The organism is Acinetobacter sp. 24-47-67, assembly GCF_056779735.1.
Map to the genome: position 1 here is coordinate 1 of NZ_JBWYIK010000004.1, position 57,671 is coordinate 57,671.

Below are 57,671 nucleotides of genomic sequence, written 5' to 3' on the forward strand. Positions count from 1 at the left end.
ACGTGGTTTCTTTGATCAAGAAATCGTGCCTGTGACTATTCCACAGCGTAAAGGTGATGCGGTTGTGGTGGCAAAAGATGAACATCCTCGTGCATCAACCACTTTAGAAGCCTTAACCAAGTTAAAACCTGTTGTAAAAGCAGACGGTACAGTAACCGCAGGTAATGCATCAGGCATTAACGATGGTGCTGCTGCGATTCTGATTGCGTCTGATGCAGCTGTAGAAAAATATGGTTTAAAACCTCGTGCCAAAGTGATTGGTGCAACCACCGTTGGGGTTGAACCTCGCATTATGGGCTTTGGTCCTGCACCTGCGATTAAAAAGTTACTGGCTCAAACAGGTTTAACACTAGAGCAAATGGATGTGATTGAGCTGAACGAAGCGTTTGCAGCACAAGCATTGGCGTGTACACGTGACCTAGGTTTGGCCGACGATGATGCACGTGTAAACCCAAATGGTGGTGCAATTGCACTGGGTCATCCATTGGGTGCATCAGGTGCGCGTTTGGTGACGACTGCTCTCAACCAACTAGAGGCAACTGGTGGCAAATATGCATTGTGCTCTATGTGTATCGGTGTGGGTCAAGGCATCGCTTTAATTATTGAAAAAGTTTAACAGCAATTTTTGGACAGACGCTTTATGGTGAAACACATGATGAAGCGTAATAGGGATAAGTTATGAGTCAGTTATATGCAAGTTTGTTTTATCAGAATGATGTAAATATCATATTTAGTGATGAAGCACTCGTAAAATATATGTTGCGTGCAGAGGTTGCACTGGCTCAAGCTCAAGCTGAAGTTGGTGTTATTCCCTTAATTGCTGCTGAAACGATTCAACGTGTTGCAGAACAAGAAATTCATTCCATTATTAATTTTGATCATTTGGCACAGTCCAGTGGTCTCGCTGGCAATATTGCAATTCCATTCGTAAAGCAATTCACTGCTGCTGTGAAAAAAATCAATGAAGATGCTTCTCGTTATGTGCATTGGGGTGCGACCAGCCAAGATATCATTGATACGGCCTTTATGCTGCAAGCTCAAGATGCGTTACAGCTGATCGAAAAGCAACTTATTCAAGCTATTCAGGCAACTAAAAAACTGACGATTCAATACCGTGATCAGGTGATGATTGGACGTACATGGTTGCAACAAGGTTTACCACTTACCTTTGGACATAAAACAGCACGGTGGCTCTCTAGTTTAGATCGAGATTTAAAGCGTGTTCAGCAGTTACAGCAACATGTCTTAACAGCACAGTTAGGGGGTGCGGTAGGTACTTTAGCTTCACTAACTGAATATGGTTCGGCTGTAGTGAGTACCTACGCACAAAAACTTGGTTTAAATACGCCCGTATGTACATGGCATGGGGAGCGAGATCGTGTAGCCGACATTGCACATGTACTTGCAACGATTACAGGAAACTTGGGCAAGATGGCCCGTGACTGGTCACTCATGATGCAAACAGAAATTGCAGAAGTGTTTGAACCGAGTGGTGCTGGGCGTGGAGGGTCATCGACGATGCCTCATAAGCGTAATCCTGTTGCAGCTGCTTCAATTCTAGCCGCTGCAAATCGCGTCCCTGCATTAATGTCAAGTATCTACCAAAGCTTAGTACAAGAACATGAAAGAAGTTTAGGTGCATGGCATGCTGAATGGCTAGCGTTACCAGAGTTATTTCAACTGACGGCGGGTAGTTTAAGTAGAGCAATCGATGTATTTACGGGATTAGAAGTAGATCCTGAAAATATGTTCAGAAATTTAGAGTGCACGCAAGGATTAATCATGGCTGAAGCACTGATGATGTCACTCGCACCTCAGATGGGTCGATTGAATGCACATCATCTTGTGGAAGCTGCTTGTAAGCAAGCAGTTGCCGAACAACGACACTTACTCGATGTTGTACAAAATAATCCAGAAATATTAGCTATTTTTGATCTAGATCAACTCCGTCAGATTTTTAATCCGCAACATTATCAAGGAAATACTCAAGCACAAATAGATGCGGTACTAGAGAGCGTTCAAGGAAGTACACCATAATGACATTAATCAATAATCGTAATGGTCAGCAGCTTGCGGTCTATCGTTTTGGTGACGATACAAAACCAAGCATCATTTTTTCAAACTCACTGGGCACTGATCATGGCATGTGGCAAGCCCAAATTGATTATTTTTCCAAAGATTATGATGTGATTTGCTACGACACACGTGGTCATGGAAGAAGTAGTGTCATTGAAAATACCACAATCATTGATTTAGCCAATGATGTCCTTGATGTACTCAATCATTTCTCTATAGAAAAAGCGCATTTTTGTGGTATCTCCATGGGGGGAGTTACTGGGATTCAATTAGGCATAATTGCACCAGAGCGTTTTAACTCTATTACCATTGCAAATTCAGCAGCAAAAATTGGAAATGCCGAGGCATGGTTGAGTCGTGCAGATGCGGTTGAACAAAATGGTTTGGCTGATATCGTCAGTACTACACATACGCGTTGGTTTAGTGAACAATTTGATTATTTACACGATGTGACAGCTCAAAAAACCATTCAGAGTTTGTCTGTCACTCAGCCTAAAGGCTATGCAGCCTCTTGTCGTGCTTTAGCTCAGACGGATTTACGCAATCAACTTGGAAAAATTATTGTGCCTTGTTTGGCATTATGTGGCGGCTTAGATCCTGTGACCACAGTGAATGATGGTGAGTTTTTAAAACAACATATACCTGACTGTCAACTTGCAGTCATAGATGCATCGCATTTATCCAATATTGAGCGACCAGTTGAATTTAACCAAGCATTGCTTGCTTTTATTCAGTCTTAAGCACATCTGAACATCAAATAATTTCAATTTTAAAGAGGAATAACCTCATGAATGATGAAGAACGTTATAAGCAGGGGCTAGAAGTCCGTACTGAAGTCTTGGGTGAAGCCCATGTCGGGCGTTCACTTGAAAATTTAAACGAATTTAATGCTGATTTTCAAAACTTTATTAGTCGTTTTGCATGGGGTGAGGTTTGGTCAAGACCAGGACTGCCAAGACACACACGTAGTTTGGTGACGATTGGAATCTTACTTGCATTGGGGCGTGAAGCAGAGCTCAGAATGCATATTCGTGCTTGTTTCAACAATGGCGTTACCAAAGATGATCTTAAAGAATTATTTTTGCATGCGTCTTTATATGCAGGACTTCCTGCAGCCAATGCTGCAATGCATATGGCAGAAGAAGTATTTGCAGAGTTAGGCATTTCGCCTGAGAAAATTAAATAAACGGACGATATTTTAAATTGAATAAGGAGAGATTCATGTCTCAAATTCTGATGGGTGCTTATGCACAGCGAAATACAGATGATCATCCGCCAGCATATGCGCCGGGATATAAAACCAGTGTATTACGTTCGCCGAAAAATGCACTGATTTCGATTGCGCAAACATTAACCGAGGTTACTGCACCTCACTTTAGCGCAGACTTATTGGGTCCTAAAGACAATGATTTAATTTTAAATTATGCAAAAGATGGTTTACCTGTTGGTGAACGGGTCATTATTCATGGTTATTTACGTGATCAATTTGGTCGTGCTGTCAAAAATGCTCTGATTGAAGTATGGCAAGCAAATGCCTCAGGACGTTATCGCCATCCAAATGATCAGTATGTGGGAGCTATGGACCCTAACTTTGGTGGTTGCGGTCGAATGCTCACAGATGAAAATGGATTCTTCATTTTTAGAACGATAAAGCCAGGACCTTATCCGTGGCGTAACCGTATCAATGAGTGGCGTCCAGCACATATCCATTTTTCTGTGATGGCAGATGGCTGGGCACAGCGTTTGATTTCCCAGTTTTATTTTGAAGGCGATACATTAATTGATAGCTGTCCAATTTTAAAAACTGTTCCTTCAGAACAACAGCGAAGAGCTTTAATTGCGCTCGAAGACAAGAGCAACTTTATTGAAGCAGATAGTCGTTGCTATCGTTTTGACATTACTTTACGTGGTCGTCGTGCGACATATTTTGAAAATGATTTGACTTGATAGGGAGCATCAGGATGAATGGCTGGAAATTTGATGAATTACATGAAACACCATCTCAAACAGGTGGTCCATATGTCCATATTGGATTAATGCCTAATCAAGCTGGTATAGAAGTATTTGAGCATAGCTTCAATAATCAAATGGTGAAAGATGGCACTCAAGGTGAACGTATTCGCCTCGAAGGGCAAGTTTTTGACGGTTTGGGTTTACCACTTCGCGATGTACTCGTAGAAATTTGGCAAGCTGATGCCAATGGTGTTTATCCAAGTCAGCAGGATACGCAAGGGAAGCAGCCAGATCCAAACTTTTTAGGTTGGGGTAGAGCGGGTGCGGATTTTGACACTGGTTTTTGGAGCTTTGATACCATCAAACCAGGTGCTGTTCCTGGACGTAAGGGTTCACAGCAAGCACCACATATCGCGCTGGTTATTTTTGCGCGTGGTATCAATTTAGGTTTACATACTCGAGTTTACTTCGAGGATGAAGCTGAAGCGAATGCGAAAGACCCAATTTTGAATGGTATTGAGTGGGCGCCACGTCGTCAAACACTCATTGCTAAGCGTGAAGAGCGTGATGGTCAGATCGTTTATCGTTTCGATATTCGAATTCAAGGTGAAAATGAAACTGTATTCTTTGATATTTAAACTTTGAACAAGAAATTAAAAAGGTCAGTGATTTCACTGACCTTTTGTTGTTTCTATCAATAGATTTTGATGAAACAACTTATCTTAACAATACAAAGTTATATATTCGTGAGCATAAATTATTGAGGCTCTTTTTGTAAAACGACATATGGTGTATTTACTACGGATTTTTGTTTTAACTTATAGATGATGAAAATGGCAATAGCTGCTAAAACAAATGCAAAACCAAAATTTCCGTACAATTCTAAAGGCGAGTTCCCTAGGTCTAAAAAGTATCCCGCAATGATTGGAGAGAAAATACCACCAAAACGACCAACACCAGTTGCAATCCCCACGCCTGTTGATCGTACATCTGCCTCATAGAGCTGTGTAGAAATGGCATAGATTCCAGCTAAACAGCCATTAATAAAGAATCCTAGCGTTGTGGCAACGATGATTAATATATTTAAATTATCTGTATTGTTCACAAACAATAAAATACATACGTACGTGAGGATTAAAAAGGCAATTTGATTGATGTATACGCTGACTTTAGAACTAAGAACACCAATGATAAAACTACCTAAAATACCACCCACGCTGATCATCATGGCAGTTTTAATAGATAATGAGTTATCTAGACCAGAACTATTGAGAATTTTAGGTGTCCAGCCCATCACGAAATAAAAACCAAAAAGAATAAAGAATATAGAAACCCATAATACAAGGGATTTAACTAAATACTTGTGGTTAAATATTTCTACGTAAGAAGACTTTTGATTTTCTACATATGCTTTGGGGAGTGTGAGAATTGGTTTTTTATGCATTTTAGAGAAAATTTGATTCAATTTTTCCAAAGCATGTTTTGGTTGTTTTAGTAATAAATAATCGATCGATTCTGGTAAAAATTTCAATGAGCAAAGAAAAGCAAATGTAGTAACGAATCCACCAATTAGAAATACTTGTCTCCAACCGATACTTTCTAAGCTATATACAGCAAGTAGTGCTCCGCTTATTGCTCCAATCCCATAACCGGCAGATAATATCCCAACACTAAAACTTTTATATTTAGTCGGAGAATATTCACTGGCCAAAATCATAGCACTGATTTGAACACCACCAATACCAACACCAGTGAAAAATCTGCACAGAACCAATTGCTTAAAATCGGTGGCAAATGCAGATGCAAACATGCTCAAACCACAGATTAATAGACAAAGGTTAATTAAATTACGTCTACCGATTTTATCTGCGAGAGGTGCAAGTAAAAATGAGCAGACAGTCATACCAATTAAACCAGCACTAATTAAAGTTCCTATATTAGTACCAGTTAATGAAAACTCATTGGCAACTGAACTTGCCAAATAAGCCATTATCATGAAATCGAATCCATCGATAATGTATAAAATAAAACAGAAAAAAACGACAAATTTTTGATATGAACTTATTCTGTCGTTGTCGACACAGTCCTTTAATTTTAAGATATCCATTCTTTTTTTAATCCTTATAGAACCATAAATGCAGCACTGGTTTTTGCCACTAACTTTCCATGCTGCCAAGCTTCACTTTGAATGCTTAAAATTTTACGTCCTTCTTTGATGAACCACGCTTTTGCCAATACTTCACCAACTTCACATGGTCTGAAGAAATCAATTGTTAAATTAATTGTGGCAGCTGGTTTTTCTGTTTGATTTAAGGCAGCTAAAATACCCATTGCATCATCAAGCATGGCGCAGATCATGCCTCCTTCAACACTTCCCCTAGGATTGGTAAAACTTTCAAGAGCAATATATTGAACTGAAATTACTCGCTTTTCCTTGTCCCACTGAAGTTGATGACCACCTAATAAATGATGAATAGGGGGTAAATTAGATAAAACTTGTTCGTCCATTGAAAAGTACTCCTTTTAATATTTATTTCACTGCAAATGCATCATAGATCACGGCTTTTCCGAGACGCATTGCGCTTCCAACTGCAATTGTCTGATTTAACCATGCATATTTTTCTGAGCTAGTTTCAAACTGCATGGTTAATTTGAAGTAATATTGAGAGGGATTAACATCTTCGCCACGACTTAATTGTTCTAGTACTTGTGGTGAAGCATGGCGATAACCTTTAGTTTGTAAATAAATCAGAGCACCATCATCAGTTTCTAATAAATAGCGCGTATCTATATATGCCAAACCTTTGCTATCGACCTTTTGCCAATCTGCACCATTGTTAAGAATACGCCCCTTCAAACTTGGTCCAGAAAAAGTTCCTCCAGTGATTGGGATAATGCGTCTTTGCCCTAAATCTGAAGTTTTACCGAGTTCCCAAACTGGGGCTGTGAGTTCAACATTGAATGTTGCAAGGGGTTCAAGTTTTATGGGTTGTGGTGAATATTGGGTATTTGCCAGACTTAATGCACTGGTGGTATAGACCAATAAGCCGATTAGATATTTCATACTTATTATCCTTAGAGAGGGTAGGGTTCCTCAGTAAAGAACCCTTTTGTTATTATTTAAATTTCCACGTGTAATCAATATTGATACGAGTTTCATTGGCTGGCTTAATATTGGCGGTAATTGGCATATCATTATCGTAGATCGCGTAACGCGCGCGTAAACCTAAATTTTTTAGTGGACCATTTTGAACTGTGTAAGCTAGATCAAAATCCAATTCATCTTCCGAAAAATCTGTACCACCCAACTGTGGTGCGTAAATATTGCTACCATGGGTATAGCGGGTCATAAAACGAAGACCTGGAATATAGTCTTTAAAATCGTATTCATAACGTAGGCTATAAACACGCTCTTTCGCATTCAAAAACTCACCAGTCCAAGTATCAATTGCTAGTCCAGTTTCTCCTCCTGTTAAGTACGGAAAAGCAGTATCTCCAAAGTGGTGAAATGTAGAAAAGATAAACTTATGGTTTTGGTGTTGAAGTTCTGAATGGCTATGAAGTAAATGATTGTCAACTAAACCCGCTTTAGCAGTCCCATCTTCATCGCTAATGTAGTAACGCAACTGTGTTGTAAAAGTGGATTGATTTGAGATTAGATATTTATAGGTTATGCCTAACAACGATTGGCGATATAAGTCGTTAACATCCATATGAAATGCAGTCAACCGCAATGGATTATTAGTCAAGTCATAATGTCCACCTAAGTAATACAAATAATCTGTTTCTTCAGAAATATAACGACCATTTACTCCAGAGATCTTTATAGCTTCATAATTTGTAGAATCACGCTGATTGACTTCATCAATATAGGATGCTTGGAGATCTAGACCTTGAATATCTTTAGATTGAACTGCAACACCTCGATACGTTTGAGGTAAAAGTCGTGCTGGAGAGCCGACTAAAACAGGAGTCATGGGTTGAAGAGTCCCTATACGTACCTCGGTTTCAGAAACTTTAGCTTTTAAAGTGACTCCAACTTCACCATATTGATCTGCAGGCTCATTGGTTTCCAAGGAACGAATTAAGTTTCCGGTACCTCCATATTTAGCATCAGCATCCAGTTTAAAACCTGCAGTCGCTAATAGATCTAAACCAAAACCAATCGTTCCATCGGTGAATCCAGATTGCGCTTTAAAGATAAATCCTTGTGTCCAGTCTCTTAATGCGGGGTATCTATTCTCAACTTTAAAGTCACGGTCAAAGTAGAAGTTACGTGCAGTTAATTCGACTTTACTTTGGTCGATAAAATTATTTGCAAATGCTGGAGCGGTACATAATAGAAGTGGTGTGATCCATAATTTTTTCATCTTTATTTCATCCTGAAATAGTATTAATACATAGAGGTAATCTTTGTGTTATTTTCCTAAAAGTTCTCTTGCAACGATTTCTTTCATAATTTCATTGGTTCCCCCATAAATTTTTTGAACACGTGCATCGACATAAAATCGAGATATTGGATATTCCCGCATGTATCCATATCCCCCGAACAATTGCAGAAGTTGATCAATGACCTCACATTGGGTATCAGTGATGAAGCATTTCAATGCCGCAACTTCGCTTACATCCAATACTCCCTGTTGATAAAGCGACTTACATTTTTCGACAAAGGCTTCGGCTGCTAGAGTTTTAATTTTGGCTTGAGCGATTACAAAACGAGTATTTTGAAATTGTGCAATTGATTGTCCAAAAGCTTTACGTTCGAGGACATATTCTTGAGTCATTTCTAAAGCACCTTGCAAAGCGCCTAATGCCATGAGAGAAATACTCAAACGCTCACGTGGAAGTTCTTGCATGAGATAGCTAAAGCCTTGACCTTCCTGACCTAATAATTGGTCTTTAGGAACTCTGACTTGGTCAAAAAATAATTCGGCAGTGTCTTGAGATTGAAGTCCAATTTTTTTTAGACCACGACCTTTTTTTACTCCATCTAAATGAGCATCCACCAATAAAATCGAAATACCTTTAGCTCTTGCTTGAGGATCAGTTTTAGCAACTAAAACTATGAGATCTGCATGTTGACCATTCGATATAAACGTTTTTGAGCCATTTACCACATAATGATCGCCATCTAATAAGGCTTGAGTGCGGATGGCTTGTAGGTCTGAACCTGCATTGGCTTCAGTCATTGCAATAGCTGTAACAACTTCACCGGATACCATTTTAGGTAACCAATATTGTTTTTGATCTTCACTTCCAATATTCTGGATATAGGGTGAAACAAGCTCACTCTGACCACCGATTGCAACGGCTAACGCAGAGAAGCCCGCTCGAGCAGTTTCTTGAACGATCATTTGTGAATAATATATCGGTGCGCCGTAACCTCCATATTGTTCAGGCACATCGACGCATAAAAATCCATTTTGTCCAAGTTGATCCCAAACTTGTCGAGGCATGAGTCCTTGCTCTTCCCATGACTCATAATATGGGGCGACAAACTCTGCTAGGAAGCGTCGATAATTGTCCCGAAACAGCTCAAAATCACTATCTTTCTGCATAGCGTTATCCTAATTTTGAATGCAACTGTCTAAGCAGCGTTTGACTAAACGCTGCTGAATAAAAAAGTTGAGTTAATTTCTAAGGGTTGGAATGCGAATAATGAGTGGATTATTGATGTTTTTTTCGTATAACTCTTCCACCATTGCTATGCGACGTTTCAAGATACCACTTTGATTGAGATTGCCTTTATCAGTGGTTTCTCCTGCATCAAGAAGTGGAGGTTCAATCATGAGATAAAGCATTGAAACAGTGTTTGAACTACCTGTCGCATCTTTGTTGAAATCAATTAAAAACTGCTTGAACCACTGTTGAACTTTAGGGTGTAGAAGCACCTCTTTAGCACCAACTAGACTTAAATCTAATCCTGCATACTCAGCGCAATCTGCAATTTTGGGAAATATTAAAAATCCAATCGCACTTAAATTAGAACCAGTAATACAAACATCTTGAATAAATCGATTACCTGTAATGAGAACTTTATTGCGTAAAGTTCCAACATTGACAAAGGTACCTGTATTTAACTTAAAATCTTCAGCTATACGGCCATCATACATGAGTCCCTGACTCGGGTCGGATGGATCCACTAATTTCACTGCATCCCCGGTGCGATAAAAGCCTTCATCATCAAAGATATTAGCTTGTTGTTCCATAGGTAGACGCCAGTAATGTTTCATGACATTTTTACCACGAACACAAAACTCAAGTTTGTCACCATAGGGAACTAATTTAACTTCGCAACCTGGAGCTGGATATCCAATGAACCCAGCCATTACTTTGGGACCAGTTGTAAACACACATGATGGTGCAGTCTCAGTCATCCCCAAACCGCTCATGATACGAATACGTTCTCCACAGTGTGACTGCGCGATTTGGTCAAGTCTGTTCCAACCAGCTTCTGATAGTGCAGCACCAGCAAAAAACAAAATTTTAACTCGACTAAAAAATTTTTCACGTAACTCAGCATCTTGTTCAAGTGCTACGGTTATTTCTTCCCATCCTTTAGGAACGTTTAAATACACAGTAGGTGCAATTTCCTTAAGATTCCTGATGGTTTCTTGCATCTTTCCTGGAACTGGCTTGCCGTCATCAATATAAATTGTGCCGCCGTTATATAGTGCGATTCCTACATTATGACTGCCACCAAAAGTATGATGCCATGCTAACCAATCAACTAATACTGGGGGGGTCTCTTCAAACTCAGGGAAGGTCTGAAGCAGCATCTGTTGATTGGTACATAGCATTAGATGCGTTGTAGGTACCGCTTTCGGCATTTTAGTTGAGCCAGATGTAAATAGAAATTTCGCTATTTGATGTTCATCAATGGTTTCATAATGATCTTTAATATCACTAATTTCAGAGCAGAGGAGTGAAGAGAAAGCAAGGCAATTTTTCTCACCAAATTTTCCAGAATTCGTAACGATCACAATATCATCTGTATCACAGCAATGTTCAATCGCTTTAGCAAAAGCTTGACCATCATTAGCAAAAACCAAACCTGGTGTTAGAACATCAAACACATGTTTGAGCTTGCCAAAATCCTTAGAAATAAGTGAATAGGCAGGAGAAATTGCAGAGAATGGAATTCCTGCAAGCATTGCTCCCATTGACAAAGTAAGATGCTCTAGATCATTTCCAGATAGAATGACAATAGGACGTTCAGTTGAAAGATGTGAATATTGTTTCAAACTTTGTGCAATACGCCATGCTCGATCTAATGTTTCTGCGTATGTAAGCTTAATCCATTCATCATCATGACCACGTTTTGCTGCGAATACACGATCGGGATGTGTTTGAGCATATTGAATTAAACGGTCAGTAATTTTTTGTGGGTATGGTTTAAGTTGTTCTTTTGGGGAAATATACAAAGTGCCATTTTTAGATTGAAACTCAATCTCGTGACTGCCTAATTTAACAAATCGCTCAGGATATTTATGCGTATGAACCGTCATATTCGACATTGTTTTCACTCCATGTATTTTTAGCTATTCTTTTCCAACGAAAAGAGCTGACTTCATGTCAACTCTTTGAAATATTCGTTAAATAGGGTAGTGACGAGTTTTGGTTTGCATGGTGATCCAACGCAGCTCAGTGAACTCTGCAACTGAGACTTTACTTCCAAATCGTCCATAACCACTTTGTTTCACGCCACCAAAAGGCATTTGCGCTTCATCATGAACGGTTGCACCATTAATATGACAAATACCTGATTCGATACGTTTAGCAACATCTAGAGCTAGGGATAAATCTTGACTAAAAACTGCTGCAGATAATCCAAATTCTGAGTCATTTGCTAAATCGATTGCTTCATCAACAGTTTTAAAACGTTGAACGGTGCACACAGGACCAAAAGACTCTTCGGCATAAATCTGCATATCTTTAGTGACGTCAACTACGATAGTAGGTTGCATCATAGCACCATCAATGCTTAAACCTAGTGGTAAATATGCACCTTTTTCACGTGCATCTTCAATTAAATTTTTGATTCTTGTTGCAGCTTTTAAACTTTCTAGAACGCCCAGGGGTTCTTGACTCTCAAGTGGATTTCCTGCTCTGATATTCTGAACTTTATTGATCAATTTTTCGATGAATTGGTCTGCAATTTTTTCATCCACAAGAACACGCTCTGTCGACATACAGATCTGTCCCTGATTGAAAAAAGCGCCGAAACTGATGGCATTAACGGCTTCGTCCAGGTCCGCTTGCTCCAATACAATGACCGGTGCTTTGCCACCAAGTTCCAGCAACACTGGTTTGAGGTATTTCGCTGCAGTTTGTGCAATTATTCGTCCTACATGCGTTGAACCTGTAAAATTAATTCTTTTAGTCAATGGATGACTGATTAAACGCTCTACAATCTGTGGAGCATCTTGCGGAGCATGAGTAATGACATTGACAACACCATCGCCAATACCTGCTTCATGAAGTACTTCCCCAATTAATCGATGTGTTGCAGGGCAAGCTTCAGATGCTTTAAGTACGACTGTATTCCCACAAGCCAGAGGCATCGCTAAGGCACGAGTGGCTAAGATAACAGGAGCATTCCACGGCGCCATACCAACGATGACACCACATGGAACGCGAACACCCATAGCGATATTGCCAGGAACATCTGATGGAATAATATTTCCATCAATTTGTGTAGTCATGGCTGCTGCTTCTCTCAGCATATTGGCAGCAAGATGGACATTAAAGCCATACCACGTCGCAGTTGAACCTATTTCATGTATTGCAGTTTGAATAAACTGTTCAGTTTTTTGATCCATCAAATCTGCAGCTTTAAGCAATTTTAAACGTCGGTCTGTTGGTGATAGAGCAGACCAAGTTTTAAATGCTTCATGCGCTGACTCAATTGCACGATCAACATCGCTTAAAGTCGCTGCTGCACTCGTTGATGCGATTGAGCCATTAATTGGACTGATTCTTTCAAAAGTTTGTCCTGAACTTGCTGCAACAGATTGGCCGTGAATAAGTAACTGTACGTTTTGCATGGTGAATGTTTCCTTACATGTCCATCATGACGAAAAAAGTAGATTCTGCTTAAGCAGGACGTTTATAAGTTTGAAGACCTGGTTTGATTGTTTTGTCATCCAAGAATTGCTTCATACCTTGTGCACGACCACCTTCATCATCACGGTAGTTGCATTGATCCAGTTTGGCGTATAAGTAATCTTCGTTTTGCTCCCAAGTCAGCTCACGACAGCGTTTAAAACCATTCTTCGCAGTACGCAGTACAACTGGATTCTTTTCAAGCAAATTATTTGCCAATTCAGTTACTTCTGCACGTAATTGTGCAAGTGGAACACTCTTGTTCACTAAGCCCATATTTGCAGCTTCAACACCAGAGAAGGTTTTGCCTGTCATGATGTAGTACATAGAAGCACGATGACCGACTGTATCAGCCATAGCTTTACTCACTAAGTTACCTGGAGGAATTCCCCAATTCACTTCAGACAAGCCAAATGTAGCTTCATCTGCTGCAATGGCTAGATCACATGCGACTAGTGGTGAGAATCCACCACCGAAGCACCAGCCGTTTACCATTGCAATCGTTGGTTTTGAATAAAAACGAAGTAAATGCCATTGCCAACGTGATGCATCACGACGAATTCGCTCTTGGAAAATTTCTGGCTGGCTGTCAACCTCACGGAAGTACTCTTTCAAGTCCATACCTGCTGTCCAAGAATCCCCAGCACCAGTGAGTACCACAACACCTGCTTCTGGATCGAGTTCAAGCGTTTCAAGTACATCAATCATTTCTTTATTTAAGGTTGGACTCATCGCATTTTTCTTTTCTGGGCGATTTAAAGTGACCCAAGCAATGCCAGCTTCAACTTTTACATCTACAGTGGACCAGCGATTTTGATAAGACATGATAAGCTCCTTAGTGTTTGTTTTATGTCCTGATGGAATTAAGATAATATCAGTTAAACTTACATACAAGTGTTTTTTTGAGTTTTTTATAAATTTTTTATAATCTATTGATATTTAATAAAGTAAAATCTTAAATTAATTTTATTTAAAAAAAAATATTGATTATTTTATAAGTTTAGGTGATATTTTTTGAGTTGCCTGGACGGAGGCAATACATAGGATGTGTATTTTTTAAAGTATTTTAAAAGCTCTAAAAGGGACAATAAAAAATGGAACAAAGTGTAAGTAGTAAGACTAAAGCTACGCTTACACTCGTACTGTGTTTCGCTATCGCTGTATTTGAAGGTTTCGATCTTCAATCAATGGGCGTAGCAGCACCACGGATGCGAGCAGAGTTTGGCTTAGATAATACTCAAATGGCATGGGCGTTTAGCGCGGCAATCTTGGGTACTTTACCTGGTGCATTATTAGGAGGTCGTTACGCTGATAAAATTGGGCGTAAGGCAGTTCTATTGACCAGTATTTTAATTTTTGGAGTGATGTCAGTTCTAACAGCATATGCTTCTGATTATACACTGCTTTTAATCATTCGTTTCTTAACTGGCTTAGGGATGGGTGGTGCTTTACCAATGATGATCACCATGGCATCTGAGGCAGTATCAGAGAAACATAAAGGCATTGCAGTCAGTATTATGTATAGCGGTATTCCATTTGGTGGAATGTTGACATCATTTGTTGCAATGGGTTTAGCTGGTGACGCGCAATGGAGACATATCTTCTACATTGGTGGCTTCGCGCCAATTCTTTTAATCCCTTTGCTAATGAAATATTTGCCAGAGTCTAAAGACTATTTAACAGCGACGAAGAATAAAACTTCTACCCCATTCTTTGAAGTGTTGTTTGCAAAAGAACGCCGTTTTTCCACGATTCAAATTTGGATCAGTTTTTTCTTTACGTTAGTTGTTTTATATTTTTTACTCAACTGGTTGCCACTATTGATGGGTGCACAAGGTTTAGGAAAAACAGAAGCGAACTATGTTCAAATTGGTTACAACATCGGTGGTATCTTCGGGTCGATTCTCATGGGAACTTTACTTGATAAGATTCGCATGAGTACTGTAATTAAATTTATATATATTGGTATCTTGTTATCACTGTGCTGTCTTGCAATCTCACCAACTGTTGCCTTACTTGTATTGTCTGCTGTGGGTTGTGGTCTATTTATTGTAGGTGGCCAATCAGCGCTCTATGGATTGGCAGCGATGTTCTATCCAACAGAAATGCGTGGCACGGGTGTAGGCGCTGCAGTCGCAGTAGGGCGTATAGGATCTTTTGCAGGGCCACTATTTGCTGGCATGCTACTGTCGTTAGGTTCTAGTTCAGCAATGGTCATTGGTGCAAGTATTCCACTGATTTTATTTGCAGCTATTGCGGCATTAATGCTTGTACGCAAGCCACGAGCAGAGCAGTCTGATGCTGTGCTAAATATAACTACACGTTAAACATATGTTAAAAGTATGATTACGACAGTAGTCATACTTTTGTTCATCTATTAAGGATTATAAAATGTCAGAAGTTAATCATTCGATTCCGACACTGAGCTATATAATTGCAAGGGTTGATCGTATTGTAAGTAAACTTTTAACTGAACGTTTAAAAGACTTAGATATCACCTTATCTCAGTTTACAGCATTGTCAGTTATCGCTGCGAAAGGCAATCTATCTAATGCAAAACTTGCAGAACGTTCATTTATTAAACCGCAATCTACCAATAAAATTCTACAAGATTTACAAAACCACGATTGGATCAGTAGAGCTTCAGATCCCTCACATGGACGAAGAATTTTAATTAATGTAACGCCTAAAGGATTTGAAAAACTCGAACAATGTCGAAACATTGTTAATGAGATAGAACAAAAAATGTTAGATGGGGTAGATATCCATTTAGCTTATTTAATTCGAAACAATCTAGAGTTAATGGCAACCAATCTTCAAAAAATAAATATTGATGATACGAACTCATAATCACCTCAGTTATCAAAAATAGAATATTGAATTTCCGGCCTAAAAGAGTCCTTTAAGTCAACAGAGATTGATATTCCAAATCTGACTCGTTAGGATCAATCATGATCAAAAAAATTGAGTAGTAATATGTCTTCAGGGCAGCAAGTGTTAATTGAACTTCGCAAAATGATTATTTCTGGGGAGATTGCAGGAGGTTCTCGTTTGGCTGAAATTCCGACTGCTGAAATGCTAGGTGTATCGCGTCAACCCATTCGAATGGCTTTTCGGCTTTTAGAGCAAGAAGGCTTACTCGTTAAAAATCCAACTCGAGGCTATACTGTTCGAGAAATTTCATCCAAATTAGTTCATGATGCTTTGCATGTACGTGGCGTTTTAGAAGGTCTTGCTGCAAAAACGCTTGCTGAAAAAGGCATGACGTTAGATCAACATCAAACACTTTTGAATTGTATTAAGCAAATTGATTCCATATTCAATAAACCAGAATTAACAAGCGATGATTTAGAAACCTACCATCATTACAACACTATTTTTCACAATACTATTATTCAAGGCTCGGATAATGTCGCAATTGTGCAAGCACTCAGTAAAAACAATCAGTTACCTATGGCATCTGCACAAGCACTGACTTATGATAAAAATAATGCGCTGTCTGAAATTCGTCGTTTGCAATATGCGCATATCCAACACTGCTCAATATTCAATGCATTAAAGCAACAAGACTCAGCACGCGCTGAAAGTTTAATGCGTGAGCATAGTCATGTGGTTACTTTAGGGGAGACTATGCGTTCAATATTTCACACAGATGGGTCTATATAAAAAACCCTTCAATTAATGAAGGGCTACACTTGAAAATCTATCGATCCAAATTAAACATCAATGATGATTCGTTGAGATTTGGCTCTTGAGCAACAAGGTGTGAATTGATCATTTGCAGCTTGTTCCTCTTCAGTTAAATACATATCTCTGTGATCAATTTCACCTTCAACTACATTCACTAAGCAAGTGCCACAAATACCTTGTTCACAAGATAAAGGGATACAGATTCCAGCATGTTCTAAAGCTTGTGCTGCAGATTGATCAGCTGCGACATGAATACGTTGCCCTGTTTTTAAAATCTCAATTTCAAAACTGCCATCTTGACTGGTATCAATAGCTTGTGCGCTGAAATGCTCTTTATGTACTTGATGACTAGGCCAAGAGAGCGTATCTGCGGTATGGATCACATAGTTCATAAAACCATCTGGGCCACATACATAAATATGATGATCGATATGAGGAGAGGCAAAGACTGTATTCAAAAGAATATGTGTTTCAGGTTCATCATCAATATGGATGTAGACGGAATCTCCTAGAGCCTCTAAATCTTGTTGGAATGCAATAGAAGCTCTCGTTTTCACAAAATACAGTAATTGGAAGGGCTGATTATTGCGTTTAAGCTCTTTAGCCATTGCTAAGATAGGAGTGATACCGATTCCACCTGCACACAAATATGCATATTCTGTCTCAGGAACCAAGGCAAACAAATTTCGTGGTTCACTAATCTTGAGCTGCTGACCCTCACGAAGTTGTTCATGAATAAATTTAGAACCACCACGTGATAAAGGATCATTCAGGACACCAATGACGTAACGGTGCTGCTCTGAACTACAATTTGCCAAAGAATACTGTCTAATTATTTGATTACCTAAATGCACATCAATATGTGCACCGGCTTGAAAAGCTGGTAATAATTCACCATGGGTGTTTACCAGTTCGAAAGATAAAATGTGTTCATTATGACGATAAATCTTCTGAATAGTCACATCCATGTGAGTATCGCTCCTTGGTAAAATGAAAAACTGATAAAATGTGGGTTTAATTTAAACAACATTTAAAGTTGTAATTTTCTGCTCATCATTCGTTTGCTCTAAGCTGATCAAGCGGTCTATTACTTTTCGAGATTGAACACCGCCTGCATCAATATTCAGCATCAGCAATTTACGATCAGGATGTCTCAATAAATTCTGTTGCTGTTGTTCAAGCATATCTAAATCTTCCGAGAAAATTTTGCCCTGTCCCTCACGAATTTGGTTAGTTAATTCGATGTTGTCGGGTTGGAAGTGTCGAGCCATTCCCCAGAAATACCAGTGAGACGTTTCCGTTTCGGGGGTAATAAAATCTACAACGATTGAAGACACTTTTATATTTTCCGGTGCGTTGTAACCACCATGGCCTGCGTGGGCAACGCCAACTTCAATATGAACATTGCTAGGTGCATGAAAGTGACAAATTTGCCAACGGTCTACTAAAACATCTGCAGCGAGATTATTACCTTTTAGAGCCATTTGCCAAAATGGAGGTGCATAAATGTTTTCCATATGACGTTCAGTCACAACGTGGTCACCATCAACACGAGTGGTTGGTGCAGCTTCATCAATTTCTTTTTGACCAATGCTGTTTGCATGAACATATGTTTCATGGGTGAGATCCATTAAGTTATCAATCATCAAGCGGTAATCACAGTTGATGTGGAATAGCCCACCACCATAGGCCCATTCTGGATTTTCAGCCCACTCTAAAGTTGGGAGTTGATCTTCACTTGCAAGCGATTGGTCTCCTGGCCATACCCAAATAAAGCCAAATTTTTCAATTGCGCGATAGCTTTTATTGCAAGGAAAGCCACGTACACGTTGGCCAGGCATTGAAACCGTTTTGCCGTCACATCCCATCACTAACCCATGATAACCACAGACCAGTTGACCATCTTCAACAAAGCCTAATGACAAAGGTGCACCGCGATGTGGGCAAAAATCTTCAACGGCATGTATTTGGTTTTCTTTACCACGATAAAAAACCATTTTTTCACCGCAAATTTGTCTTCCTAGAGGCTTATCTTGTACTTCTTCAGGTCGTGCCGCCACATACCAAGCATTTTTTACAAACATGAGTTGATCTCCTTATCAATTGGATCCAATAATTCTATTTTTTAGATAAAAAGTCAATAATAATCTTTAAAAATAAATATTTTGGATCCATTTTTGAGAGAGCATTTAAATAATAATTATTTTTGAGCAAAAATGATGGCAAATCACCATCCAAGAATATGGCGAAATTGATTCATTGTCAGAGAGGGCACGAGGGTTAATTTATTAAACAAAAAATGCTTAAACTTGATGGATTATTGGGATTTTATTTTTAGCTTCATTAGAAAATTAAAATTGACCTAATTTTTCCATTGACGACGACGTCTCGTGAGCCCCAAGATTTCTTGGCGATCTTGAATTTCTTGAGCAGAATATGGCAGCGTCTGTTGCAATGCTTCGAGTTCAAGATGACTGTTTTCAATGAGGAAGCAGTCATGCTCAACTGGCCATGTACTGGTAATGGGTTTGCGTTTATGGGAATAGTTCATGGTTAAATTATAAAATTTGAGAAATGAATAGTGTAGATGCGGATAAATTTAAACGACAAAACATGTCGTAATGATTTAGAACACTAAGATTTTAAACCCTATTTTAATGAGAATCTTTCAACGTACTTTTAAGTCATATTAATTGAATAAAATTACCTAGATTTACACGGTTTACATAACATGTGGATTTTGAAATGAGTTGTTACGTTTCGTGCCATCCCTCTACTGGTTTTTAAGTTAATATTTTAAAAGTTAAAACTTAATAACACCAAGAAAATTAACAATAAAAATAAAGAAATAATCATTTCTGTAATGAACGATTCAATGAATAATCATCGGAATGAGTAAAAAATATGATGCTAATCGTGGTGTGTTTTGCTTTGGTCAGTTGCTATGCCGTATGGCGACTATTATTACAACCTAAATTGATTATGGGGAATACGCAGAGGCACTTTGATTTAACAAAACTCCTCAAGCCTACTGATCTCAGCCAGCCGGCGCGCTTGGTGTATGATACGGATTCTGTCGAAGATATTCGTATGTTTGATGAGGTTGCAAAATTACTGTTTGAGAAACGTGTAAATCATCGTGATATCAAGTTTGCTCAGCAAATTCAATATGAGTTTTTGAACAAGATGCCATCACGAACTTTATGTCAGATCAATCAATTTGATTTAGGTGAGTGGTCGATTTTATGGGAATATCGTAATCAATCCCTTGAATACTATGTGAGTCAATATGGCATCATGTATCGACATACTGACGCACAAGGGGTAGAGCATCAATCTGACTTTATTCAGTAATTTAGAATTTAATCATTAACTAAATTGAGATAATTTTGGAGCATGTCATCCCAAATTTTTTCTGCGCCTTTTTTGAAATATCCCATGTGTCCAATTGCAGGCATTTGATACTGTTTGGCTGTGATATCAATGTAGCGCATATCAGCAGAACGATAATGTTGCATAAAGGCTTGCCTCGAATTTGGGAGAGCCCAATCATCATCTAATGCTGAAACAGCATAAATTTTGGTTTTAACACTTGCATATTGTGCTTTTAAATCTTGTTGCTCGGGGTCAGCGAAAAAATATAACGGATTTTTGCACCAACGACGCCACTGTTGATATACCCCTAAAGGCAGATCAGAGCCCATATTGAATTTACTCCAAGGTAAATAACCTGTGACTGCGACAATGGGTGGAAACACAATACTCCACATCACGGATACTTTGAATCTTTCTTTGAACGGCATATATCCTGCCCAACCTGCACCTGTACCGTAGCAACACATGGCACTGACTTGATGATGATTAGGGGTAAGTCCCAAGGCTTGACCACCATAAGAGTGTGCAGTCACAAATAAGGGGAAAGTATCGCTAGAAAAGTATTCAATGGCACCAGCGAGATCAAGTTTGCCCCAATCCAAATAACTCATTTTAAAACCTTTGAGTTGTGCTGGAGATGATGCCCCTACACCACGATAATCAAAGGTTAGCACTTCATAACCACGTTCTGCAGCATACTCTGCAAATCTGCGATAAAAAGGTTGGGGAACCGCCGTCGCTGAAGCCACAATAATACGTGCAACAGTCTTCACACCAGATGATAGGTAGCGAGTGCCGGTGAGCATATAGTTATCTAAGGCAGGAAACTGAACTTGAGTTTTATTGATGCTTCTTGGCATCTGGTTCACCTTTGGAATGGCTTGCATGTCTTTATTTCCCGATATTGAACTATTGACCTTTAAAGCGAGGTTGACGTTTTTCGCTCATTGCTCGCATACCTTCGACTGCATCTTCAGATTGTATTAGTGGAAGAAGATGAGTCTTTAACTGATTAAAAGCGTACTGTTCATCATGTGAAATTGCTTCATGAGCAGCCGTCAATGTGGCTTGAACAGCGAGTGGAGCAGCTGAAGCGATGGATTCGGCGAGTTCAATGGCACGGTCAAGCGGATCTTGTTCTGTTACTTCGGTAATTAAATGAAGTCGATATGCAGTTGCAGCATCAAAAAAATCCCCCGTCAATAAGTAGCGCATTGCATTAGACCAACCTGCAGTTTTAACGAAGCGTGAAGTTGCTCCGCCAAAGGGGAGGATGCCACGTTGCACTTCAAGTTGAGTAAATTGGGTATTTTGATGGGCAATACAGATATCGGCATTCAACATCAATTCTATTCCAGCAGTAAAACAATACCCCTTCACAGCGACAACGACTGGTTTTTTTCGTTTACGACCAGTCGTGCCCCATGGGTTAATCAGATTCATATCTTCCGAAAATATACCATCTGACATACGCGGCTGAAGCTCAAGCAGATCTAATCCTGCCGTGAAGTGCTCTCCATGTGCATAAATCACAGCACAGCGTAAATCGGACTGGTCTTCATAGGTGGTAAGTGCTTGTGAAAGTTCATCAATCATATGACTGTCGAATGCATTGCGCTTCGCAGCACGGTTTAAACCAATCAACATCAGATGATTGCGAATTTCAATGGTTATTCTGGTCGTTTGAGTTGTATTCATCATTATTATTTTCCATTGAGGATATTCTATTTTTAGAGGAGTTTAATGGTTAGGTCAAAACTGTGCAGTTCAAATTGAACAGCGCTAAGTGGTGTTCGTTAAGAATCATGTATGGTGCCATTCAATATGCGTTAGGATAGGCGTATCAAATAAACCACGATCATTTTAAGTAGTGTATGAGCCTTTTAGAAATTATTTCAGTATTGATGAGTGTATTGGGTGTAACCCTCACGATTCGTCGTAATATTTGGTGTTGGCCTGTGAATCTCGTGGCTTATGGCTTATATGCAAAGTTATTTTATGATTATCAACTCTATGGTGAAACGATATTGCAATGCGTGTTTATCGGTTTAGGTGTGTATGGGTGGTGGATATGGAAAGCTCAGTTTAAACAACAAGAGCAACTTGCCATCAATCGTATTCAAGGGTTGAGAATTATCAAACATGTGTTTTTTACAATGTTGGCAGGATTTATTTTTGGTTTAGGTCTGGATTATTTTACGGATGCTTCCATTCCTTATTTAGATGCTCAATTGGCAAGTTTAAGTCTGCTCATTACATATTGGACGTCAAAACGATATTTGGAAATTTGGCCTGCTTGGATCGCGGTGGATATCATCTATGTCATGATGTTTATGTATAAAGATCTATATTTGACGGCTGGGCTTTATACCGCATTTACTGTTTTAGCATTCTTAGGTTATCTTCAGTGGAAGAAAAAATATCAAGTTCAACAGCAAATCGTCTACTCAATCTAAAGCATTTGCATCCATGGACATTGATCTGAATGATTCGATCTGCAAAATAAAGCAGATCGACGTAACAATAAAATTGAATTTAACCAGTAGACTTTAAATGTATGATTATCCACTTTTGGGAAGCTCGATTTCTGCAATTTGTAAAATCATTACAACAGCATCCTCACCGTTATCTTAATTTTGAATCCGTTGCCGATTTTTATCAATGTCAGTGGTTAAAAACGCTTCCTCCTCATACTGAATATTTTTGTACTGGATTAGACGATGGTGCAGAGCAATTTGATATTTTGATTCAATATTTGCATCATCAAGTCAGTATTCACATTGCACAAGAAATTAAAGTAATTTATCGAGAACTCGATCTCTAAGAGTTAGGAGTGTGCTTAGCAATTTTTAGCTGAGTCAAATTAAAATGCTTGAGTGTATCGTTAGCTGGATTTAAGCAAAAAAAGCTTTAAAAAAAAATAGAATAAATGGTAAAAAAACCTTGATAAATCCTAATCTTAAGGTTAGATTGTGATAATAAGCGCAATTATAATAAAAAATATGTGATTTTATTCACTATATTTTGTAGGGGTGAAATAGATTTAATGATTACAGAGTTAAATGAAAATATAGTTTATTTTGATGAGCTGTTTCAATTGAGTTAGTTCATTATGTTAAGACTATTCAATCGAATTTTTCGCCCCTATACACTTCGTTCATTTATGAATCAAAGTGTGTTGATGAATTGGAGTAACTTAAATAAATGTATTCTGGTCATGGTATTGGGCGGACTTGCACATATCACCTGGATTGCATGGTATTTATTTTCATTTCATCATCCTGCATTACATCATTGGCTCAATCCTGACTATTATCATTTTCACCTATCACGGATGTTGCTGTGCTGTGTATTACAGTTCTTACTGATTATTCCTTGTGTCATATGGCGTCATAAAGAGTGGGTGAGACAATATTTACCTTACTTTATTATTTTGGTATTTTCCGTAAGCTTTATTTATGGTGGCTATTCGGTTGGTATCAGTAGTCCTGCTACCGTTGCGGGATTTATCAGTATTTTAACAGTTGGTCTGGTTTTATTTGAACGCAAGATTGTATATCTGCTTTTTTTACCAGTCATTGTATATATGCTCATTGCAATTGTCAGTAGTGCATTGGGTTATATGACCTACGCACCGGTCTTTAGTGATCAGCTCAATTATTCAGTCATGGTATTTAATGAATTCTGGGTTTATTCACAACTTTATTTTTACGTGCCTATTTTTTTTGCGACTTTTGTATTGTTTGAGATTTTGTTGACGCAATGGAGAAATCGAGAAAAACAAATTAATTTAATGAGTCAAATGGACCCGCTTACGGGGATTTATAACCGTCGAAAAATAGGTTTAGAACTCAATGAAATTCAATTACAAGAACGAAAATTTGCTCTCATTCTGTTAGATCTTGATCATTTTAAGAGTATTAATGATAACTATGGTCATGATATCGGAGACAACGTCTTAAAGCGTGTTGCCAATGTACTACGTCAAAATATACGTGATACAGATATTGTCGGGCGATTTGGTGGTGAAGAGTTTGTAATGCTGTTGCAGAATAAAAACCTCAGAGCTGCGATGGAGGTCGCAGAGCGGTGTCGCAAAGAAATTGAAAATGAGCTCTTTTATATCGATGAACGTACGACGATCAGAGTGACAGCAAGCTTTGGTATAGCCATTTCTGAATTTAATTTAAATAAAGAAGCGGTGATTCGTCATGCAGATCAAGCATTATATCTGGCAAAAAAACGTGGTCGTAATCAGGTTAGACACTACTACGAACTTCAGGATGCTGATGTCATACAAAAAAGTGAAACTTGAGCCGTAAAATTATCAGGTCACAAATTCGTCATTTAAATCAGTTTTACTTCATCTTGAAATGCTTTAAGATTGGTTGACTATTAATCAAATATTTGATTTAAAATTTAAAAAATTATGAAGATCAAATTCTTATCATAATTGAGATGAACGTATTATGACGATACTACCCGTTGCTCAAAAAGGTGAAGTGATCCTTGAATTGGTTGCATCGCCGGTAAGTGAACTTGAGTTTAGTAGTAGCTGGTTAACGCATCTGGTTGAAGCAATGCATTTTACGATGCAACAGCGCAATGGTGTCGGTATTGCTGCGCCACAAGTTTATGTCTCTAAAAGGATTATTATCGTCGCTTCAAAACCAAATATACGGTATCCCGATGCGCCTGAGATGGAGCCTATTTACATGATTAATCCTGAAATATTGGAGCGTTCTGATCATGTTGTTTTAGGAGAAGAGGGATGTTTAAGTGTAGAGAATCGACGTGCGGAAGTAGCTCGAGCTTCATCAATCCGTGTCCGTTATCGTAATATGCAAGGACAGGAAATTACTGAGACTTTTTCAGGATTCCCTGCACGAATTATTCAACACGAAATTGACCATCTTGATGGGATCTTGTTTGTAGAGCGAGTTCACGCTGCTTAAAAAGACAATATAAAAGATAAAAGGACAGAATGAAGTTAATCAGGAAGATTCAACATATGATTAAGCGATTGTATCGTATGGCCAATACGTACATCCTTGATCCTCAAAATATGCTGATTAATTGGAGTGATTTTAAAAAGGGACGGCTTATCCTCTTTTTTGGAATTCTAAGCCAACTTGAGGTCGCTCGCTGGTTAATTGTGGCTTTTTATACCCCTGAAAAAGCACAGTGGTTAAATCCTGACTATTTTGAATTACGTGTTACCCAATTGTTGGTGACCTCCGTGATTTATCTTGTCCTGTTTTGGAGTTGTTTCAAGTTTCAGCATATCGCTAAGTTTCAAACCTTCATTGCTTACTTTGCCCCTAGTTTCTTTGGAATGACCATGATTTATTCAGGGTATTCGATTGGAATTTATAGTCCTGCAACAATGGCAGGGTTCATTAGTATTGTATTGGTCGGGTTGGTATTTTATAGCCGTAAAATTATTTATGGGATTGCAATTCCAATTACGATATACACGTTATTAACGTGTTACTTGACGCATATCGATCGAATTCGTTATGCACCTATGTTTAGTGATGAGTTGAATAAAAGTATCGTTTACCAAAATGATTTTTGGGTCATGAGCATGGTACAGCTCTACGTGCCCATTTTACTTATGAGTGTTTTATTCTTTGAGATTTTACTCACCCAATGGCGCAGTCGTGAAAAACAATTCGAAACCAGCAGTAAATTTGATGCGCTGACGAACGTTTATAACCGTCGTCAGATCAATGAAGTGTTATCACATTTTCAGCAGGATCGTGCTGATTATGCTGTGATCTTATTGGATTTGGATCATTTCAAACAAATTAATGATCAATATGGTCATGCAGCAGGAGATGAAGTCCTGAAACAGGTGGCGACGCGTTTGGAATATCATGTTCGTATTGGTGATACGGTTGGACGTTATGGCGGTGAAGAATTTATATTAATTCTGGACAATCTCAGTCGTGATCAAGCGGTTGATATCGCAGAACGTTGCCGTAACGCAATTGCACAGCAGCCGATTGTGCTGGATGATGGAACCTCGTTAAATGTGACGGCAAGCTTTGGTATTGCACTATCCCATGAGTTATCTGATCAAGACGTCATTACGCATTGTGCAGATCACGCTTTATATATTGCCAAAGAAAGCGGACGAAATCAGGTACAGTTATATCAGCCAGCTTAGTTGAATGATTAAATTTCGGTTTTGGTACTACTAACTATAGAGAAACATACGCTTAGGTTTTTTTTTATAGCAATGCTTTTGTTTTGGTCAGTGATCATCAAATTCATACCATAAATTGATCTGAACGATAAAGCAGTCTTTTTAATGCTTAAAGCGCATTGACATGATCGCTGAATACATCCAAATTTTAATAAAAATAAATATGAATATTCGATAATACAATTAGATGATGACTCGAGAGAATGAAGTACAACAACAGCGCAGTTTATTGCAAGCTATCAAATATGTCTTGTTAGAATCTGATCGTTCTATTATTAACTGGTCCAACTTTAATAAAGGGATTCTGTTACTTATATTTGGGTTGTTGATGCTCATTGGTCATTGGTTGTGGTACTACCTAACTTTCCATTCAGAATATCAAATTTGGTTAGATCCAGAATATTATCCTCATCGGACATTGACCACATGTTTACAAGTGATTTTGACCACGTGTTTTCTGACGATCGCTTTAGTGCTTCGAAAAAATGCTACTGCTCGCCGAATCTTGGGCTATTTAATCCCCTTATTTTATGGATTGATTGTCATTTTTTCAGGATACACGGTTGGGATTTATAGTCCTGCGGTGATGGCGGGAACGGTCAATATTGTATTAATTGGTTTTGTGTTATATGAACAGCGCATCATCTATAGCGTCTCTTTTATTATTGCTTGTATTATCGTGTGGTTGGCAGTACTGACGGCCAATGGTCAACTGACTTATGCACCATTATTTAGTGATGCACTGAATCAATCTAATTTGTATGCCAATCCTTTTTGGCTGAAAAGTATGGCGGTACTATATTTACCCATACTGTTGTGCTCAGCAGTTTTTTTTGAGTTGATCTTGTCGCAGTGGAGACGACGTGAGCGTAAGATTGAAATACTAAGTCAGAAAGATGCGTTAACCAACCTCTATAACCGTCGTTACATCAATCAGTTTATTAGTAAGTTAATTCAACAAAATCGCAGCTTTGCTTTCATCATCTTAGATCTCGATTTCTTCAAGCAGATTAATGACAATTATGGTCATGATGTTGGTGATCTTGTACTTAAACGTATTGCTCTCGTTTTAAAACAGCAAACACGAGAAGAGGATATAGTAGGACGGCTCGGTGGTGAAGAGTTTGTTCTAGTACTGACAGATGGTGATATCGACGAAGCATTAAACATCGCAGAACGTTGCCGTCAAACGATCGAAAGTGAAAAAATTGAGATTAGCTCAGAGACTTTTATTCAAATGACGGCAAGCTTTGGCGTGGCGATGTCACAAAATTTACCACATCTACACACAGACGAAGTAAAGCAAAGGATTTATAGTGCGGCGGATAGAGCACTATATGTTGCAAAGCAGAATGGCCGTAATCAAGTCAGATGTGACACGATATCGACAACTGAATTTAACATTTGAGATCTTATTTTGGGTCTCCATTGATCACCAAGAGAATAAAAATGAAGACACCTGTACCTGATTATCTTGCCCATGTATTGGACCAATGTCATGCGAATACCGAAGGAGCATTGGCTGACTATATTCCAGAACTGGCAGCTGCCAATCCAAATCGTATCGCTTTAGCACTTTCAACCATTGATGGTACGATTTATTCTTCAGGGGATGATGAGGTTGAGTTCACGATTCAATCAATGTCTAAACCATTTGCTTATGCATTAGCGATTCAAGAACATGGTTTGGCTCAGGTATTAGAAAAAGTTGGTGTTGAACCTTCGGGGGAAGCATTTAATCAAATCTCATTAGAAAAAGAACGATCGATTCCTAAGAACCCAATGATTAACTCGGGTGCGATTACGACACATTCTTTATTGCCTCATAAAAAGACTGTTTCTCGTGCAGAACATTTACGACGTTTCTTGAGTGAACTGTGTGGGCGTGAGTTAACCTTTGATGAGCAAGTCTATCAATCTGAACTCAAAACAGCATTTCGTAATCTTTCGATTGGATATATGTTGCGTACCGTCGGCGTGCTAGAAGAAGACCCAGAACAGATTGTTCATGGTTATATTCAACAGTGTGCGATTAAAGTCTCCGTGAAAGATTTAGCGCGAATGGGCAGTGTGTTGGCGAATGGCGGAAAAGACCCTGTTACGGGAAAATGTATTTTAGATCGTCAGGTATGTCGTCAGGTACTTAGCGTCATGATGACGTGTGGTATGTACGATGCAGCTGGAGATTGGTTGACCACCGTTGGTATTCCTGCCAAAAGTGGTGTGGCAGGGGGGATCATTGGTGTCTTACCAGGTCAGGTTGGAATTGCGGTTTTTTCGCCTAAATTAGACAGCCATGGCAACAGTGTTCGAGGTGTGGAAATCTTTGAACGTCTATCAAGTGATATGGGATTACATTTAATGGAGGGAACCCCTTCAGCACAAACCATTATCCAAAGTCGCCGTGAGTATGATGATGGCATGGTGGTGTATGAGCTACGTGGTGTCTTGCAATTTACAGAGACTGAAATGTTCTTGCGTGAGTTACAGAATGAGCCTGTAGGTAAAAATAAAGTAGTGCTTGATCTTACACATCTGACCTTAATCCATGATGTCGGTGCTCGAATGTTATTTGAAGGTGTGAAACGTCTACAGGATGATGGTCACAGAGTAGTGGTCTTAGATGCGGAATCATTGTTATCGGAACAACAAAGTAAAGGACACAAACGCGTCATTGTCCAACAGCATTTGCATGATTATTTAAAGTGATCAGCAAAGATGATGCGCTTTAAGATGCGTGTATAATATTGAAAATTGTATACCGTTTTTTGGGAATGTTATGAAGTCTGAAGTCCAGCAAGGCAAAATTAAAATTTATCATGCCGATAAAGGTTTTGGTTTTATTGGTGGTGCAGGTGAGGATATTTTTTTCCACATTTCTGACTTTCCTACAGATGAAGGTGAGCCAAAACGCAATGACCGAGTCAAATTTCAGGTTGTTGAAAATCAAGGTAAATTAAAAGCAGTCAAAATTCAACGTGTAGCTGACCAGTCAGCGAAAGCGAAGAAGTCTCGTGTGGCATCACATAATCAGGCGATTACCAGCGCATTATTATCAAGTTTTAAAAAATAAAAAGCAAAAAAAAGCCCTGAATCATCAGGGCTTTTTTGTAGAACAGATCAATCATTCATGTCATGTTTAGATGTTATTTTAGATGATCGGCAATATCGGTAAAAATCACACCTAAACCATATGCACCTGCATCAGGATAGCCTAAGCTACGATCACCGACAGTACCTGCACGACCCATACGTGCAACAATCTCTTTAGTCGATTCAGCACCTTGAACAGCAGCTTGAGCACCTAAGATAAAATTTTCTTTAAAGCTTTTGTCGGTGTTTGATGACCATGAATCTGCGCATGGCACGAGCGCATCAATGAGAGTTTTATCACCGACAACAGCGCCACGTCCAAATGAACGTTCGCCTGTGGTTTGAATACCTTTTACTGCGGCTTGCAGCATATCGGCAAAATCCGCCACGCTTAACGTGGTTTTATCTTGAATGGCTTTACTTGCAGCGCGGAATGCAGAACCCCAGATGGGACCCGAAGCACCACCACAATGTTCCATAATGATCATGGAGCTATTGAGCAAGAATTCATCCATCTGTTGTGCTTGGATCAAGCTTTGCCAGTCTTTCTTGAGTTGTTTAAAGCCTTTAGCCACACTCATGCCGAAGTCGCCGTCACCTGCGTGCGCGTCTAACTCACAAAATGGCACTTCATTTTTAATGATACATGCTGCCATGACATCGACCACATAGCGCATGTTTTCAATGGTAAATTGCTCATTTTGAATTTCAGCATGTTCTGCTGCAGTTTCAACTTGGCTGTTGCCTTGATGTTTGGTAGCCGTATCTTTTATCGCAAACTTAATGGCTAAAGCAGGTGAACCATCAAGTTTAAAGGCAGGGGTGTTGGCTTCGGTATCTAAGTATGTTTTGAGTTCATCATCCAATTCAAGTAATGAAATGGATGCGCCATTCATGTCGATACTGGTCATGTAGTTGCCGACAAAGGTACGGTAAATTTTGATGCCCTTATGTGCAAGGTGTGCGCATACATCATGGTTAAACAGATACAGTTCTTGCATTGGGGTAGAACCAAAGCCATTGATCAATACTGCAACTTCTTTCATGTCTGGACGATCTAAAAACAGGTCGTCGACCATACGTTGTGCCAGTTCTTTTGATGGCAAGATTTTTTCACGACGGATGCCCGGTTCACCATGAATACCCACGCCGTATTCCATTTCATCATCGGCAAGGGTAAAAGTTGGTGTACCTTTGGCAGGAACAGTACATGAGCTATAAGCAAAACCTAAACTGATGACATTGTCTGCGGCTTTCTGTGCCACCGCTTTAACTTCACTCAGCTCTAAGCCTTTTGATGCTGCTGCGCCTGCAATTTTATGGACAAAGACTGTGCCTGCGACACCACGACGACCGACTGTATATAAACTATCTTTAACCGCAATGTCATCTGCAACTTTCACAAAGTCGACTTGAATTCCGTCTTCAGCGGCTAAGGCTGCACCATTCTGGAAATTCATCATATCGCCAGAATAGTTTTTGATGATCATCAACACGCCTTTGTCAGTTGCGACGTGCTGCAATGCTTTATAGACCTGAATTTGTGAAGGCGATGCAAAGACATCGCCACATACGGCTGCATCTAACATGCCTTGACCCACAAAGCCCGCATGTGCAGGTTCATGACCACTACCACCGCCACTGATCAGGGCAACATTATTGTGTTTTTCTTTTCTTGAAATGATTTTGTGTGATTCAGTGAATGCAAGTTCGGGGTGTGCCAAGACAAAGCCTTTGCACATGTCGACAACCAAGTTTTCAGGGTGGTTGATGAGTTTTTTCATTGAAACACCAGGATATATTATTTTGGGAGATTATTAACTTCGTACTATAAGATGTAATGGTATTTGAAGTATGCAAATGGAAGATATTTGAACTATAAATTTTTTTCATTACAGCCTACACTCAAATTTTATAGATACAGATAATGATTTAGAGAAAAATTTATGCATTCTGAGGATCATTTTAGTAAAGAACTATTTGATGTTTTAGCTCAGCAATATATCGATTTGAATTTAACGATTGAGATAGCTCGAAACAAAGAAATTATTATTAGGGAATTTAATGGGAAAAGATTTCATGTTGATTTCAACTTAGTGATCGAAATAGGTCAAAACAATGAGATCATTATTCTGGTATTCAGTGGTGAAAAGTTTCTTTTGAGGGTGAAATATGTTTATGGATCTTTTGATTTTGGTACGGAGGTTCATGAGTATCATTATCATAAACAATATTTAAGACAATGGAGGTATGCCTCAAGCCGTGAAACTATTTATGAGCATCTAGACCGATTTGGAAATTTATATGAAAAAATTTTTTGAAGTTTTAATTGCCTAATAATAAGAAAATTTTAGGTTTGCAGTTTTATCGGCAAAAGCCAATCTTAAATTACATCGTAGATTTTTACTGTCCTGCTGTGAATTTGGTGATTGAGTGTGATGGTAGTCAGCATTTTACGGAAGACGGTTTAGAAGCAGATCGGATTCGGGATGAAGCTTTGGCTCAGCTTGGATTAAAGGTACTGAGATTTGATAATAGGCAGGTGTTGGAGCAGATTGATGATGTGGTGGATGTGGTTTATCGGTATTGTTTGAAAGAGATTGCTAAGGAATCTCCCTAAATCCCTCTTTAAGAAAGAGGGACTTTGCGCGAATTTAATTGCGGTTGTGGAGTCGCGTTGTTCCTCCAATTTTTAAAGGGAAGTTTGGAGGGATTTATATTAGAAAAACCTAGAATGTTTAGGATTAAAATTTATGGTAGTAATAAATTATAGATTTAGTCTGAATTATTTGATATTTTTTTTAAAAGATTTTCAGTTTAGGAACTATCAGTGCGTTTTGGTTGGGCTCATCGCTAGGACTCATTGATACCCCGATGCAATTAACTTTTGCTTATATACTTAAAGCCCTGCTGCAGTTTTTCTCGTTGATATCAACATTCGAGTACATTTATAAAATTTTGCAGTCATTCATGTTAAAGGGGAAGAGTATGAAAAAACTTAGTCTATGGAGTGCTTGGGTGTTGTAGCTGCGCAGGGCTTTAAGTTAGTGAAAAGTATTGTTGGGGTTTCTAAAAACTCCCAAGAGGGTTCGAATCCCTCAAGCCACACCAAATTTTAATAATAAATATAGATCTTTAATCCCTCCCAACCTCCCCTTAAAAAGGGATGAGCTGTCACGTAATCCATCTGATACACGAAAGTCCCCCTTTGAAAAAGGTGAGAAGCGTTGCTTCCCAAGAGGGGGATTCTAAAAATCCAATAAAAAATCCCCTCACTTGAGGGGATTTTTGTTCCCTCCTTTATCAAAGGAGGTGAGAAGCATTGCTTCGTAAAGAGGATTCAAAACCAATTAAACAATCGAATCATCCAAATTCGGCGCTAACCAACGTTTCGCCTCATCCAAGGTCCACCCTTTACGTTTCGCATAATCTTCAAGTTGATCACCAGAGATTTTACCCACGTTAAAGTATTCAGTCTCAGGGTTGGCGTAGTAGAAACCGCTGACTGATGAAGGCGGCCACATTGCAAAGCTACTGGTTAAGTAAGTTCCGATCTTATCAGTCGTACCTAACCAGTCAAACAATGGCGCTTTTTCAGAATGTTCAGGACAAGCAGGGTAGCCCGGTGCAGGACGAATACCCACATACTTCTCTTTGATCAACTCTTCATTCGAAAGCTGTTCATCGGTTTGGTAGCCCCAGAACTCTTTACGAATACGTTGGTGCAAGTGTTCAGCAAATGCTTCTGCAAAACGGTCACCCAAGGCTTGAACCATAATCGCGTTATAGTCATCACCTTTGGCTTTGTATTCTTGCGAAAGTTCTTCCGCACCAAAGATCGATACAGTGAAACCACCCAAATAATCTTGCGCCACGTCTTTCGGCGCTACAAAGTCAGCCAGTGAGAAATTCGCTTTGCCTGTCACTTTGTCAGACTGCTGACGAATATGCTCAAAGGTATGCGTCACATTGCCATTTTCATCAGTTACCGCAACAGTGTCTGCTGCAACACGGTTGGCAGGGTAAAGACTGAAAGTAGCGCGCGCATCGAAACGTTTATTTTCGATGATGTCTTTGAGCATCGCTTGTGCTTGTTCAAACAAATCACGTGCAGCTTCACCCACAACTTCATCCTCAAGGATTTTCGGGTATTTACCTGCCAAACTCCAAGAAATAAAGAATGGTGTCCAGTCGAAGTATTCCACCAAAGTTTCTAAAGGATAGTTGGTGAATGTTTCAGAACCAATGAAGTTTGGTTTTACTGGCGCATGCTTTTCGAAGTCAATTTTGAAACCATTTTCAACCGATTCAGCATAAGACAGTTTTGCAGCTTTCGGTTGCTTATTCGCTAGACGTGTACGGATTTTTTCATAATCCGCTGCATAATCAGCTGCCAATTGCGGCTTCATATCAGCAGATAAAAGTTGCGTTGCAACACCGACTGCACGAGAGGCATCAGCAGTGTAGTACACGCCATCATTGTGATATTGTGGCGCAATTTTCACGGCAGTATGCGCTTTCGATGTTGTTGCACCACCAATCATCAACGGAATATTAAAGCCTTTACGTTGCATTTCTTTGGCAACAAAGACCATTTCATCGAGTGACGGTGTGATCAAACCTGATAAACCGATGATGTCAACTTTCTCATCAATCGCAGTTTGTAGAATCTTCTCACAAGGCACCATCACGCCAAGGTCAACGATGTCATAACCGTTACAGCCCAGTACTACACCCACGATGTTTTTACCGATGTCGTGTACGTCGCCTTTAACAGTAGCAAGCAAGATTTTACCTTTGGCTTCGCCTTGGGTTTTTTCTGCTTCAATAAATGGGTTCAACCAAGCTACGGCTTGTTTCATCACACGTGCAGATTTCACCACTTGTGGTAAGAACATTTTGCCGGCACCGAACAGGTCACCCACTACGTTCATCCCTGCCATGAGTGGACCTTCGATCACATCAAGTGGACGAGCTGATTTTAAACGTGCTTCTTCAGTATCTTCATCGATATAAGTCGTAATACCTTTAACTAACGCGTATTCAAGACGTTTTTCTACAGGTTCATTGCGCCATTCAAGGTTTTCTTCAGCCTTTTGTGCACCCGCTTGACCACGATATTTTTCCGCAACAGCGAGTAATTTTTCAGTCGCTTCTTGACCGCTTGCGCCTTGGTTACGGTTCAGCACCACATCTTCAACAGCTTCTTTCAGCTCAGCATCGATATCATCATAAATCGCAAGCTGACCTGCGTTGACGATACCCATGGTTAAGCCTTGTTGAATGCCGTGATATAAGAACACCGCATGAATCGCTTCACGAACAGGCTCATTCCCACGGAATGAGAACGATACGTTTGAGATCCCGCCTGACACCATCGCATTTGGAAGGTTTTGTTTAATCCAACCGGTGGCTTCAATGAAGTCCACACCGTAGTTGTTGTGTTCTTCAATACCTGTTGCGACCGCAAACACGTTCGGGTCAAAAATAATATCTTCAGATGGGAAACCCACTTCGTTGACTAAGACATCGTAAGAGCGCTTACAGATTTCCTTTTTACGTTCAGCTGTATCCGCTTGACCATTTTCATCAAACGCCATGACAATGACTGCCGCACCGTACTGACGGCAGAGGCGAGCACGTTCTACAAACTCGTCATAACCTTCTTTTAAGGAAATTGAGTTTACAACCGCTTTACCTTGGACGCATTTCAAACCTGCTTCAATGATCTCCCATTTAGAAGAGTCAAGCATGATTGGCACACGTGAAATATCAGGCTCAGACGCGATCAGATTCAGGAAATGCACCATCGCTTCTTGCGAATCCAGCATCCCTTCATCCATGTTGATGTCGATGATTTGCGCACCGGCTTCAACTTGTTGGCGAGCAACATCTAAAGCTTCAGTGAAGTTACCTTCTTTAATCAGGCGTAAGAATTTTTTAGAACCTGTCACGTTGGTACGTTCACCGACGTTCACAAACAATGAATCTTTAGTAATGTTAAATGGCTCTAAACCACTTAAACGACATGCAGGTTCAATTTCAGGGATTTGACGCGGTGCAATACCTTCAACCGCTTGCGCAATCGCACGAATATGATCCGGCGTCGTACCACAACAACCACCCGTAATGTTAATTAAGCCACTTTCAGCAAATTCTTTAATAAATGCTGCAGTTTCTTCAGGAGTTTCATCATAACCACCGAAGGCATTTGGTAAGCCAGCGTTTGGATGCGCTGAAACAAAAGTATCCGCAACGTCAGACACGGTTTTGACGTGTGGACGCATCGCATCTGCACCCAGTGCACAGTTAAAGCCAATCGATAAAGGCTCTGCATGGCGCATTGAGTTCCAGAATGCTTCTGCGGTTTGACCTGTGAGTGTACGGCCAGATGCATCGGTAATGGTGCCCGAAACCATAATTGGCAGTTCGTAACCAATTTCTTTAAACACTTCTTTCACTGCAAAGATCGCAGCTTTGGCATTTAGGGTATCGAAGACCGTTTCAATTAAGATGATGTCTGCACCACCTTCAATCAATGCTTTCGTCGCTTCGATGTAGTTAACTTTTAATTCATCAAAGGTGATGTTACGGAATGCCGGATCATTTACATTTGGTGAAATTGAAGTGGTACGTGACGTTGGTCCTAATACGCCCGCGACAAAACGTGGCTTTTCAGGTGTTGAGTATTTTTTACATGCTTCTTTGGCAATTCGAGCTGCTTCACGGTTAATCTCAGGAACCAAATCTTCCATATGGTAGTCAGACATTGAAACACGCGTTCCATTGAACGAGTTGGTTTCAATAATATCTGCACCAGCTTCAAGATAAGCTTCATGAATGCCTTGAATAATCTGTGGTTGAGTTAGAACCAATAAGTCGTTATTACCCTTAAGGTCGTAGGCCCAATCCGCAAAACGTTCACCACGGTAATCAGCTTCTTCCAATTTGTGGCGTTGGATCATGGTACCCATTGCACCATCAATAATCAGGATACGTTTGGCAAGAAGCGCTTTTAAGGTGGCGAGGGTAGACATCAAATGACTCTCACAAAAATCTGCACAAATAATGGTGCAATATTTTAGCAGAGTTACGTCCACTTTTCTGATAAATAAAAATTTATGAACCTATTCCCAAAAAATTAAGGATGAATTTCATCCATCAACTACGATGATCAATCTATCAAAACTGAAACTGTCTATATTTCATCATGTTGTCATAATCTAATGTAATAATAACTGCCGTTGTAACAAATGTGACAGTGATGTCATCTTTATTTCATCTATTTAATTACCGATTGAAATAAAGATTAAAGACGAGGGTTTTGTATTAACTATCTGATTATTATTGTTAAATTTTGAATATTGGTTGTTTTTAAAGTTTAATTTTCTTAAATAAGTGTCATTTGGATGACTTATATGACAGCTCTTTGTCATATAATTGTAATAATTAAATTGAACAATAGAGGGGATATTTATCCTCTTTCTCTGCTTGCATGAATTCTAATCAAACTCCAGTTTCAGATTCAGCACAATCGTCAACGCCTATGCAGTCGACGAATGTTCACGTGCCAACGCCGAAATTCTTTATGCCAGTGTTCCTTACACTGATTGTTTCAACCTTGATTTACATTGGTTTTCAGTTGGCTGCTGATTTATCTCATGTGCCTGCTTTAAATCTTTATGCTGTGATCATGTTGGCCACGGCATTGTTTATCGCATTGGGTTTCGAGTTCGTTAACGGTTTCCATGACACGGCCAATGCTGTGGCAACAGTTATTTATACCAACGCTTTATCTGCACCTGTCGCTGTAATGTGGGCAGGCTTCTGTAACTTCCTTGGCGTAATGGTCGCAAGTGGTGCAGTTGCCTACGGTATTATCGCGCTATTGCCTGTTGAATTGATTATGAACGTCGGTTCAGGTGCTGGTTTTGCCATGGTCTTTGCCATGTTGATTGCCGCAATCGTATGGAACTTAGGAACTTGGTTCCTCGGTATCCCTGCTTCTAGCTCTCATACACTGATCGGTTCAATTTTAGGTGTGGGCATCATGAACTACATCTTAAACGCAGGTAATGGTGCGTCAGGTGTAGACATGGAACAGGTGATGAAAGTGGGTAAAGCACTTTTATTCTCACCATTAATCGGTTTTGCATTTGCGGCTGTATTGTTCTTATTGGTTAAAAAAATCTTTAAGAAACAAGTGGAATTATTCCAACCACCAGAAGGGAATAAACCGCCGCCGCCACTTATTCGTGCCATTTTGATTTTCACGTGTACCGGTGTAAGTTTTGCACACGGCTCAAATGATGGTCAAAAAGGTATGGGTCTGATTATGTTGATTCTGATCGGGATCGTGCCATTGGCATACTCTTTAAACAAGAGTCTAGATCAACAACATATCCAAACGTTTGGTCAGTTATCTGCTCAAACTGCTGATTTGATTTATCCAAATCACCAAGATATTCCAGATGAAAAAGCGCGTGAAATTATCACGTCATATATCCAAACCAAAGAAATCACGCCTGAAGTTGTGCCAGCTTTGGCAAGTTTAACCGATCATTTAGGTGAAAAAGTAGGAAGCTACACATCCATTAAAGATGTTCCTGAAGATCAAGTGGCTGAATTCCGTAATGATATGTACCTCAGCACGACTGCATTCAAGCGTTTAGATAAAGCAGAAGCTTTACCTGCCATGACTGAAGCGCAAGAAAAAACAGTGGACAACTACCGTGATAACTTAGATTCATTCCTTCAATACATTCCAACATGGGTGAAAGTTGCGACTGCATTGGCATTAGGTCTAGGGACGATGGTAGGCTGGAAACGTATTGTTGTTACCGTTGGTGAGCGTATTGGTAAACAACACATGACTTATGGTCAGGGGATGTCTGCAGAGTTAGTTGCAATGTCAACGATTGCTGCTGCTGATGGCTTTGGTATGCCAGTGTCAACAACACACGTTTTAAACTCTGCTGTAGCAGGTACGATGGTTGCGAATAAGTCGGGCTTAAACTTCCAAATGGTTCGCACAATCTTATCAGCGTGGATTTTCACACTGCCAGCAACAATCTGTTTGTCAGGTGGTTTATTCTGGTTGTTCCTTCAGTTCACCTGATTGAATTCAATACTTAAAGACTAAAAAAGCGCTGAACAATCAGCGCTTTTTTTATGATCAATTGTTTATGACACTTATTTTTGGAATTTAGACCAAAGTTTTTTCAAGGGGAGTTTTTCCTCAGCAAAACCATATAATGCGGCAAATGGTAGGGCGGTGCGTGCGAGATATGCTACACGCCATAATCCACCATGATTAGCACCATGCATGATTAAGTCTAATGGATGATTGAGGGCGATGTCAGGATTGGCAACCGACTGTGGGTTTCTCAAATCATGAATCCACAACGCAGCCATAATCGCATTGGTCGTCGCGGGTTCAAATGCTTCAACATCAAACAAATTGGCACCATTGAAAGCAGCTTTTAATAATGGGTTTTTGGTTACCGAATGTGTAGTGGTCGATGGAGCAATATTAATGCTGACACGTTGACCTTGTGACCGTGCTAACGTAGCGCGCCATTGTTGAATCCTCTTCGCCAACGCATAATTTGGACCTTGTTCAACCACAAGACAGTCGCAGATCCCATACTGTTTATCATGACATTGGAATAAGCGTTCTTCATTTTGTTTGAAAAAATAATCACGAGAGACAGTCGAAATACTCTTGGACAGAATATTTTCAAGTTTAGAGCGTGATTTAAACTTATCTAATCCAGCTTGAATCACTTCCTGTGGTACAGCGTAGACGTCAGTGGGCGTACACATATACATTAAACTGGTATTCGATTTTTGTTGGCTGACATGTTGCATAATGGCATCCATCGCCATAGAAACACGAACGTGCTTTTCGCCATCTAAATACGCAATCGCGGCAAGATCTAAGTCTCGATCAAACTGGGTGAGCCAATGTGCAATCTCAGGGGTATCTGTTAATAAGTTAACGCCTAAACGCTCTGCAGCTTCACGTATAGATGCAGATGAATCTATTGATTCGACACTTGGAGCGTATAAGGTCGCATTGCCTTGCAGAACAGTATTCAAAATCTTTGTCCATACTCGCTCATGATTTAAATCAAGCGCCACGATATTGGCTTTCCATTTCGCCAGCCAAGGTAAAGGTCCTGCTTCAGAAGCTGCACCAAACAGCACCATTGTTCGATCCGAAAGGTCAAACCACTCTGGATGCTGCACACACGCTTGTAGTGCCTGAGCATGTGATGCTTCTATAATACCTCGGTCTAACCAAAGTTGAATTTGGTCGAGTAGGGCTTGACCTTCTAAATTTTTACCCTGATAAGGTACAAACCATTGCGGCTCAGCATTAGAGTTTCCTTGAAGTGTGTAGGTATTTAAATCTTTTGATTTAAGATTCATCACTTCATTCAATGCATGTGTATGTTGATCACGTTGAAAACTAAACTCTTCATAAGCTTGTTGAAGTCCATCTTGAGCGATGCGCAGCGCAGCTTCAGGTGATGAGAGCCCACATTCTACCAACCGTTTAAAATGAATCGGATAGGATTTGCGCCAATTCTTTTCATTGATAACTGCATCAGCGTATTCTGGCTGAATTTGTTGTAATGCCGCACTGACGATGCGTTGGCCTGATTTTGAACTGCTGGGTTTAGAAGACGTGTTAGAGGAAAATTGTAAACCATCAGGTTGATTAGACATGCAAAAAATCTCAAAAAAAAATGAATAAATTCGCGGATGCCTACATTATCCTGACAAAATTAATGATCTAGGTGGCATTAATTACCAGATATTGATTGAATTATTACGAGATATTTCTAAAAAAAGGAAGCCGAAGGCTTCCTTTATAAATAAAATCAATTATTTAGTATTTTTTATACCATTGGTCAATTCTTCTAACATAAATGCAGTGTTATCTAAGCCAGCGCCCGTTAAATACCAGGCATCGGCATCAACAAAGATGACACGATTCTCTTTGACTGCCTGACTATTCTTGAGTAATGGATGTGATTGAATATGTTGTTTCGCAGCATAGTTTTGCGTGTTTACAGCACCACGGTCTAACACAATGATGAAATCAGGATTTTGTTTTATTGCTTGTGCTAGACGCTCTAAATTGCGTTGCGCGGCAGCAAGAGCTTCTGGTGAGTTTGGAGCAGGTCGAGCACTTGAGGCTTGAGGTGCTGCAGTCGGCACCACTGACTTTAAGCCAGAAATATCATAGGCAAATCCAAATCTTTCATTCTTTGCATGCGGTATAAAATTATCACCCATGGCAAAAAGCATCAGGCCGGATTTGCCTTTAGTGAGTTGTTTAAGTTGTGCTTGAAGGGCATAGACATGATCTAATTTAGATTGTGCGAGTTGTTCCTTATTAAACATTTTTGCTAAAAAAAGTGTGCGATTTTTCAGGTCTTGATTGAAGTTTTGAGTATCAGGCCAGAGGTTGATTGCAGGTGCAATTTTTTTGACCTCATTTAATTTTGCAGCAGAACGCCCGCCGACAATGATGAGATCTGGCTTTTGTTCTTTTAATAAGGTTTGGTTGGGTTCAAATAAAGATCCAGCTTTTACATATTGTTTGTCATTAAATTTTTTCAAAGCACCAACAAAAGTAGTTTCGGGTACGATTGATGCTTGAATACCTAAAGCATTCAGTGTATCCAACGCGGATAGTTCGTAAACAGCTAGCTTCTGTGGCGTATTTTGAAGTTGAATAGTTTGATCTTGATAAGTGAATTGAACAGGTTGAGCATATGAAACAAAGGCGCTGAATGAAAGAATGAGTGCCAATGGAAGTTTAATGTAAGTCATATCAATACCTCGAGGTTTGATAAAAGCTTAACATGAATATATAAATGATAATCATTATCATTGTTGAATTTGTGTTTTTATCTTCTTACTAGTATCTACTTTGAATTGAAGGGTATTTATGCGGAGTGTTTTAATCCTCCGCAAGGATTAAGAATTAAAAAGGTAGTTGAAGCAACTTGCTGAAGAAATGTGGAATAATTTGAGGTTCAATCAATATCGTAACCACGACACCGTAGGCTGCACCCCATAAATGTGCGCTGTGGTTGATGTTACTGTTTCCACGTTTACCTGACCAAATACTATAAGCAACATAAAGCACGGCAAAAATAATGGCTGGAACTGGAATAAAGAAGACAAATATCAGTTTCCATGGCTGAAATAAAATATAAGCAAACAAGACTGCTGACACTGCTCCAGAAGCCCCTAGACTTGCCCAGCGGTGATCATTTTTATGTTTTAAATAGCTTGGAATAATTGCCGCGATTAAACCGCCTAAATAGAACAGAACAAATCCGAGTTCATATAAGTATTGTCGATAAAAACTTTCAATTACACTTCCAAAGAAAAAGAGTGTGATCATATTGAACAGTAGATGTGTTCCATCTGCATGTATAAAACCATGCGTGATAAATCGATCGTATTGACCTTTCTGCATGGCTGGAGGCCAAAAAATCAAACGATTCATAATATTTTGATTGGAAAATGCAACCAGTGAAATGGCAACCGTAATTAAAACGATGGTGACAGTATGATTAAAAGGTAAATCAAGCATATGGATAAGATTGAATAAATTGCTTTAATTCTGTTCATCATGCCATTTTTTTAAATTTAATTGTTATTAATATAATAATTCTGACAAATTTAGTTGAATTTTAAATATTATCCCCGATCTTCAGTTAAAATAGAGTCTTCAGCTTGAGGAAAAATTGTTATGTCGACTGAGAACACCAGCACTGCAGTTGCTGAAGAAATTCCAAATTTATTAATTACACCAACTGCGCAAGAGTATTTGTTTGAACTTTTAGAGAAGCAAAATACTCCTGGTATCGCGGTACGTGTTTTCGTAGAACATCCGGGTACACCACGTGCTGAATGCTGCATGGCGTATAGTGCACCAGATGAAGTCGTTCCAACCGACTATAAACAAGAATATCCAAAATTTGCTGCATATATTGATACACCATCAATCCCATACTTATTGGATGCAGTGATTGATTACAACAAAGATCGCTTTGGTGGTCAGTTGACTTTCCGTGCACCTAACTCGAAAGTGCCACGTGTAGGTCCAGATGCATCGATTGAAGAACGTATAACCTATGTATTACAGTCAGAAATTAACCCTGGTTTAGCAGGACATGGTGGAAACTGTGCATTGGTTGAAGTGGTTGAAGATGCTGAGCATGGTTTAACAGCGGTCTTGAAATTTGGTGGTGGCTGTCAAGGGTGTTCAGCAATTGATGTGACACTTAAACAAGGTGTTGAAGTTACGCTAAAACAGCATATCCCAGAGTTACAACGTGTTGTGGACCAGACAGACCACAGCCAATCAGAAGGCGCTTATATGAAATAAGTTGCCTTTAAATTTACAAAAGTTGATTTGAAAAGCTCCCATTAAAAGGGGGCTTTTTTTTATGAAAACTGAACAAAATGAGTAATATCAATAAAATTGAAATGTAAAAACAAAACTATAAATGAGAATAGTTATCATAATCTATTGCAAAGTGATTATCATTTGTTACAATGCGACACAATTCGAACAAGATCTCTCCACACATTCTTTGGTAATTACACAATGCAAAAGACATTTTTAAAATCTAAGTTAGCGTTTGCTGTCTTAACCACCATGTCGGTTTCAAGTTTTGCACAAGAGCAAATTGGTCAAGATACTAATGCAAAACAAGATACAACTAAGTTAAAAACAATTGTCGTAACTTCAGCGAGTGGTTATGAGCAAAATATAGCGGATGCTGCTGCTACGATTTCAGTGATTACTGCCGAAGAATTAGAAAAAAAATCTTATAGTGATGTAACTGATGCATTGAAAAATGTTCCAGGTGTATTTGTACAAGGCGGTGGAACGAACCAGACGATCTCCATTCGGGGTATGGGATCAGCTTATACCCTATTTTTAGTAGATGGACGTCCAATGAATGATGGTAGTCTTTTAACAACAAATGGGGGGGTTCAAGGAGCATCAGTAAACTTCTTACCGCCAATAGAATCGATTGAACGTATTGAAGTGATTCGAGGCCCGTCATCCTCTCTATATGGTTCTGATGCAATGGGTGGTGTAATTAACATCATTACTAAAAAGCATCAAGATAGTTTGACTGCAAGTATTCGAACAGAATATATCAAAGCTGGTAAATCGAATGACGTTAACAACGACGCAACCAATACCAGCTTGTATGTAAATGCACCATTAATTGATAAGCTTCTTTCGGTTCAAGTTACAGCTGGTCTTCAAACGATTGAAGAAAGTTCATTACAAAAAAATACAGCCGAAACAGGTGAGAGTGAACCAGATTTTCAAAAAACAAATCTAGGTACAAAGTTTGTTTTTACACCAGATGAAAAAAACACACTCACTGCTGAATATGTAAGAACTCAACAAGAGCGTACACACAACCCAGGTAAAAGTTATACCCAGTATGTTTCAGTAACGGGTCCTAAAGTTGATATTGATGGTAAAGATTTCGTTCTATCTAATGGAAATTATTATCCAGCATATAATACGAATAATCGTAATGATGATGGTGAGCTAATCTATCGTTCAGATGTCGTACCGAATACAGGGACTTACTCCGAATTAGAAAAAAATAATTTTAGTCTTACTCATGATGGTGATTACGACAATCTAAAACTTACTTCTTACTTGCAATATGATAAAGATAAAAATAATGCAATTACAGGGCGTACTGTGGGTAAAGTTCAAAATCCAGGGGGGATTTTATTTGAGACTATCACAGCCAATACACAAGGAACGTACTTTTTCGAAGATCATAGTCTGACCATTGGCGGGCGATATTTAAAAGAAAATCTTGAAGATGGTACAAGTAACCAAAATGCAGCGATGGCTGGTAAAGTCACTAAAATGGATCGATATCAATGGTCTATTTTTGCAGAAGATACTTGGAATGTCAGTGATAAGTTAGCACTAACCTTAAGTGGTCGTTTCGATGAAAATGAGTTTTTTGGTGATAATTTCAGTCCAAAGGCATATGCAGTTTATAAAGCTACAGACAACGTGACTTTAAAAGGAGGTGTAATTTCAGGCTATAAAGCGCCGAGCTTACGTAATTCTTCTCCAGATTACATGCTGAACTCAATGGGCGGGGCAATTATGCCAAACCCAAATTTAAAGCCAGAAACCAGTTTAACGTATGAAACAGGTTTTGCATTCACTCATCCTGAATTGGGTTTATCTGCAAGTCTTATGGTCTATCAAACTGACTTTAACGATAAAATTACTCGATCTGGTCGTTTAGATGGTAGTCGACTTCCCCCAAAAAATGACGGTGAGCCGCCTTACACTCAATCTGAAATTAATGATTTCGTTGATAGCAGTGCTTTCTATCAGTCCAACCCTAATCTGCCATATAACGCAAATGGTTATACACTCAACTATAACATTGATAAAGCCGAAATTAGAGGGCTTGAACTGACCACAGATTACAACATCACAGATTACTTAAAATATAGACACTCTTATACATTTACAGATAGTGAGCAAAAATCTGGACAGTATGAAGGTAAACCATTGAATAATTTGCCTAAACATATGTTTAATGCAGGCTTGGATTGGGACTTTAATGATCAATTGTATTTATGGACTCAATTGAATTATCGTGGCAAAACAGTGGGTGATACCGACGGAGATAAAACGCCAGCTTATACATTTGTAGATGTTGGAGCTGTGTATAAGTATAGTGACCAATTCCAGCTATCTACTGGTGTATATAATGTTGCAAACAAAAATGTACTGAAAGATGGAAATGATTGGGTGCTTGATGGTCGACGTTACAGCTTTGCCTTGAATTATAAGTTTTAATGTCTTGTGCTTGGAGTGAGAGCGAGAATCTTACTCCAAGCTTTGAATAGTCGAGTTTAGAAGGAAAATAATGAAGCGCGTCGATGGCTATGTGGTTGACACCATCTATCCTATGTTTTTTTATCCAGAGATGCAGCCAATTTGGCTGAGTACAATCAGCCAATTTCAAGGTTATATAGCGCCAGATATATCTCAAAATTTTCGATATTTAGAGTTAGGTTGTGGTTGTGGTCTTAACTTGATTGTGGCAGCAATTGCAAATCCGCACGCTGAGTTTGTCGGAGTGGATTTTAATGACAAACACATACAACGAGCTACAGAGCTTGCTCAATCCTTACAGTTAAGCAATATAAGATTCTTAAATATAGACTTTGAAAAATTTAACAAAAATAATAATGAAGTGTTTGATTTCATTGTCTGTCATGGAGTGTATTCTTGGGTTTCTGAACACAATCAATATTTTATTAGGCAGATTCTAGATAAATCTTTAAAGGACCAAGGGCTATTCTATTTACACTATATGTGCTTTCCTGGATCCGCTACTTTACAGCCTATTCAAAAAATCTTTAACTTGGTTGATAAAAATACGTCTCAGCAATCTGCTCAAAGTATTGAATTGTCTACAGCACTAGTGAGTGAATTAAATCGGAGAGGCGCTTTTATTGGATATGACAAAATACAAGGAATTGTGAATACATTAAAAAATGATACCAATTATCTCGCTCACGAACTTTTAACTAATTATTGGCAACCCCTTTATAGTGTAGATGTACATGAGATTTTAAAGATCGAAGCTGATCTATCATATATTGGGAGTGCAGTTCCAACTGAAAACTTAGATTCTCTTAGCATTCCAGTCGACTTGCAACAGTTGATATCAGATGTGAATATTTCGAATACAAAAGAGTATCTAAAAGATATTGCTCGGGATTCAAAGCAGCGTATGGATTTGTTTCAAAAAAAATCAGTGAATTACCGTTTTGAAGACCATTTAGGAATTTTACATAAGATTAGATTAGATCTTATTCTTAACAATGAGCGATTGGATAATATTAATTTAAAAACATCAATTGGCCCAATTCAAGCTCCGAAGGAGGTGATCAGTGCAATTATTGAAAGTTTAAGAACAGGTTCTAAAACTTTTCAACAGTTACATCACCTTCCTTGTTTTCAGCAAAATTTAAAACTACTTGTTGAAAGTATATTTTTATTGATGAATTGCCATTATATCTACCCTATAAGCGAGCATAGAAAATCAAAGGACCTACGTAAAATAGAACGTCTCAATTCATTGCTGAGTGAGCATCAAATTGAGATTCAAATACCGACGACATATTTCTAATAAACCGCTCTAAGGAGCGGTTTTCTAATTAAGATGTGAGAATACTTAGTGCTGGTTCAGAATAGTAGAATTTTTCAAGATATACACGTGCACGGTGTTTAAGGTGTTCACTAGAAATCATATGCTTGATTACGGGGCAGAGTAGAGCACTTAATTCATTTTGAACAAGGCTTTCGTTGATATTGATATCTTGCATGATCAGATCAAAAGAGCGGTCTTGATTATGGCAATACCAAGTGTAAATACCATCGTGTACTTGTTGCTTTAGATATTCAGTTTGACGGAGGTTGTCCCAAATATCATGTCCCATTGCCACAGTATTTGGTAGATCATTGATTTCAACATAGTTTTTAACAGCAGAGAGTGGGACTTGCTTTATTTTGTGCCAAAGATTGGCTTGAAAGTGGTATAGCTTATTATCATCAAAGTGTTGGTTAATCACTTGTTCGCTAATTTGACTGATCTTGATAATATTTTTTTGAAGATAATGTTTGACCGTATCATCAAGATTTGAATCAGTGACACTTTCAAGAACTGATTTCCCCATTTTCATAAAGCGGCCGACACCGGGTACTTTTTTATTCATCACTGAATTATCAATATAATCCTGAATAGAATGATGGATTAACTCGGTGAGCATACTCGAAAATGCGGGATTGTTCACAATACGTTTAATTAGAGCTTGGCGGTGAGCACTTTTAGATGAAATATAAAGTGCAATTCGATCAATGGTGTGAACCGAGATAATATCTTCGATTTGAGTCGTTTCATTAAGCGGATGAACCAACGCAAATCGAATATGCTCCGCAATCTGTTGAACGAGAGAATCAGTTGTAGGTGTATTTAGAATTTGTTTTTGAAGCAGTGCACTAATCACCTCGAAAGACCAAATTTGCTTTAAAGGTTGTTTTCGAAACCATTGATAAAAATATAAAAATTCATTTTCAATGGTGTCATCTTGAGAAAATTCATGATCAAGAAATGCCAAATGTGCCTCAATCAACTGTTCGATTTTAGGATTTTTTTCCATGAAAATTCTCAATATCCTTAATTTGACGATGACGTTTTAACGGCATTCATCTTATTTAAAAAACTTAAGTAATGTTGCGCCACAAGATCAGGTGTTTCTACGATAGGTGTATGACCAATTTGATCTAATAGAATAGGGGGATGTGCTTTTTTTAAGGCGGTCCCTAATTCATGTGCAACTTCAACATTTACTATCTGATCTTGTTTTCCCCACAAAATCAATGTTTCAACCTCAATATTTTTTAACAATTGAGCAAATGATTCAACGGTGTACTGTTGATTAAGTTTAACAAGCTGATGAATCAACTCAGATGTATCCGCCGCGCGTTGAATAAGTGCTTGCTCTTGTTGTTTCTTGATTAAACTGGGTACGAAGGGAGCTTTATGCATGACTCTCCTAGAAACATAATTCAAGTCTCCAGGTTGTGAGATTAAAAGCTGCTTTAAATAAATTGGGTTATTGAGGAAGAATGTTTTGTTACTTCTGAATAATCCACCGGCACTGATCAGAAATAAACTTTTCATTTCTTGAGGATATTTAGCAGCATACATCAGTCCGATTGATCCACCGACAGAGTGACCCGCTAGATTAAGCTGGTTTTCAATGCGTAATGCTTCTGCAAAACGACGTAACTGTTCAGTCAGATGAGGAAGTGATAAGTCAAATCCCTTTGGTGTTAACGTTTGTCCACTTCCAGGCAAGTCAACAATAATGACACGATGTTGCTGTGTGAGATTCCGAGCTACATGATTCCAACTGTCTCGATTCATGCCTATACCATGAATTAGCAATAAGGCAGGTCGATCAGCAGGACCACCTTCGCTATAAGACCACACAACATCTCCGACGCGAATCGTTTTAGTGGATAGTCCTGCCCAAGCACGTTCTTCATTTAAAACTTTTTGATAGTCGATAAATTCAACAGTATTTGCTCGAGTAGATGAGATACCGAGGCTGAGCATTAACGCGAGTAAAATGAAAAATAAATGTTGATGCTTCAATGTGGGTAAAGGAAGATGAACAAACATGCAGGTGAAATCCCTTAAAACAGGGCGACATTATAATCAAGTGACTTTTATAAAGTAGTAGTTAAAAGTAAAAAAATAAATCCTATTTTTGTGATAATTGGTTCTCTATTTAAATAAGTTTTACTTCATAAACATAAATTTAAGCGCTGAATCAGCTGCTAAAGTGTTTCAGTAAGGAATGATCATAATCATCAGATTTGAAGAAATTGAAGATATTTTTAGCAATTAACAAAAATTGTAACAGAGTTTAAATTTTGTCAGTGACAATCAAAAAGCACAGTATTAAAATTACCTCAAACCTTGATAAACCATGGATACAAGATGCTAACTGCACAAGAAGCTTTAGAACGTTTAAAAATTGGTAATCAACGTTTTGTTGAAGGTCAAACCAAGCATCAACGATTATTGACGCATCATGAGCGCGCTCAGATGGCTGAAACTCAAGAGCCATTTGCGATTGTATTAGGATGTTCTGATTCACGTGTTCCAGCTGAAATGGTTTTTGATCAGGGCTTAGGTGATTTATTTGTTATTCGTGTAGCAGGCAATATCGTAGCTCCATCTCAAGTTGGAAGTGTGGAGTTTGCAGCCGAAAGTTTTAATTGTCCTTTAGTGATTGTATTGGGTCATACACATTGCGGCGCAATCGACTCAACGATTGAAGCATTACGTAATCCTCAACAACCGCCATCTGTTAATTTGATGTCTATTGTCAATCGCGTACGTCCATCAGTCGAAATTTTAATGCAAACTGAGTTAAAAGATGATTTGAAAAAGCTTTCAGTACACGCGGTTCGCTCAAATGTTTTTGCTTCAGTTAACCAGTTGCGCCATGGTTCTGCGGTGTTGGAAAACTTGATTGCACAAGGTAAATTAAAAGTTGTAGGTGCAGAATACTCACTTGAAACAGGTGAAGTTACATTCTTTGACTTCTAATATCAGCATTTTAAAAAAGCCAGCTTAAGCTGGCTTTTTTATTGATTGGGATTTATGGATCTCTATGTCTATAACTTTATAGAGCGCCTTTAATGTAAGGATATGCATTATTTAAGAGTTTAGGTTGAGCTTGTTCATTAGGATGAATCAGATCTTTTTGCATGAGTTTATTATTTCCAGCAACACCTTCTAGAAAAAAAGGGAGCAACTTCACATTAAATTGCTGGCTCACAACTTTATAATTATTTTCAAAGGCTTTGCTATAGGCTGAGCCATAGTTTGGAGGAATCTTCATGCCAAATATGAGTACTTTGGCATTAGATTTTTGGCTCAATTGAACTAATCGAGTTAGGTTTTGTTGAATCATTTTTGGAGGTTGACCTCGTAAACCGTCATTACCTCCCAATTCAATTACAACAATATCTGGTTTGTGTGTTTGAAGCAATTTGGGCAAACGTGCTAATGCACCACTGGTTGTTTCACCGCTGACACTTGCATTGACCACTCGATGTTGTTTCGGATACTGTTGATCAAGACGTTTTTGCAAAAGATTGACCCAACCTTTCTCTGTGGGTACGCCGTAACCAGCACTTAAACTATCACCAAGAATAAGGATAGTTTTTGCAAAGCTATTGATCGGTAAAAGAAACAGACAACTGCAGATAAATAAAAAGGCAGTTTTTCTCAACGTAACAATATTTAAACTTTGACTGATTTGCATAAAGGCTTTCTATGGTTCGTAATGACTCAACTTCTTCAATCATGCCACAAGCGTTAATTTCTGCACAGCAATTGACACAAACAATACAGATCCAACAAAAAAAGTTGACGATTTTTGAGAATCTAAATCTACAAATTTATCCTGGCGAGCAAGTCGCAATCACAGGTAGATCGGGTTCTGGAAAATCTACACTGTTGGGAATTCTGGCGACATTAGATCAGCCAAGTTCAGGAACATTGTCGATTAATGGTATAGCAGTTGAGCAATTAAGCGAAGAGCAACGCGCTCAAATTAGACTTGAAAATATTGGTTTTGTATTTCAATCCTTTCAGCTTTTACCTTCTTTATCTGCGCTTGAAAATGTCATGTTGCCGCTGAGAATTCAAAAGAATTTTGATTATGCCAAAGCAGAACAACAAGCCCTTTATTGGTTGAACAAAGTGGGTTTAGATCGTCAAAGTACTCAAACACCTAAAGTACTGTCTGGGGGAGAACAACAACGCGTAGCAATTGCACGAGCTTTAATTGCTGAGCCCAAAATTGTATTTGCGGATGAACCAACGGGAAATTTAGATGGGACGACAGCCCAGGAGATTGAACAGCTTTTATTTGATTTGAATCGGGAGCTGGGCACTACATTGGTTTTAGTCACCCATGATCAAAAGCTAGCACAAAAATGTGAGACGCATTATGAATTGATCGATGGTCAATTAGAAAAAGTGCAAGGCGCTTCAGCTTCTGGAGAGCGTGTATGAGTGCGCTATTCAAACCTTTGTTGAAGCAAAGTTTTGCTAGCACAGGGATTTATTTGCTCATTTTTGCATTGAGTCTCGCGATTAGTGCGACAACCGCTTTAAAGTTCAGTAATGATCAGATTCAACAAGCTGTTTCATTGCAGGCTGCTAAGCTTCAAGCTGCAGATCTAGTGTTGAGTGATCAATATCCGCTCAATGAAAAATTTAAACAGAAGGCGAACCAACTCAATCTACAACAGTCCCAAGTGACGGTTTTTGGTTCAATGGCACATACTGATGAACAATTTGTCATGGTGAATGTCAAAGCGATTGAGTCCAATTTTCCGCTACGTGGTGAACTCATTATTCAACCTGATCAAACTGCTATTCGGTCAGAAGAGGTATGGCTGAGTCAACGTGCTTTAGATTTATTAAATGTCGAAATAGGGGAGAGGGTTCAAATCGCAGATGCGAGTTTTACAGTCACAGGAGTCATTGAAAAGGATTCTAACCAAGAACTCGGATTTTCAGCCTTTTCACCTACAGTGATCATTTCACAATCTGATGTTGCGGCAACCAATGCGATTCAGCCTGGAAGTCGTATCGAATATCGTCTGCTTATGTCTGGTGAGCCGAATAGACTTAATGAGTTTACGGCTTATTTTGATCAGCTCTATCCTAAAAAAATGATTGAACCAAATGCAGATGATCAGCAAGCAATGGAAACTCAAAGCTCAATTCGCTTGAGAACTGCGGATGAGGCGAATACCCGCTTGATGCGTCCAATTGAAAATCTAGATACTTTTTTACAGCTTGCAAACATTCTTACAATTTTACTGTGCGGTATTGCAATTGCGTTGACCAGTCAACGGTACGTTCAACAAAATCAAGATCATGTTGCTTTAATGAGATGTATGGGGGCTGCAAAGTTCCAAATTCTTAAGAACTATATTGCATTGCTTATGATTGCCGTCGCAATTGCGATGTTCATCGGTACTGGGTTAGGGATTGGTCTAGGCTATATTTTATTGCAGTTTATGTTGCAACTAATTCCGCATTTAGACATCCAATTTAGCTTGTTTGATTTGGTTTTGGGTCCTTTGCCGATTGCAATATTCACCAGTGTCATTGTGATGTTTGGATTTATTGTCCCAAGTTTGATGCAGCTCTTAAATACGCCTCCAATTCGTGTTATCCGTGAGGATGTTAAATCTACGCTTTCTCTCTTGACCTTATTGGGAGCGGGAGCTGTAAGTCTTATTTTATTTTGTATTTTGCTCACTCAAAATATACAGCTCTCATTGCTCGTTATCGGTACGATCCTCGCATTGTGTGCAAGTATGTTCAGCATAGTTTGGTTGCTATTAAAGATGATCAAATCTTTGAAAAATAGATGGTCAGCCTATGTACGTGTACCTAATCAAACAGCATTTCAAATTACTGCACTTGCATTAGGTCTGAGCCTGATTACAGTTCTTGTAGTATTAAGGACGGATCTATTAGATCGTTGGCAGCAACAGTTACCTGAAGGTACGCCAAATCAATTTATTTATGGTCTTCCTCCATTTGAAGTTGAGCAATTTAAAGCTCAGATCGAAAAAGAAGGTTGGCCAAGTACACCCTTGTATCCGAATATCCGCGGACGCCTAATTAAACATAATGGTCAGCCATTTTCAGAATCATTAAGAGCGCAAAATAACTCACTCAGACGAGAGTTGAATTTGACTCAAGCTCAAGGCTATCCAGAAGATAATGTCATTGTCAGTGGGCAGCAGCAATTGCAGCAGGTGGGAGATGTTTCTGTTGAAGCAAATCTTGCTGAAGAGTTAGGGATAAAAGTGGGTGATCAACTCAGTTTTAGCTTGCCAGAAGGGGAACTTCAAGCCAATGTTGTAAATTTAAGAACAGTCGAGTGGGAAAGCTTCAGTCCAAACTTTTTCTTCATTTTTGCACCGAATACGATGGATGAAAATGCTGGAAGTTATTTAGGAAGTTTTTTTGTACCTCAATATGAAAAATCCAAGTTGGTCAATCTAATTCAGCAGTTCTCAAATACTGTATTTATCGATGTTTCCTTAATTTTAGAGGAAATTAAAAACTTAGTATCTGTTCTGGTTCAGATTATTACCATTCTTGCGCTTCTCGTCAGTGTTTCAGGTTTTTTGGTGTTGATTGCTTGCATTAATTTATTGATGGATGAGCGAAAGCGAGAAGTCGCGATTTTAAGATCATTTGGCAGCTCAAAATCCAATTTGAAAAATATGCTGAGTTTAGAAATTGGATTTATCGGCTTTATGGCTGGCTTAGTATCGTGTTTTTTTGCTGAGGTCATCAGTGCGATCGCCAGTTATAAAATGGATCTCGCAATACAACCGCATTGGGAAATCTGGGTGATTCTACCTATGAGCATGATGATCTTATGTGCGCTGATTGGTCGTTATCGTTTAAGCTACTTAACTGAGATTCCTCCATTAAAAAGCTTGCGCGAACTCAATCAATCATAAAATTTATGAGGTCTAAAAAATGCAATTGGAATTAATACGCCAATTGCATTTTCATTTGCTGCAACATTTCAGCCCAAATGGGTTGTATTCCGCTCACTAAGCCTAAGTTATATTGATACATGAGCCAACATAAGAAGATGCCTAGAGGAAGTACCACGATGGTAGTGGTGAAGCCTAGTCTAAATCGTTGACCGATGTACCAACATAAAGCCATGACTGCACCCATCAACATTCCACCAATATGCGCTGCATTATTTATTCCAGGGATCATGAATCCCATACCAATATTTAATGCCAAGATGATCAGCAGCGATTTACGATCAAAGAGAAATTGTTGTTGTGGTAAAGGGGGAAAAAGAGATAAGAGCGTTAAAGCACCACCTAAACCCATAACGGCACCTGATGCACCTGCGGATACACGTGGAAATAAATCATGGTTGACATGCTCCAATAACTCGTAACTATTCCGAATATCAATCAGTCCACTGATCAAGCTTCCCATAATGCCTGCTAATAGATACAAGCCTAAAAAATAAACGTGTCCAAGTGTTTTCTCAGCGACATTGCCAAAGATATACAATGCCCACATATTGAGCATTAAATGAATAAGACCAAAATGAAAAAATGTACTGCTGAAGATTCGGAGGGGTTCCTCTAAATAAGTCAGCGGTGCATAATCAGCACCCCAGCGCAAAGCATCTATTGTTGCTGGGTTTGATATATCCACCCCGCTAAAGATTTGCCAGATAAAAAGTCCAACATTCAGTGTAATGATTAAAAACGTAATCTGACTTAAGGGTAGACGTGATTGGCTTTGAAATTGGGGTGGTTGCATTTCAGTCATGTCATTGTATTCTGTGATAATGATATGGATTAAGGTCAAGCATGTACTACGCTAACAAAAGGAGCAACACACTGACATGAAAGCATTTATTGTTCGAACTTTATTGGTCATTGTCAGTATCATCCTTGTAATTCAACTATGGATTTTTTCAAGTCTTGCATGGTGGAGAACCAATGCTGTTGATACAACGATGCTCATGCGTTGGACATACTGGACCGACAGTTCGAAGCCTATTCAGCATCAATGGCGTGATTATGAGAATATCAGTGATCATCTGAAACGTGCGATTATTGCAGCTGAAGATGCTAAATTTATGCAACATCATGGCTTTGATTTTGACGGCATAAAACATGCTTTGGAAAGAAATAAAGAAAAAGAACAAGTGGTTGCGGGTGGATCTACCATTTCCCAACAATTATCCAAAAATCTATTTTTATTTAATAAGCGTTCTTTTTTACGTAAAGGACAAGAGGCGGTCGCTACTGTCATGATGGAGCGTATGTGGTCAAAACAACGCATTCTTGAGGTATACATGAACTCCATTGAATTTGGAGATCATATTTTTGGTGTGGAAGCTGCAGCACGTCATTATTTTGGAAAATCGGCAAGCAGTCTAACACGTGAGCAAGCCGCATTTTTGGCAGCGATCTTGCCGAATCCGCGTTATTATCAACACCACCGTCAAGATCGTAAACTCAAAAATAAACAGCGAATTATTTTGCGTTACATGAATGCTTCAAGAATTCCGTGAAATGTAATTGTCTAAAAAACTTTCGTGAGATCAAAAATGCACAGTGATCATGTGCATTTTTTATGAAATTGTCATAAATTTGAAGCATACTTAAGACAGATCTTTAGCATGCAGGTTTTGTGGTATGAATACCGCGATGACAAATACTCCAACTGAATATACTTATAATGAACGATATATCAATCGTGAACTTTCAATTTTAGATTTTCATCTTCGTGTTTTAGAACAAGCGGTTGATCCATTGCATCCATTGCTTGAGCGAATGAATTTCTTATTGATTTTTTCAAGAAATATGGACGAATTCTTTGAAATTCGTGTTGCGGGTGTTATGGAGCAATTGGAGCTCGGTAATGAAAGCCGTAGTCCAGATGGGTTAACACCAAAGCAAGTTCTTGAGAAAATTTCACAGACTGCGCATGCTGCAATAGAGCGTCAATATCGTATTTTGAATGATGAAATTTTTCCAAAATTACGTGAAGAAGATATCTGCTTCTTACGTCGTGGAGAGTTGACACCTGCTCAATCCCAATGGATTAAAAAATATTTTCAGGAACAAGTTGCGCCAGTACTTACTCCAATTAGTTTAGATCCAGCACATCCATTCCCGCGTTTAGTCAACAAATCACTCAACTTTATCGTCACGCTAGAAGGCAAAGATGCTTTTGGACGACAGATTGATTTAGCCGTTGTCCCTGCGCCACGTTCTTTACCACGTGTGGTTCGTTTACCTGACGAGTTAACCGATGGTAAAGAACACCACGTGATGCTGTCAGCGATTATTCATGAGCATGTCTCTGATTTATTCCCAGGAATGACTGCGACAGGTTGCTATCAATTCCGTGTGACGCGAAATGCGGATTTAGCCCTTAATGAAGATGTCGAAGATTTGGCAAAAGCATTAAAAGGGGAGTTAAACTCTCGTCGATTTGGACGTGCTGTCCGTTTAGAAGTGACAGAAAATTGCCCAAAACATATTTATGATTACCTTCTCAACGAATTCGACTTGCATGAAGAACAATTATATAAAGTTGATGGACCTGTGAACTTGGCACGTTTAGTGTCTAATTTTAAACGTCCGCATTTGAGATATGACTCACATACGCCGGTCATTCCTAAAGTATTAAAGAAGTCTGAAAATGTTTTTTCTGCGATGAAGAAACAAGACATTCTTTTACATCATCCATTCGAATCATTTGCTCCAGTTATTAATTTATTACGTGAGGCAGCACGAGATCCACAAGTTTTAGCGATTAAGCAAACATTATATCGAAGTGGGCCTGATTCTGAGATTGTTCAAGTGTTGGCTGAAGCTGCACGTAATGGTAAAGAAGTCACAGCTGTCATTGAACTTCGAGCGCGATTCGATGAAGAGTCAAATATTGCGGTAGCAAATGTTTTGCAAGAGGCTGGTGCTGTGGTGGTTTATGGCATCGTAGGCTATAAAACACATGCAAAAATGATTCTCGTTGTGCGCCGTGAAAATAATAAATTGGTTCGTTATGTGCACTTAGGTACAGGGAATTATCATGCAACCAATGCCCGGATCTATACCGATTACGGATTGATGACAACGGACAAAGAGCTTTGTGAAGATGTGCATCGTATATTCCAAGAGTTGACTGGAATGGGCAAAATGGCAAAATTGAAGAAATTACTTCATGCGCCATTTACGTTGCATACACAGTTAATTAGTTATATTGATGAAGAGATTGCTCACGCCAAAGCGGGTAAGCCAGCTCAGATTATTGTGAAAGTGAATGCGCTGACTGAAGTGCAACTGATTAATAAACTTTATGAAGCATCACAAGCTGGTGTGCAGATTGATTTAATCATACGTTCAATTTGTTGTTTAAGACCAGGTTTGCCAGGGCTTTCTGAGAATATCCGTGTGCGCTCTATCGTTGGACGATTCTTAGAGCACACACGTGTGTATTATTTTGGAAATGCAGGGCAACCACGACTGTATTGTTCAAGCGCAGACTGGATGGATCGTAATTTATTTAATCGTGTTGAAGTTTGTTTCCCTGTTGAGGATCCAACTTTGAGAAAGCACATTTATCAACATGGTTTATTGAATTATATGAAAGATAATCAACAAGCTTGGTTGTTAAATGGTGATGGAACTTGGTCACGTGCGCAATGCGATGAAGGTGAGACTCCTCATAATGCGCAACATAAATTGCTTGAACTCTTTAAATCTTAAATGATTTTTATAAAAAAAGGAGCCAAATGGCTCCTTTTTTGTGATGACTTATTAGCAAATATCAGCAGTAATGCGCTGTAGAATTTGTAAAAGGACATCAAATTCGCTTTGCAATGGCGTACTTTTACGCGTCACTAATGACAGAATGCGTGAAGGGGCATTCTCAATTGGTCGGAT

52 protein-coding genes (1 of these 52 running past the window's edge) are annotated in these 57,671 nt (G+C 39.0%); 29 read left to right on the forward strand and 23 right to left on the reverse strand.

The features are described from left to right. The 6 genes from AC1M9K_RS06800 to pcaG form a co-directional block, all read left to right on the forward strand. Positions 1-616 (forward strand): acetyl-CoA C-acyltransferase (locus AC1M9K_RS06800; protein ID WP_481588852.1); only part of this gene is annotated, 616 nt, incomplete at its 5' end. A gap of 62 nt (positions 617-678) precedes the next feature. After that, positions 679-2,037, forward strand: coding sequence for a 3-carboxy-cis,cis-muconate cycloisomerase (gene pcaB / locus AC1M9K_RS06805; protein WP_481588853.1), 1,359 nt, complete (start codon positions 679-681; stop codon positions 2,035-2,037). Further along, a complete protein-coding gene (pcaD, locus tag AC1M9K_RS06810) occupies positions 2,034-2,816 on the forward strand; it encodes a 3-oxoadipate enol-lactonase (RefSeq protein WP_171076801.1) in 783 nt (260 codons plus the stop codon). Before pcaB ends, pcaD begins: the two co-directional genes overlap by 4 nt. 47 nt (positions 2,817-2,863) lie before the next feature. Beyond that, a complete protein-coding gene (gene pcaC, locus AC1M9K_RS06815) occupies positions 2,864-3,262 on the forward strand; it encodes a 4-carboxymuconolactone decarboxylase (protein WP_035269644.1) in 399 nt (132 codons plus the stop codon). A 35-nt stretch (positions 3,263-3,297) separates the two neighbouring features. After that, positions 3,298-4,023, forward strand: coding sequence for a protocatechuate 3,4-dioxygenase subunit beta (gene pcaH / locus AC1M9K_RS06820; protein ID WP_481588854.1), 726 nt, complete (start codon positions 3,298-3,300; stop codon positions 4,021-4,023). Positions 4,024-4,037: 14 nt separating this feature from the next. Further along, the gene (gene pcaG / locus AC1M9K_RS06825; RefSeq protein ID WP_481588855.1) at positions 4,038-4,667 is read left to right on the forward strand and encodes a protocatechuate 3,4-dioxygenase subunit alpha; all 630 of its coding nucleotides are present in this window, start codon (positions 4,038-4,040) and stop codon (positions 4,665-4,667) included. Between the two features lie 119 nt (positions 4,668-4,786). Here pcaG and AC1M9K_RS06830 read toward each other — a convergent pair whose 3' ends face one another. The 8 genes from AC1M9K_RS06830 to AC1M9K_RS06865 all read right to left on the reverse strand — a co-directional run bounded on the left by AC1M9K_RS06830 (position 4,787) and on the right by AC1M9K_RS06865 (position 13,959). Next, positions 4,787-6,136 carry an MFS transporter gene (locus tag AC1M9K_RS06830; RefSeq protein ID WP_481588856.1) on the reverse strand — a complete coding sequence of 450 codons (1,350 nt, stop codon included), beginning with the start codon at positions 6,134-6,136 and terminating at the stop codon, positions 4,787-4,789. Between the two features lie 14 nt (positions 6,137-6,150). After that, a complete protein-coding gene (locus AC1M9K_RS06835) occupies positions 6,151-6,537 on the reverse strand; it encodes a PaaI family thioesterase (RefSeq protein WP_481588857.1) in 387 nt (128 codons plus the stop codon). A gap of 22 nt (positions 6,538-6,559) precedes the next feature. After that, entirely contained in the window at positions 6,560-7,093 is a 534-nt protein-coding gene (locus AC1M9K_RS06840) for a DUF3237 domain-containing protein (RefSeq protein WP_481588858.1), read from the reverse strand. Between the two features lie 52 nt (positions 7,094-7,145). Continuing rightward, positions 7,146-8,399 carry an OprD family outer membrane porin gene (locus AC1M9K_RS06845; protein ID WP_481588859.1) on the reverse strand — a complete coding sequence of 418 codons (1,254 nt, stop codon included), beginning with the start codon at positions 8,397-8,399 and terminating at the stop codon, positions 7,146-7,148. Between the two features lie 48 nt (positions 8,400-8,447). After that, positions 8,448-9,587: an acyl-CoA dehydrogenase family protein gene (locus AC1M9K_RS06850; RefSeq protein WP_481588860.1), complete on the reverse strand. Its 1,140-nt coding sequence runs from the start codon at positions 9,585-9,587 to the stop codon at positions 8,448-8,450. Positions 9,588-9,659: 72 nt separating this feature from the next. Beyond that, positions 9,660-11,546, reverse strand: a complete 1,887-nt coding sequence (locus tag AC1M9K_RS06855; RefSeq protein WP_051586641.1) for a feruloyl-CoA synthase — start codon at positions 11,544-11,546, stop codon at positions 9,660-9,662. Between the two features lie 78 nt (positions 11,547-11,624). Continuing rightward, the gene (locus tag AC1M9K_RS06860; RefSeq protein ID WP_481588861.1) at positions 11,625-13,076 is read right to left on the reverse strand and encodes an aldehyde dehydrogenase; all 1,452 of its coding nucleotides are present in this window, start codon (positions 13,074-13,076) and stop codon (positions 11,625-11,627) included. A 49-nt stretch (positions 13,077-13,125) separates the two neighbouring features. Further along, positions 13,126-13,959: a p-hydroxycinnamoyl CoA hydratase/lyase gene (locus AC1M9K_RS06865; protein ID WP_481588862.1), complete on the reverse strand. Its 834-nt coding sequence runs from the start codon at positions 13,957-13,959 to the stop codon at positions 13,126-13,128. A gap of 269 nt (positions 13,960-14,228) precedes the next feature. Here AC1M9K_RS06865 and mhpT point away from each other — a divergent pair, with 269 nt between their 5' ends. The 3 genes from mhpT (at position 14,229) to AC1M9K_RS06880 (ending at position 16,800) form a co-directional block, all read left to right on the forward strand. Then, positions 14,229-15,461 (forward strand): 3-(3-hydroxy-phenyl)propionate transporter MhpT, encoded by a 1,233-nt coding sequence (gene mhpT / locus AC1M9K_RS06870; protein ID WP_179997672.1) that lies wholly within the window; start codon positions 14,229-14,231, stop codon positions 15,459-15,461. Between the two features lie 64 nt (positions 15,462-15,525). After that, positions 15,526-15,984, forward strand: coding sequence for a MarR family winged helix-turn-helix transcriptional regulator (locus tag AC1M9K_RS06875; RefSeq protein ID WP_179997673.1), 459 nt, complete (start codon positions 15,526-15,528; stop codon positions 15,982-15,984). Positions 15,985-16,110: 126 nt separating this feature from the next. Beyond that, the gene (locus AC1M9K_RS06880; RefSeq protein WP_481588863.1) at positions 16,111-16,800 is read left to right on the forward strand and encodes a GntR family transcriptional regulator; all 690 of its coding nucleotides are present in this window, start codon (positions 16,111-16,113) and stop codon (positions 16,798-16,800) included. Positions 16,801-16,850: 50 nt separating this feature from the next. On the opposite strand, the gene AC1M9K_RS06885 is transcribed toward AC1M9K_RS06880, so the two are convergent. The 3 genes from AC1M9K_RS06885 to AC1M9K_RS06895 form a co-directional block, all read right to left on the reverse strand. After that, complete coding sequence (locus tag AC1M9K_RS06885) at positions 16,851-17,792, reverse strand: PDR/VanB family oxidoreductase (protein ID WP_481588864.1); 942 nt, start codon at positions 17,790-17,792, stop codon at positions 16,851-16,853. Positions 17,793-17,843: 51 nt separating this feature from the next. Continuing rightward, a complete protein-coding gene (locus AC1M9K_RS06890) occupies positions 17,844-18,908 on the reverse strand; it encodes an aromatic ring-hydroxylating dioxygenase subunit alpha (RefSeq protein ID WP_481588865.1) in 1,065 nt (354 codons plus the stop codon). A gap of 278 nt (positions 18,909-19,186) precedes the next feature. After that, positions 19,187-19,375, reverse strand: coding sequence for a hypothetical protein (locus tag AC1M9K_RS06895; protein WP_481588866.1), 189 nt, complete (start codon positions 19,373-19,375; stop codon positions 19,187-19,189). A 353-nt stretch (positions 19,376-19,728) separates the two neighbouring features. Between AC1M9K_RS06895 and AC1M9K_RS06900 the strand changes: the two genes are divergently transcribed. After that, positions 19,729-20,178, forward strand: a complete 450-nt coding sequence (locus AC1M9K_RS06900; protein WP_051586611.1) for a hypothetical protein — start codon at positions 19,729-19,731, stop codon at positions 20,176-20,178. A gap of 8 nt (positions 20,179-20,186) precedes the next feature. Here the strand turns inward: AC1M9K_RS06900 and AC1M9K_RS06905 are convergent, their stop codons facing one another. Then, complete coding sequence (locus AC1M9K_RS06905; RefSeq protein WP_481588867.1) at positions 20,187-21,086, reverse strand: alpha/beta hydrolase family protein; 900 nt, start codon at positions 21,084-21,086, stop codon at positions 20,187-20,189. Positions 21,087-21,108: 22 nt separating this feature from the next. Next, positions 21,109-21,900, reverse strand: a complete 792-nt coding sequence (locus AC1M9K_RS06910; protein WP_481588868.1) for a crotonase/enoyl-CoA hydratase family protein — start codon at positions 21,898-21,900, stop codon at positions 21,109-21,111. A gap of 173 nt (positions 21,901-22,073) precedes the next feature. Here AC1M9K_RS06910 and pnuC point away from each other — a divergent pair, with 173 nt between their 5' ends. The 8 genes from pnuC to AC1M9K_RS06950 all read left to right on the forward strand — a co-directional run bounded on the left by pnuC (position 22,074) and on the right by AC1M9K_RS06950 (position 29,483). Then, positions 22,074-22,655: a nicotinamide riboside transporter PnuC gene (gene pnuC, locus AC1M9K_RS06915; protein ID WP_481588869.1), complete on the forward strand. Its 582-nt coding sequence runs from the start codon at positions 22,074-22,076 to the stop codon at positions 22,653-22,655. Positions 22,656-22,756: 101 nt separating this feature from the next. After that, entirely contained in the window at positions 22,757-23,023 is a 267-nt protein-coding gene (locus tag AC1M9K_RS06920) for a hypothetical protein (RefSeq protein ID WP_481588870.1), read from the forward strand. Positions 23,024-23,380: 357 nt separating this feature from the next. Next, positions 23,381-24,514: a GGDEF domain-containing protein gene (locus tag AC1M9K_RS06925; protein WP_481588871.1), complete on the forward strand. Its 1,134-nt coding sequence runs from the start codon at positions 23,381-23,383 to the stop codon at positions 24,512-24,514. Between the two features lie 151 nt (positions 24,515-24,665). Beyond that, entirely contained in the window at positions 24,666-25,154 is a 489-nt protein-coding gene (def, locus tag AC1M9K_RS06930) for a peptide deformylase (RefSeq protein WP_481588964.1), read from the forward strand. Between the two features lie 56 nt (positions 25,155-25,210). Next, a complete protein-coding gene (locus tag AC1M9K_RS06935) occupies positions 25,211-26,371 on the forward strand; it encodes a GGDEF domain-containing protein (protein WP_171076794.1) in 1,161 nt (386 codons plus the stop codon). 226 nt (positions 26,372-26,597) lie between these two features. Then, a complete protein-coding gene (locus AC1M9K_RS06940) occupies positions 26,598-27,818 on the forward strand; it encodes a GGDEF domain-containing protein (RefSeq protein WP_481588872.1) in 1,221 nt (406 codons plus the stop codon). A gap of 41 nt (positions 27,819-27,859) precedes the next feature. Then, positions 27,860-29,119 carry a glutaminase gene (locus tag AC1M9K_RS06945; RefSeq protein WP_481588873.1) on the forward strand — a complete coding sequence of 420 codons (1,260 nt, stop codon included), beginning with the start codon at positions 27,860-27,862 and terminating at the stop codon, positions 29,117-29,119. A 70-nt stretch (positions 29,120-29,189) separates the two neighbouring features. After that, positions 29,190-29,483: a cold shock domain-containing protein gene (locus AC1M9K_RS06950; protein WP_092766898.1), complete on the forward strand. Its 294-nt coding sequence runs from the start codon at positions 29,190-29,192 to the stop codon at positions 29,481-29,483. A 73-nt stretch (positions 29,484-29,556) separates the two neighbouring features. Here the strand turns inward: AC1M9K_RS06950 and dhaK are convergent, their stop codons facing one another. Then, entirely contained in the window at positions 29,557-31,287 is a 1,731-nt protein-coding gene (dhaK, locus tag AC1M9K_RS06955) for a dihydroxyacetone kinase subunit DhaK (RefSeq protein ID WP_481588874.1), read from the reverse strand. A 162-nt stretch (positions 31,288-31,449) separates the two neighbouring features. Between dhaK and AC1M9K_RS06960 the strand changes: the two genes are divergently transcribed. Together AC1M9K_RS06960 and AC1M9K_RS06965 are read left to right on the forward strand one after the other, a co-directional pair. Continuing rightward, complete coding sequence (locus tag AC1M9K_RS06960; protein ID WP_481588875.1) at positions 31,450-31,824, forward strand: hypothetical protein; 375 nt, start codon at positions 31,450-31,452, stop codon at positions 31,822-31,824. An 8-nt stretch (positions 31,825-31,832) separates the two neighbouring features. After that, entirely contained in the window at positions 31,833-32,123 is a 291-nt protein-coding gene (locus tag AC1M9K_RS06965) for an endonuclease domain-containing protein (RefSeq protein ID WP_481588876.1), read from the forward strand. 730 nt (positions 32,124-32,853) lie between these two features. Here AC1M9K_RS06965 and metH read toward each other — a convergent pair. After that, the gene (gene metH, locus AC1M9K_RS06970; RefSeq protein ID WP_481588877.1) at positions 32,854-36,540 is read right to left on the reverse strand and encodes a methionine synthase; all 3,687 of its coding nucleotides are present in this window, start codon (positions 36,538-36,540) and stop codon (positions 32,854-32,856) included. Between the two features lie 458 nt (positions 36,541-36,998). On the opposite strand from metH, the gene AC1M9K_RS06975 reads away from it, so the two are divergent. Beyond that, the gene (locus AC1M9K_RS06975; protein WP_035269616.1) at positions 36,999-38,621 is read left to right on the forward strand and encodes an inorganic phosphate transporter; all 1,623 of its coding nucleotides are present in this window, start codon (positions 36,999-37,001) and stop codon (positions 38,619-38,621) included. 74 nt (positions 38,622-38,695) lie between these two features. Here the strand turns inward: AC1M9K_RS06975 and AC1M9K_RS06980 are convergent, their stop codons facing one another. The 3 genes from AC1M9K_RS06980 to AC1M9K_RS06990 all read right to left on the reverse strand — a co-directional run bounded on the left by AC1M9K_RS06980 (position 38,696) and on the right by AC1M9K_RS06990 (position 42,122). Beyond that, a complete protein-coding gene (locus AC1M9K_RS06980; RefSeq protein WP_481588878.1) occupies positions 38,696-40,237 on the reverse strand; it encodes a hypothetical protein in 1,542 nt (513 codons plus the stop codon). Positions 40,238-40,396: 159 nt separating this feature from the next. Further along, entirely contained in the window at positions 40,397-41,350 is a 954-nt protein-coding gene (locus AC1M9K_RS06985) for an ABC transporter substrate-binding protein (RefSeq protein WP_481588879.1), read from the reverse strand. A 154-nt stretch (positions 41,351-41,504) separates the two neighbouring features. Continuing rightward, positions 41,505-42,122 (reverse strand): rhomboid family intramembrane serine protease, encoded by a 618-nt coding sequence (locus tag AC1M9K_RS06990; RefSeq protein ID WP_179997692.1) that lies wholly within the window; start codon positions 42,120-42,122, stop codon positions 41,505-41,507. 159 nt (positions 42,123-42,281) lie between these two features. Here AC1M9K_RS06990 and nfuA point away from each other — a divergent pair, with 159 nt between their 5' ends. The 3 genes from nfuA (at position 42,282) to AC1M9K_RS07005 (ending at position 46,743) form a co-directional block, all read left to right on the forward strand. After that, the gene (nfuA, locus tag AC1M9K_RS06995) at positions 42,282-42,920 is read left to right on the forward strand and encodes a Fe-S biogenesis protein NfuA (protein ID WP_035269609.1); all 639 of its coding nucleotides are present in this window, start codon (positions 42,282-42,284) and stop codon (positions 42,918-42,920) included. A gap of 222 nt (positions 42,921-43,142) precedes the next feature. Beyond that, entirely contained in the window at positions 43,143-45,401 is a 2,259-nt protein-coding gene (locus AC1M9K_RS07000; protein ID WP_481588880.1) for a TonB-dependent receptor domain-containing protein, read from the forward strand. Positions 45,402-45,471: 70 nt separating this feature from the next. Continuing rightward, entirely contained in the window at positions 45,472-46,743 is a 1,272-nt protein-coding gene (locus AC1M9K_RS07005; RefSeq protein ID WP_481588881.1) for a class I SAM-dependent methyltransferase, read from the forward strand. Positions 46,744-46,771: 28 nt separating this feature from the next. On the opposite strand, the gene AC1M9K_RS07010 is transcribed toward AC1M9K_RS07005, so the two are convergent. Next, the gene (locus AC1M9K_RS07010) at positions 46,772-47,773 is read right to left on the reverse strand and encodes a hypothetical protein (RefSeq protein ID WP_481588882.1); all 1,002 of its coding nucleotides are present in this window, start codon (positions 47,771-47,773) and stop codon (positions 46,772-46,774) included. A gap of 17 nt (positions 47,774-47,790) precedes the next feature. Further along, entirely contained in the window at positions 47,791-48,801 is a 1,011-nt protein-coding gene (locus AC1M9K_RS07015; protein WP_481588883.1) for an alpha/beta fold hydrolase, read from the reverse strand. 321 nt (positions 48,802-49,122) lie between these two features. Between AC1M9K_RS07015 and AC1M9K_RS07020 the strand changes: the two genes are divergently transcribed. Then, positions 49,123-49,737: a carbonic anhydrase gene (locus AC1M9K_RS07020; RefSeq protein WP_035266649.1), complete on the forward strand. Its 615-nt coding sequence runs from the start codon at positions 49,123-49,125 to the stop codon at positions 49,735-49,737. Between the two features lie 76 nt (positions 49,738-49,813). Here the strand turns inward: AC1M9K_RS07020 and AC1M9K_RS07025 are convergent, their stop codons facing one another. Further along, positions 49,814-50,458: an arylesterase gene (locus tag AC1M9K_RS07025; protein WP_035266652.1), complete on the reverse strand. Its 645-nt coding sequence runs from the start codon at positions 50,456-50,458 to the stop codon at positions 49,814-49,816. Between the two features lie 41 nt (positions 50,459-50,499). On the opposite strand from AC1M9K_RS07025, the gene AC1M9K_RS07030 reads away from it, so the two are divergent. Next, positions 50,500-51,213 carry an ABC transporter ATP-binding protein gene (locus AC1M9K_RS07030; protein ID WP_373683294.1) on the forward strand — a complete coding sequence of 238 codons (714 nt, stop codon included), beginning with the start codon at positions 50,500-50,502 and terminating at the stop codon, positions 51,211-51,213. Further along, the gene (locus tag AC1M9K_RS07035) at positions 51,210-53,696 is read left to right on the forward strand and encodes an ABC transporter permease (protein ID WP_481588884.1); all 2,487 of its coding nucleotides are present in this window, start codon (positions 51,210-51,212) and stop codon (positions 53,694-53,696) included. The genes AC1M9K_RS07030 and AC1M9K_RS07035 overlap by 4 nt, the downstream gene beginning before the upstream one ends. Positions 53,697-53,727: 31 nt before the next feature. Here AC1M9K_RS07035 and AC1M9K_RS07040 read toward each other — a convergent pair whose 3' ends face one another. Beyond that, positions 53,728-54,540 (reverse strand): rhomboid family intramembrane serine protease, encoded by an 813-nt coding sequence (locus AC1M9K_RS07040; protein WP_481588885.1) that lies wholly within the window; start codon positions 54,538-54,540, stop codon positions 53,728-53,730. Positions 54,541-54,616: 76 nt separating this feature from the next. Here AC1M9K_RS07040 and mtgA point away from each other — a divergent pair, with 76 nt between their 5' ends. Both mtgA and ppk1 read left to right on the forward strand, forming a co-directional pair. Next, positions 54,617-55,291, forward strand: coding sequence for a monofunctional biosynthetic peptidoglycan transglycosylase (gene mtgA / locus AC1M9K_RS07045; protein ID WP_035266660.1), 675 nt, complete (start codon positions 54,617-54,619; stop codon positions 55,289-55,291). Between the two features lie 124 nt (positions 55,292-55,415). Then, complete coding sequence (gene ppk1, locus AC1M9K_RS07050) at positions 55,416-57,494, forward strand: polyphosphate kinase 1 (protein WP_035266707.1); 2,079 nt, start codon at positions 55,416-55,418, stop codon at positions 57,492-57,494. 51 nt (positions 57,495-57,545) lie between these two features. Here the strand turns inward: ppk1 and oxyR are convergent, their stop codons facing one another. Next, positions 57,546-57,671, reverse strand: partial view of a LysR family transcriptional regulator OxyR gene (oxyR, locus tag AC1M9K_RS07055; RefSeq protein ID WP_481588886.1) — the 3' end only. It continues 780 nt past the right edge of the window; the window shows 126 of its 906 coding nt (coding positions 781-906); its start codon lies beyond the right edge, outside the window — the gene reads right to left on this strand; the stop codon is at positions 57,546-57,548.

What these genes read in the sequence shown, in the direction of transcription:
- pcaB (WP_481588853.1), top strand. Translation starts at nt 679, where the DNA reads ATGAGTCAGTTATATGCAAGTTTGTTTTATCAGAATGATGTAAATATC.
- pcaC (WP_035269644.1), top strand. Translation starts at nt 2,864, where the DNA reads ATGAATGATGAAGAACGTTATAAGCAGGGGCTAGAAGTCCGTACTGAA.
- pcaH (WP_481588854.1), top strand. Translation starts at nt 3,298, where the DNA reads ATGTCTCAAATTCTGATGGGTGCTTATGCACAGCGAAATACAGATGAT.
- pcaG (WP_481588855.1), top strand. Translation starts at nt 4,038, where the DNA reads ATGAATGGCTGGAAATTTGATGAATTACATGAAACACCATCTCAAACA.
- AC1M9K_RS06830 (WP_481588856.1), bottom strand. Translation starts at nt 6,136, where the DNA reads ATGGATATCTTAAAATTAAAGGACTGTGTCGACAACGACAGAATAAGT.
- AC1M9K_RS06835 (WP_481588857.1), bottom strand. Translation starts at nt 6,537, where the DNA reads ATGGACGAACAAGTTTTATCTAATTTACCCCCTATTCATCATTTATTA.
- AC1M9K_RS06840 (WP_481588858.1), bottom strand. Translation starts at nt 7,093, where the DNA reads ATGAAATATCTAATCGGCTTATTGGTCTATACCACCAGTGCATTAAGT.
- AC1M9K_RS06845 (WP_481588859.1), bottom strand. Translation starts at nt 8,399, where the DNA reads ATGAAAAAATTATGGATCACACCACTTCTATTATGTACCGCTCCAGCA.
- AC1M9K_RS06850 (WP_481588860.1), bottom strand. Translation starts at nt 9,587, where the DNA reads ATGCAGAAAGATAGTGATTTTGAGCTGTTTCGGGACAATTATCGACGC.
- AC1M9K_RS06855 (WP_051586641.1), bottom strand. Translation starts at nt 11,546, where the DNA reads ATGTCGAATATGACGGTTCATACGCATAAATATCCTGAGCGATTTGTT.
- AC1M9K_RS06860 (WP_481588861.1), bottom strand. Translation starts at nt 13,076, where the DNA reads ATGCAAAACGTACAGTTACTTATTCACGGCCAATCTGTTGCAGCAAGT.
- AC1M9K_RS06865 (WP_481588862.1), bottom strand. Translation starts at nt 13,959, where the DNA reads ATGTCTTATCAAAATCGCTGGTCCACTGTAGATGTAAAAGTTGAAGCT.
- mhpT (WP_179997672.1), top strand. Translation starts at nt 14,229, where the DNA reads ATGGAACAAAGTGTAAGTAGTAAGACTAAAGCTACGCTTACACTCGTA.
- AC1M9K_RS06875 (WP_179997673.1), top strand. Translation starts at nt 15,526, where the DNA reads ATGTCAGAAGTTAATCATTCGATTCCGACACTGAGCTATATAATTGCA.
- AC1M9K_RS06880 (WP_481588863.1), top strand. Translation starts at nt 16,111, where the DNA reads ATGTCTTCAGGGCAGCAAGTGTTAATTGAACTTCGCAAAATGATTATT.
- AC1M9K_RS06885 (WP_481588864.1), bottom strand. Translation starts at nt 17,792, where the DNA reads ATGGATGTGACTATTCAGAAGATTTATCGTCATAATGAACACATTTTA.
- AC1M9K_RS06890 (WP_481588865.1), bottom strand. Translation starts at nt 18,908, where the DNA reads ATGTTTGTAAAAAATGCTTGGTATGTGGCGGCACGACCTGAAGAAGTA.
- AC1M9K_RS06895 (WP_481588866.1), bottom strand. Translation starts at nt 19,375, where the DNA reads ATGAACTATTCCCATAAACGCAAACCCATTACCAGTACATGGCCAGTT.
- AC1M9K_RS06900 (WP_051586611.1), top strand. Translation starts at nt 19,729, where the DNA reads ATGATGCTAATCGTGGTGTGTTTTGCTTTGGTCAGTTGCTATGCCGTA.
- AC1M9K_RS06905 (WP_481588867.1), bottom strand. Translation starts at nt 21,086, where the DNA reads ATGCAAGCCATTCCAAAGGTGAACCAGATGCCAAGAAGCATCAATAAA.
- AC1M9K_RS06910 (WP_481588868.1), bottom strand. Translation starts at nt 21,900, where the DNA reads ATGATGAATACAACTCAAACGACCAGAATAACCATTGAAATTCGCAAT.
- pnuC (WP_481588869.1), top strand. Translation starts at nt 22,074, where the DNA reads ATGAGCCTTTTAGAAATTATTTCAGTATTGATGAGTGTATTGGGTGTA.
- AC1M9K_RS06920 (WP_481588870.1), top strand. Translation starts at nt 22,757, where the DNA reads ATGATTATCCACTTTTGGGAAGCTCGATTTCTGCAATTTGTAAAATCA.
- AC1M9K_RS06925 (WP_481588871.1), top strand. Translation starts at nt 23,381, where the DNA reads ATGAATTGGAGTAACTTAAATAAATGTATTCTGGTCATGGTATTGGGC.
- AC1M9K_RS06935 (WP_171076794.1), top strand. Translation starts at nt 25,211, where the DNA reads ATGATTAAGCGATTGTATCGTATGGCCAATACGTACATCCTTGATCCT.
- AC1M9K_RS06940 (WP_481588872.1), top strand. Translation starts at nt 26,598, where the DNA reads ATGATGACTCGAGAGAATGAAGTACAACAACAGCGCAGTTTATTGCAA.
- AC1M9K_RS06945 (WP_481588873.1), top strand. Translation starts at nt 27,860, where the DNA reads ATGAAGACACCTGTACCTGATTATCTTGCCCATGTATTGGACCAATGT.
- AC1M9K_RS06950 (WP_092766898.1), top strand. Translation starts at nt 29,190, where the DNA reads ATGAAGTCTGAAGTCCAGCAAGGCAAAATTAAAATTTATCATGCCGAT.
- dhaK (WP_481588874.1), bottom strand. Translation starts at nt 31,287, where the DNA reads ATGAAAAAACTCATCAACCACCCTGAAAACTTGGTTGTCGACATGTGC.
- AC1M9K_RS06960 (WP_481588875.1), top strand. Translation starts at nt 31,450, where the DNA reads ATGCATTCTGAGGATCATTTTAGTAAAGAACTATTTGATGTTTTAGCT.
- metH (WP_481588877.1), bottom strand. Translation starts at nt 36,540, where the DNA reads ATGTCTACCCTCGCCACCTTAAAAGCGCTTCTTGCCAAACGTATCCTG.
- AC1M9K_RS06975 (WP_035269616.1), top strand. Translation starts at nt 36,999, where the DNA reads ATGAATTCTAATCAAACTCCAGTTTCAGATTCAGCACAATCGTCAACG.
- AC1M9K_RS06980 (WP_481588878.1), bottom strand. Translation starts at nt 40,237, where the DNA reads ATGTCTAATCAACCTGATGGTTTACAATTTTCCTCTAACACGTCTTCT.
- AC1M9K_RS06985 (WP_481588879.1), bottom strand. Translation starts at nt 41,350, where the DNA reads ATGACTTACATTAAACTTCCATTGGCACTCATTCTTTCATTCAGCGCC.
- AC1M9K_RS06990 (WP_179997692.1), bottom strand. Translation starts at nt 42,122, where the DNA reads ATGCTTGATTTACCTTTTAATCATACTGTCACCATCGTTTTAATTACG.
- nfuA (WP_035269609.1), top strand. Translation starts at nt 42,282, where the DNA reads ATGTCGACTGAGAACACCAGCACTGCAGTTGCTGAAGAAATTCCAAAT.
- AC1M9K_RS07000 (WP_481588880.1), top strand. Translation starts at nt 43,143, where the DNA reads ATGCAAAAGACATTTTTAAAATCTAAGTTAGCGTTTGCTGTCTTAACC.
- AC1M9K_RS07005 (WP_481588881.1), top strand. Translation starts at nt 45,472, where the DNA reads ATGAAGCGCGTCGATGGCTATGTGGTTGACACCATCTATCCTATGTTT.
- AC1M9K_RS07010 (WP_481588882.1), bottom strand. Translation starts at nt 47,773, where the DNA reads ATGGAAAAAAATCCTAAAATCGAACAGTTGATTGAGGCACATTTGGCA.
- AC1M9K_RS07015 (WP_481588883.1), bottom strand. Translation starts at nt 48,801, where the DNA reads ATGTTTGTTCATCTTCCTTTACCCACATTGAAGCATCAACATTTATTT.
- AC1M9K_RS07020 (WP_035266649.1), top strand. Translation starts at nt 49,123, where the DNA reads ATGCTAACTGCACAAGAAGCTTTAGAACGTTTAAAAATTGGTAATCAA.
- AC1M9K_RS07025 (WP_035266652.1), bottom strand. Translation starts at nt 50,458, where the DNA reads ATGCAAATCAGTCAAAGTTTAAATATTGTTACGTTGAGAAAAACTGCC.
- AC1M9K_RS07030 (WP_373683294.1), top strand. Translation starts at nt 50,500, where the DNA reads ATGCCACAAGCGTTAATTTCTGCACAGCAATTGACACAAACAATACAG.
- AC1M9K_RS07035 (WP_481588884.1), top strand. Translation starts at nt 51,210, where the DNA reads ATGAGTGCGCTATTCAAACCTTTGTTGAAGCAAAGTTTTGCTAGCACA.
- AC1M9K_RS07040 (WP_481588885.1), bottom strand. Translation starts at nt 54,540, where the DNA reads ATGACTGAAATGCAACCACCCCAATTTCAAAGCCAATCACGTCTACCC.
- mtgA (WP_035266660.1), top strand. Translation starts at nt 54,617, where the DNA reads ATGAAAGCATTTATTGTTCGAACTTTATTGGTCATTGTCAGTATCATC.
- ppk1 (WP_035266707.1), top strand. Translation starts at nt 55,416, where the DNA reads ATGAATACCGCGATGACAAATACTCCAACTGAATATACTTATAATGAA.